The organism is Gordonia caeni (genome assembly GCF_039537105.1).
In the GTDB taxonomy this organism is placed as follows: Bacteria; Actinomycetota; Actinomycetes; order Mycobacteriales; family Mycobacteriaceae; genus Gordonia; species Gordonia caeni.
Map to the genome: position 1 here is coordinate 336,039 of NZ_BAAAZW010000004.1, position 56,624 is coordinate 392,662.

General features: G+C 67.2%; 49 protein-coding genes, 1 tRNA gene, 1 other RNA gene and 2 pseudogenes (1 of these 53 only partly in view). 22 read left to right on the forward strand and 31 right to left on the reverse strand.

Features of this window, described 5'->3' with window-relative positions; all coding sequences use genetic code 11:
- Positions 1-100, forward strand: the end of a protein-coding gene (locus ABD732_RS08730) for a hypothetical protein (protein ID WP_344782668.1). 266 nt of this gene lie to the left of the window's left edge; 100 of the gene's 366 nt are visible here — the last part of the coding sequence; its start codon lies off the left edge, out of view; it ends in the stop codon at positions 98-100.
- Between the two features lie 45 nt (positions 101-145).
- On the opposite strand, the gene ABD732_RS08735 is transcribed toward ABD732_RS08730, so the two are convergent.
- From ABD732_RS08735 to mobF, 10 genes and pseudogenes are all read right to left on the reverse strand, one after another.
- Entirely contained in the window at positions 146-1,144 is a 999-nt protein-coding gene (locus ABD732_RS08735) for a hypothetical protein (protein ID WP_344782670.1), read from the reverse strand.
- 138 nt (positions 1,145-1,282) lie between these two features.
- Positions 1,283-4,417 carry a hypothetical protein gene (locus ABD732_RS08740; protein WP_344782672.1) on the reverse strand — a complete coding sequence of 1,045 codons (3,135 nt, stop codon included), beginning with the start codon at positions 4,415-4,417 and terminating at the stop codon, positions 1,283-1,285.
- A gap of 136 nt (positions 4,418-4,553) precedes the next feature.
- Positions 4,554-7,028, reverse strand: a complete 2,475-nt coding sequence (locus ABD732_RS08745; protein WP_344782674.1) for an AAA family ATPase — start codon at positions 7,026-7,028, stop codon at positions 4,554-4,556.
- 430 nt (positions 7,029-7,458) lie between these two features.
- Complete coding sequence (locus tag ABD732_RS08750; RefSeq protein WP_344782676.1) at positions 7,459-7,686, reverse strand: hypothetical protein; 228 nt, start codon at positions 7,684-7,686, stop codon at positions 7,459-7,461.
- A gap of 300 nt (positions 7,687-7,986) precedes the next feature.
- The gene (locus ABD732_RS08755; protein WP_344782678.1) at positions 7,987-9,936 is read right to left on the reverse strand and encodes a DUF3732 domain-containing protein; all 1,950 of its coding nucleotides are present in this window, start codon (positions 9,934-9,936) and stop codon (positions 7,987-7,989) included.
- A gap of 2 nt (positions 9,937-9,938) precedes the next feature.
- Positions 9,939-10,511 (reverse strand): three component ABC system middle component, encoded by a 573-nt coding sequence (locus tag ABD732_RS18755; protein WP_425553011.1) that lies wholly within the window; start codon positions 10,509-10,511, stop codon positions 9,939-9,941.
- Entirely contained in the window at positions 10,426-11,493 is a 1,068-nt protein-coding gene (locus ABD732_RS08760) for an ABC-three component system protein (RefSeq protein ID WP_344782680.1), read from the reverse strand. Before ABD732_RS08760 ends, ABD732_RS18755 begins: the two co-directional genes overlap by 86 nt.
- A 349-nt stretch (positions 11,494-11,842) precedes the next feature.
- Positions 11,843-12,601, reverse strand: a complete 759-nt coding sequence (locus tag ABD732_RS08765) for a hypothetical protein (RefSeq protein WP_344782682.1) — start codon at positions 12,599-12,601, stop codon at positions 11,843-11,845.
- Positions 12,602-12,617: 16 nt separating this feature from the next.
- Positions 12,618-14,285, reverse strand: coding sequence for an ATP-dependent DNA helicase (locus tag ABD732_RS08770; RefSeq protein WP_344782684.1), 1,668 nt, complete (start codon positions 14,283-14,285; stop codon positions 12,618-12,620).
- A gap of 60 nt (positions 14,286-14,345) precedes the next feature.
- A pseudogene (gene mobF / locus ABD732_RS18760) lies at positions 14,346-15,367 on the reverse strand (MobF family relaxase).
- 403 nt (positions 15,368-15,770) lie between these two features.
- On the opposite strand from mobF, the gene ABD732_RS08785 reads away from it, so the two are divergent.
- A complete protein-coding gene (locus ABD732_RS08785) occupies positions 15,771-16,841 on the forward strand; it encodes a recombinase family protein (protein WP_344782686.1) in 1,071 nt (356 codons plus the stop codon).
- Here the strand turns inward: ABD732_RS08785 and ABD732_RS08790 are convergent.
- From ABD732_RS08790 to pgm, 5 genes are all read right to left on the reverse strand, one after another.
- Positions 16,805-17,035: a hypothetical protein gene (locus ABD732_RS08790; RefSeq protein WP_344782687.1), complete on the reverse strand. Its 231-nt coding sequence runs from the start codon at positions 17,033-17,035 to the stop codon at positions 16,805-16,807. The two genes, ABD732_RS08785 and ABD732_RS08790, sit on opposite strands and share 37 nt — an antisense overlap.
- Positions 17,036-17,053: 18 nt before the next feature.
- Entirely contained in the window at positions 17,054-17,242 is a 189-nt protein-coding gene (locus ABD732_RS08795; protein WP_344782689.1) for a hypothetical protein, read from the reverse strand.
- 184 nt (positions 17,243-17,426) lie between these two features.
- Positions 17,427-17,499, reverse strand: a tRNA-Ala gene (locus tag ABD732_RS08800).
- Positions 17,500-17,592: 93 nt separating this feature from the next.
- Positions 17,593-18,330 carry a DsbA family protein gene (locus ABD732_RS08805; protein ID WP_344782691.1) on the reverse strand — a complete coding sequence of 246 codons (738 nt, stop codon included), beginning with the start codon at positions 18,328-18,330 and terminating at the stop codon, positions 17,593-17,595.
- A 20-nt stretch (positions 18,331-18,350) separates the two neighbouring features.
- Positions 18,351-19,994, reverse strand: a complete 1,644-nt coding sequence (pgm, locus tag ABD732_RS08810) for a phosphoglucomutase (alpha-D-glucose-1,6-bisphosphate-dependent) (protein ID WP_344782693.1) — start codon at positions 19,992-19,994, stop codon at positions 18,351-18,353.
- Between the two features lie 56 nt (positions 19,995-20,050).
- Here pgm and ABD732_RS08815 point away from each other — a divergent pair, with 56 nt between their 5' ends.
- The 6 genes from ABD732_RS08815 to ABD732_RS08840 all read left to right on the forward strand — a co-directional run bounded on the left by ABD732_RS08815 (position 20,051) and on the right by ABD732_RS08840 (position 27,274).
- Entirely contained in the window at positions 20,051-20,638 is a 588-nt protein-coding gene (locus tag ABD732_RS08815) for an alpha/beta fold hydrolase (protein ID WP_344782695.1), read from the forward strand.
- A gap of 37 nt (positions 20,639-20,675) precedes the next feature.
- On the forward strand, positions 20,676-21,512 hold the full coding sequence (locus ABD732_RS08820) for an ABC transporter ATP-binding protein (RefSeq protein WP_344782698.1): 837 nt from the start codon (positions 20,676-20,678) through the stop codon (positions 21,510-21,512).
- Between the two features lies 1 nt (position 21,513).
- Positions 21,514-22,584, forward strand: a complete 1,071-nt coding sequence (locus ABD732_RS08825; protein WP_344782700.1) for an ABC transporter permease — start codon at positions 21,514-21,516, stop codon at positions 22,582-22,584.
- A 142-nt stretch (positions 22,585-22,726) separates the two neighbouring features.
- The gene (locus ABD732_RS08830) at positions 22,727-23,587 is read left to right on the forward strand and encodes a 3-hydroxyacyl-CoA dehydrogenase (RefSeq protein WP_344782702.1); all 861 of its coding nucleotides are present in this window, start codon (positions 22,727-22,729) and stop codon (positions 23,585-23,587) included.
- 85 nt (positions 23,588-23,672) lie between these two features.
- Positions 23,673-25,442, forward strand: a complete 1,770-nt coding sequence (locus ABD732_RS08835; RefSeq protein WP_344782704.1) for an oleate hydratase — start codon at positions 23,673-23,675, stop codon at positions 25,440-25,442.
- 185 nt (positions 25,443-25,627) lie between these two features.
- The gene (locus ABD732_RS08840; protein WP_344782706.1) at positions 25,628-27,274 is read left to right on the forward strand and encodes a long-chain fatty acid--CoA ligase; all 1,647 of its coding nucleotides are present in this window, start codon (positions 25,628-25,630) and stop codon (positions 27,272-27,274) included.
- Positions 27,275-27,604: 330 nt separating this feature from the next.
- On the opposite strand, the gene ABD732_RS08845 is transcribed toward ABD732_RS08840, so the two are convergent.
- The 10 genes from ABD732_RS08845 to ABD732_RS08890 all read right to left on the reverse strand — a co-directional run bounded on the left by ABD732_RS08845 (position 27,605) and on the right by ABD732_RS08890 (position 36,365).
- Positions 27,605-29,293 carry an AMP-binding protein gene (locus ABD732_RS08845; protein WP_344782708.1) on the reverse strand — a complete coding sequence of 563 codons (1,689 nt, stop codon included), beginning with the start codon at positions 29,291-29,293 and terminating at the stop codon, positions 27,605-27,607.
- Between the two features lie 683 nt (positions 29,294-29,976).
- Positions 29,977-30,348, reverse strand: a transfer-messenger RNA (tmRNA) gene (gene ssrA, locus ABD732_RS08850).
- A gap of 97 nt (positions 30,349-30,445) precedes the next feature.
- Positions 30,446-31,216 (reverse strand): hypothetical protein, encoded by a 771-nt coding sequence (locus ABD732_RS08855; RefSeq protein WP_344782710.1) that lies wholly within the window; start codon positions 31,214-31,216, stop codon positions 30,446-30,448.
- Complete coding sequence (gene smpB / locus ABD732_RS08860) at positions 31,213-31,686, reverse strand: SsrA-binding protein SmpB (RefSeq protein WP_344782712.1); 474 nt, start codon at positions 31,684-31,686, stop codon at positions 31,213-31,215. Before smpB ends, ABD732_RS08855 begins: the two co-directional genes overlap by 4 nt.
- 31 nt (positions 31,687-31,717) lie before the next feature.
- Positions 31,718-32,623, reverse strand: coding sequence for a permease-like cell division protein FtsX (gene ftsX / locus ABD732_RS08865; protein ID WP_344782714.1), 906 nt, complete (start codon positions 32,621-32,623; stop codon positions 31,718-31,720).
- 15 nt (positions 32,624-32,638) lie between these two features.
- Positions 32,639-33,325, reverse strand: coding sequence for a cell division ATP-binding protein FtsE (gene ftsE, locus ABD732_RS08870; protein ID WP_344782716.1), 687 nt, complete (start codon positions 33,323-33,325; stop codon positions 32,639-32,641).
- 49 nt (positions 33,326-33,374) lie between these two features.
- Positions 33,375-33,932: a hypothetical protein gene (locus ABD732_RS08875; RefSeq protein WP_344782718.1), complete on the reverse strand. Its 558-nt coding sequence runs from the start codon at positions 33,930-33,932 to the stop codon at positions 33,375-33,377.
- Positions 33,929-34,876, reverse strand: a complete 948-nt coding sequence (locus ABD732_RS08880) for a mechanosensitive ion channel family protein (RefSeq protein WP_425553012.1) — start codon at positions 34,874-34,876, stop codon at positions 33,929-33,931. The genes ABD732_RS08875 and ABD732_RS08880 overlap by 4 nt, the downstream gene beginning before the upstream one ends.
- A complete protein-coding gene (gene prfB, locus ABD732_RS08885) occupies positions 34,860-35,975 on the reverse strand; it encodes a peptide chain release factor 2 (RefSeq protein ID WP_344782724.1) in 1,116 nt (371 codons plus the stop codon). Before prfB ends, ABD732_RS08880 begins: the two co-directional genes overlap by 17 nt.
- A 30-nt stretch (positions 35,976-36,005) precedes the next feature.
- Positions 36,006-36,365, reverse strand: a complete 360-nt coding sequence (locus ABD732_RS08890; protein ID WP_344782726.1) for a hypothetical protein — start codon at positions 36,363-36,365, stop codon at positions 36,006-36,008.
- A gap of 19 nt (positions 36,366-36,384) precedes the next feature.
- Here ABD732_RS08890 and hisN point away from each other — a divergent pair, with 19 nt between their 5' ends.
- The 3 genes from hisN (at position 36,385) to ABD732_RS08905 (ending at position 38,239) form a co-directional block, all read left to right on the forward strand.
- Positions 36,385-37,185, forward strand: a complete 801-nt coding sequence (gene hisN / locus ABD732_RS08895) for a histidinol-phosphatase (protein WP_344782728.1) — start codon at positions 36,385-36,387, stop codon at positions 37,183-37,185.
- Positions 37,186-37,266: 81 nt separating this feature from the next.
- On the forward strand, positions 37,267-37,782 hold the full coding sequence (locus ABD732_RS08900) for a GNAT family N-acetyltransferase (RefSeq protein ID WP_344782730.1): 516 nt from the start codon (positions 37,267-37,269) through the stop codon (positions 37,780-37,782).
- Positions 37,783-37,906: 124 nt separating this feature from the next.
- Entirely contained in the window at positions 37,907-38,239 is a 333-nt protein-coding gene (locus ABD732_RS08905; protein ID WP_425553015.1) for a VOC family protein, read from the forward strand.
- 39 nt (positions 38,240-38,278) lie between these two features.
- Here the strand turns inward: ABD732_RS08905 and ABD732_RS08910 are convergent, their stop codons facing one another.
- Both ABD732_RS08910 and ABD732_RS08915 read right to left on the reverse strand, forming a co-directional pair.
- On the reverse strand, positions 38,279-38,938 hold the full coding sequence (locus ABD732_RS08910) for an MBL fold metallo-hydrolase (RefSeq protein ID WP_344782798.1): 660 nt from the start codon (positions 38,936-38,938) through the stop codon (positions 38,279-38,281).
- A 2-nt stretch (positions 38,939-38,940) separates the two neighbouring features.
- Positions 38,941-39,447 carry an NINE protein gene (locus ABD732_RS08915; RefSeq protein WP_344782734.1) on the reverse strand — a complete coding sequence of 169 codons (507 nt, stop codon included), beginning with the start codon at positions 39,445-39,447 and terminating at the stop codon, positions 38,941-38,943.
- 148 nt (positions 39,448-39,595) lie between these two features.
- Here ABD732_RS08915 and ABD732_RS08920 point away from each other — a divergent pair, with 148 nt between their 5' ends.
- The 5 genes from ABD732_RS08920 (at position 39,596) to ABD732_RS08940 (ending at position 46,290) form a co-directional block, all read left to right on the forward strand.
- A complete protein-coding gene (locus ABD732_RS08920) occupies positions 39,596-40,963 on the forward strand; it encodes an acyl-CoA dehydrogenase family protein (RefSeq protein ID WP_344782736.1) in 1,368 nt (455 codons plus the stop codon).
- 29 nt (positions 40,964-40,992) lie between these two features.
- Complete coding sequence (locus tag ABD732_RS08925; protein WP_344782738.1) at positions 40,993-42,210, forward strand: acyl-CoA dehydrogenase family protein; 1,218 nt, start codon at positions 40,993-40,995, stop codon at positions 42,208-42,210.
- 126 nt (positions 42,211-42,336) lie between these two features.
- Positions 42,337-44,064: an alpha/beta fold hydrolase gene (locus tag ABD732_RS08930; RefSeq protein WP_344782740.1), complete on the forward strand. Its 1,728-nt coding sequence runs from the start codon at positions 42,337-42,339 to the stop codon at positions 44,062-44,064.
- A 134-nt stretch (positions 44,065-44,198) separates the two neighbouring features.
- The gene (locus ABD732_RS08935; protein WP_344782742.1) at positions 44,199-45,596 is read left to right on the forward strand and encodes a lipase family protein; all 1,398 of its coding nucleotides are present in this window, start codon (positions 44,199-44,201) and stop codon (positions 45,594-45,596) included.
- A 73-nt stretch (positions 45,597-45,669) separates the two neighbouring features.
- A complete protein-coding gene (locus tag ABD732_RS08940) occupies positions 45,670-46,290 on the forward strand; it encodes a TetR/AcrR family transcriptional regulator (protein ID WP_344782744.1) in 621 nt (206 codons plus the stop codon).
- A gap of 28 nt (positions 46,291-46,318) precedes the next feature.
- On the opposite strand, the gene ABD732_RS08945 is transcribed toward ABD732_RS08940, so the two are convergent.
- Together ABD732_RS08945 and ABD732_RS08950 are read right to left on the reverse strand one after the other, a co-directional pair.
- Positions 46,319-47,482, reverse strand: coding sequence for a lipase family protein (locus tag ABD732_RS08945; protein WP_344782746.1), 1,164 nt, complete (start codon positions 47,480-47,482; stop codon positions 46,319-46,321).
- On the reverse strand, positions 47,479-48,450 hold the full coding sequence (locus ABD732_RS08950) for an ABC transporter substrate-binding protein (RefSeq protein WP_344782748.1): 972 nt from the start codon (positions 48,448-48,450) through the stop codon (positions 47,479-47,481). Before ABD732_RS08950 ends, ABD732_RS08945 begins: the two co-directional genes overlap by 4 nt.
- 59 nt (positions 48,451-48,509) lie before the next feature.
- On the opposite strand from ABD732_RS08950, the gene ABD732_RS08955 reads away from it, so the two are divergent.
- The 3 genes and pseudogenes from ABD732_RS08955 (at position 48,510) to ABD732_RS08965 (ending at position 51,412) form a co-directional block, all read left to right on the forward strand.
- A complete protein-coding gene (locus tag ABD732_RS08955; protein ID WP_344782750.1) occupies positions 48,510-49,541 on the forward strand; it encodes a FecCD family ABC transporter permease in 1,032 nt (343 codons plus the stop codon).
- Between the two features lie 131 nt (positions 49,542-49,672).
- Positions 49,673-50,577 (forward strand): annotated as a pseudogene (locus tag ABD732_RS08960) (FecCD family ABC transporter permease).
- Positions 50,570-51,412, forward strand: a complete 843-nt coding sequence (locus ABD732_RS08965; RefSeq protein WP_344782752.1) for an ABC transporter ATP-binding protein — start codon at positions 50,570-50,572, stop codon at positions 51,410-51,412. The pseudogene ABD732_RS08960 and the gene ABD732_RS08965 overlap by 8 nt, the downstream one beginning before the upstream one ends.
- Before the next feature lie 24 nt (positions 51,413-51,436).
- Here the strand turns inward: ABD732_RS08965 and ABD732_RS08970 are convergent, their stop codons facing one another.
- Complete coding sequence (locus ABD732_RS08970; protein ID WP_344782755.1) at positions 51,437-53,320, reverse strand: propionyl-CoA synthetase; 1,884 nt, start codon at positions 53,318-53,320, stop codon at positions 51,437-51,439.
- 276 nt (positions 53,321-53,596) lie between these two features.
- Here ABD732_RS08970 and ABD732_RS08975 point away from each other — a divergent pair, with 276 nt between their 5' ends.
- Entirely contained in the window at positions 53,597-53,923 is a 327-nt protein-coding gene (locus ABD732_RS08975) for a transglycosylase family protein (RefSeq protein WP_344782800.1), read from the forward strand.
- Positions 53,924-54,089: 166 nt separating this feature from the next.
- Complete coding sequence (locus tag ABD732_RS08980) at positions 54,090-55,487, forward strand: MBL fold metallo-hydrolase RNA specificity domain-containing protein (protein WP_344782757.1); 1,398 nt, start codon at positions 54,090-54,092, stop codon at positions 55,485-55,487.
- Positions 55,488-55,500: 13 nt separating this feature from the next.
- Here ABD732_RS08980 and ABD732_RS08985 read toward each other — a convergent pair whose 3' ends face one another.
- Positions 55,501-55,947, reverse strand: coding sequence for a hypothetical protein (locus ABD732_RS08985; RefSeq protein WP_425553013.1), 447 nt, complete (start codon positions 55,945-55,947; stop codon positions 55,501-55,503).
- A gap of 139 nt (positions 55,948-56,086) precedes the next feature.
- Between ABD732_RS08985 and ABD732_RS08990 the strand changes: the two genes are divergently transcribed.
- Positions 56,087-56,578: a ferritin gene (locus ABD732_RS08990; RefSeq protein WP_344782761.1), complete on the forward strand. Its 492-nt coding sequence runs from the start codon at positions 56,087-56,089 to the stop codon at positions 56,576-56,578.
- Positions 56,579-56,624: the final 46 nt, after the last annotated feature.

The window sequence follows — 56,624 nt, forward strand, 5'->3', positions numbered from 1 at the left end:
GCAGGCGGTGAGAAGAGCGCTGGTCGCAGGGGGTGCCGAGATTCGCCTCAGCGGGCGCCGTCAGTCGGCCGTAAACAAGTCTGCGTACTCGGCGCCGTAGTCACCTGTCGCTTCCGTGGATGGACCGGGATCATCGCTACCGCCGTCACGGGCTCGCGGTGACCAGCGCCTCGACCAGCTGCTCGGGTTTAAAGATCAGCTTGGTATCGAACCGCTCATCGAGCTTGTCGTCCTTATCGCGCGTGAGGGCTCGGACCCACTGTTGTTCGGTAAACACCAGGTCGCAGTAGACCGTGCGGACGGGTAGTTGCACGGCGTCGATGAAGTCGTTCGATTTCCACTTTTGATGCTGGGGCGGATGCAGGTGCTTGCTCACCCGCAGTGCGTTGGTCACCCGGCGGGTGGGGAGGGACTGAACGAGTTGGAGCAGACCTACGCCACCCAAGGTTTCCGTCACTTCCGTTGCACTGATGCCGGCGGCCGTGAGCCGATCACGGAGGGCCGGGGCGATGTCGTTGAAGTCTGAGTGGACGACCGCAGGAAGCAACTCGGCGCGCGGTACCTTCCGTCGCGCGATCTCTTCAGCGACGCTGACTTCGTGCTGTACGAACAGGTCACCCCAGTTGACTAGATCGAGTGGGAGGCCCGCGTGCGCGTGTGTGCTTGGACCTGCGCGCAGCAGTAGCTCTTCGAGCTGACGGTCGACGGGAGTCCGGAGGTCGCTGCTCTTATCTCCGGAGGTGGCCCACTCATCGGTCGGTCTCATTGAGTTGTGGACGCCGCCGGCGGTCAGGTGAGCGATGCCTCGTCCGAAGACGCGAGGCGCAGTCACATCGGTTGGCCGGCCGAAGCGGGCACGTAGGGCAATGTCGATCTCGTAATAGAGAAGTTGCTTGGGTGTGGTGATGGTGTCGAAGTCGGACAACTCAATCATCGTCTCAACGAGGCGGTTCCTGGAGCCCTCGTTGTGGTTCTTGGCTGTCTCCCAGTACCGATACAGATCGAGGGGGAACGATGCCATTTCGTGCACCCTTGCTGCACGGCACATCTCCAGCGCGTCGCGGTAGCGCTCGCCGCCGGTCCGGCCATGCGCAGCTCTGGCGAGACCGATCCATGAGAACTGATCGAGATAGACGCGAAGCACGGGACCCTCATTTCACAACAGAGCACATGCTTGAACTCGCATCCACGGACATGCTCTCCCACCTGGGCTAGTCATAACTGCACTTTCAGTCGCGGCTTCTTCATGGGCGTCCCCCGGTCCTGCGATCGCCGACAGAATCTAGGCGGACTCGCTGGCATCGCGGGCCCGGTGGTCGTTGTTGCCGTTGTCGGTGGGGATGTCGAGCAGCGTGAGCAGGTTTCCGTCCTTATCGATGCAGTCGAGTAGGTCGCGGTGTGGGATGTCATCGGTGGCGTATCGGTACCGGCGGGTCAGGAGGTCACGCATCGCGTTCTCACCGGGAGCTTCGGGCCGTCCGCGGAGGTTCCACTGGCGGGCGACTGACACCGTCTGAGTGAAGATGTGCATGTCGACGACGTCGTCGGTGAACTCTGATAGCGGCATCGTCGAGGAAGCTGATGTCTCCAGTTCGCGGGCAAGGTCGAGCGCTCGCCGGGGGTCGCCTACACCGGGCCGTAGTCCCGCGCGTTTCATCCGCCAGTTCATGGAGGTGTTCACTAGGGCGACGAGGATTTGCCAGTCGAGCCAACCATCGTTGCGCAGCCTCACCACGGTTGCTCGCCCGGCTTGATCAGACAACAGTCGTGGGAGCGTGAACCGCAGGGCCTCATTGGCAACTTCGTACCGTTCGTGGATGGCCTGAAGTGACTCATCGCGGTCATAGCCCGGACCTGTAACGGTTGAGGTCGGCAAGTGCTCACACTCGGTGGGTTGGAAGGCGTCGGAGGACGACGGCCTGCTTGCGTCAGCGCATCGGGCGTAGTGATCGTCGTCCAGTAGGGCGGCGGTCTCCTCGTAGGGGCGACCGATGGACACCTTATGAATGAGGCCGCCTCTGAATAGAGGCTCTAGGAGGTTCTGGAGTTCGTCTGGTGGGCGGACATGGACGGCGTGGAGCAGTTGGTAGCACGTCGCGAGGATCGCCCTGTTGTGCGCTTCGGGGTCCGTCAGCGAGTTCGATAGGACAACGTTGGCCAGGACCTCGGGCCCTGAGTCGTCGATGTCGATCGAGTCATCTTCTCGGCTGGCGCCGGGTCTCACGTCTACGGCGACCCGAATTGTGCTCCTGATCAGGACCGGGTTCATCGGTGCGATGTCAGCCAGGAGGACCTGGAGTGCGGCGACGAAGCCCTCGGCGGTCAGCACCGTCTCTCGGTTGTTGTCGAACTGGAAGGTCCAGCGGATGCCGAGGGCTTGGAAGTCGATGAGTCGTCTGTGGCCGACGTCGCCGAGGAGTGGGCCGGCGAGCTGCTCGGCGGCGCGAGCCTGGAAATCGTGCTCGGTCATGTCGAACCGTGAGTCGTCGTGCTCGATGACTTCGACCAACTGTTCGTACCAGTTCGTCGTCTTGTGGGCTGCTTCAATAAGTGGTTCAAGCTCGGGCCAGAATGTGCGGATGCCGGCTAGCTCCAAGGTGGCGTTGGTGTCGTGTGCTGCGAGGTCGGGGTGTTTGTCGTAGTCGAATGGATCGGTCAGCATCTGGGCGCGTGCCAGGAGTGCGACCTCGGTGAGTCGGGCTGCGTCGACCCAGGTGCCGGCCTGCTGGGCGTACTTGGCTGTCTCCAGCAGGGCCTTGGGCACGTGCGCCTGCACGTCGGTGTCGTCGCTCATCATGGCCAGAGCGGCGGCGGTGCACGCGTACATCTTGGCCGCGTACATCAGCCCGAGGCCGGCGTATAGCGAGCCCAGGTAGCGCATCGTGAGGATGGCGCCGTAGATGGTGTCCCCGTTGAACCATTGTGCTTTCGCGTTGTGCAGTTCAGCCAGAGCCTTCAGGGGCTGGCCGGCCCTCACGAATGCCATCCCACGATCGCGACATCGCTCGGCGGTGGCGGAGTCGCCCTGTACTTGGGCCAGCACGATGTCGAAGCCGTCACGGACCTTTTCGTAATTGGTGTGCCCGGAGGCTGCGGGCGCGTACATCGTGAACAGACGCGCGAGTTCGCTGGACGAGTAGGCGCGAGCCCGTGGCAATAGGTCGACCAGCTGCTCCAAATAGGACATCGCCGCGTCGAAGTCGAACAGGTGCGACACCGGCAATGCCGAGGTGTCGACGGCGGACTCGTCCAGTTGCACTCCGACGTTGGAGGCAACCGCGGCGGGTGGGGGCTTGCCGTCAGTCGTCTCGATGCGCCCCCAGTCCGGTACCAGGTGGGCGAACGCGAGTGTTCCCGTCAAGGTCGCCGACCGCACCGGATGCGTCACCGAATCGGTGGCGTCGAGTAGGTTGACGAGGTGCGATCGTAGCCGCAGCATCGCAGCACTGATCTCGGATGCCTCGGCCTTCGCGACCCCGGTCATCCACATCGTCCCCCAGTACGCGCAGAGCGTCACAGCGTCGTCAACGATGTTCGGCCGGGTGCTCGTACACGCGTAGTCGATGGCGCGACGAACCAAGTCCTCGATTCCGGTTGCGACGCCCATGCCCCGGAACCGTGCAATAGCCATCTCGTAGCACGCTCGGAACACCAGCTCGGTGTCCGCGCCGTCTGCCGAGTCAGCTAGGAACGCCCCCATGAAGTCCAACCACTCCGGCAAGTCGGCGTTCGCGTGCTCGTCCCAGGTCGCGTGTCGAAGTCCGTGAGTGATCTCGCCTTGTACCGCTGGCGTCAGGGCTACTGGTCCATGGTTGTGACGCAACCCATCGATCAGATCCGCGTACCACTGCGGTGCCGGCTCGTCCTCCGGCGTGGAGACCAGATGCGAAGGCAGTTCGAGGTAGTGCCGTGCGACCCACACCAAGTCTGCCTCGGCGAGGAACGTCGCGATGTCGCCGCCGCAGAAGATGTCCAGGGTCACTGCGTAGGACTCGCGGGCGGTCCGCTGGACGTCGTGGGTCACGCCCTCGGAGATGAGGTGCACGCTGAAGAATGCGACGTGGTCAACGTCAGCCGCATCGTTGGCGCAGATGCCGGCGAGGTCACTGAGAACCTTCTGCTTCAGGCCTTTGCTTTGGACGGTGCAGGCCACCACCACCGGCGACGTGGAGGCGGCAGCCGCGAAGCCCGCCGAGTGCGGCAGCTCGCTCGGGAGGCGGGTTGTGAACGTCTCCGCGTCTCGCTGCTGATCGCCGCCCGAACTGACGGGCCCGGTTGCGATCAGGATGTTCGAGCTGATCCGCTTCTGAGCAACCCGCGTAGCGATCTCCTCGAACCGATGATGCTCGTTCCGCGACGAGAGCTCGTCCAGGCGAAACCGGATGTACGCCTCTGCCTCAGGGATGTGCTCAGTCACAGCTCAATTCTCCCTCACGATTCCGACGCACAACGGGTGAACAGTTTTCGCACCCGGCCTGCCGAGCCCGAGGACTGACACGAGGGCCTGGGGCTGGGACTCGGGTCCACTGCGGCGGGTGTGTCGCTGAGAGGACCTAAGGAGTCGCCGCGTTGTAAGCGGTTCGCGCTTCGGTCAGCTCGGCCCAGTGGGCTTCGAGTCCGGCGAGTGTAGGGCCGACCCCGAGGCTAGGCAGAGGTTGAGAGTGGCCGTCGATGTACCGACATGCTTCCTCGAAGATGCGGTTGACGGTATCGATCGCAGCGGGAAGTGCTTCGGGCTTGATCTTGGGCAAGTTGGTCATCCGCACGTTGGGTTGATAGCGCTGCGTGACGCCCTGGAGCAGTTCAGTCTCGGTGAAGACCTCACACCAGGCGCGCACCCAGTCGTAACCCGTGCGGACCAGTGCCGCCCGCGAATCGCCGTCCTGCGACTTTGCTGCCTGGATGGTCTCGTTGATGTTCTTCTTGATGTTGTTCAAGCTGTCCCAGCGGGGTCCTGTCGCTCGGGTGACCTTTCCTTTGCCCTCTTCATCGGTGATCTGGAAGTAGGAGCAGCGCTTGGTTGCTTCCATGAGCGTAAGCAGCGTGCTGGCGAAGAAGATGTCGTGGGTGAAGACGATGACCTGTGTCGTGTCAGCGAGCGACGCGACGCGCTGCGCGACTTCGTTGATGCGGCGATGGTCGAGGCTTGAGACAGGATCATCGAAGATGACCGGCGCGGTGATTCCGGCGAGGCGCGCTTCGGCGAGGAAGTCCGCTATTGCGAGGACCTTCTGCTCTCCTTCGGAGAGCACCTTGGACGGTTTGTGTTTCCCGCTGAGGATCTTGCGGCGTTGTGCGCGCCCCTGGCGGCCGACGAACTCCACGCGTAGCGCGGGCGCACGAAGTGCCGCGCACTCTTCGTTGAAAAGCGCATCGAAGCTTTCGTTGATCATCTGGTCACTCGCGGTCTTGGCCAGTCCGGTTACAGCGCGCAGGAGCCCAGGCATGGGCTTGGCGAGCAGTATGAGCCGGTCAGCCTGCTTGGCGTCGCGTACGTGCGACTCGATGAGCGTCCACGACTTCGTCAGTTCTGCTGCGGCTTCTAGCTCGACAAGCTCCTTCTTCTTCTCGGCCAAGGTGTCAGCCCGTGTGGCTGCCTGTGTCCTCAGTTCACCGAGGGCCTGCTTGGCGGTCTCCAACGCCGAGCCGAGCGCTATCGCATCTGTGCCGGCGTGTTCGGTCGGCGCTGTGCTCACGGCGGAAGCGGCGAGAAGCTGCTCGGATAGCTCCGCGATGGTGCTCAGGGTCCGGTCAAGTTCAACGTGGAAGTGGGGCTTGTCCTCGGTGCCTGCGTACTCGTCGGCGAAGGTAGAGACGTCGTTGACCTGGATCGAGGTGACCGGTTCTGTAAGTGCGTGGAGCCGCGCCTTTGAAGCGGCGATGTCAGTGGTGATCTTGTCTTCGAGGTATTCGGAGTACTTGCCGATCAGCGATCGCGCCGCTTCGTTCAGAGGCTGCCGACAGTACAAACACCGATCGGCGTCGTGTGCTCCGACCGCGATGAGATGTGCTTGGTATGCCTCGCCGGCCTCGATGAACGTGCTCCAGGTGTCGTCGGGCTCGGCCGGCAGGTCGGCTGCCTCGAACAGGGCGCCTCGGAAGGCGCGGTAGTCCTCTTCAAGTCCGTGGAGGGTGTCGCGTTCGCGGCCGTATGCCTCCACGTTGAAGTCAGCCATCACGGTGGCCGCGTTGGAAGCTTGCGTCAAGACGCGTTCGACTCGCTGTTGCAGCTTGATCTCAGCGCTGATGGTGTCCGCCTCCAGCGCAGCGACCGTGCGGCGCAGGTCGCCGATACGTGTCTCGACGTCTGGATCGGAGTCGGCGAGCGACCTCAGGTGTTCCAGATCAGTGGACGCTCCCAGGGTCTCGATGAGCGGGTAAACCGCGGCAGTGCGTGGGAAGCGAGACAGAAGCCCTGTGGACCCAGATCGTAGGCCTTCGACGGCCTGGTCGATGTGGGCTTGTACCGACTTGATGCCTGCGATGACGTGATTGAACAGTGCCAGGGCTGCTGGCACGTAGACGTACTCAAGGTCGTCATCGACGTGGAAGCTGACAGAAGGGCTGTCGAAGATCGACATCCTGGTGAAGGGCGCGACGCCCTGTTGTCCGGTCCAGGTGTAGGTCTTCGTCTCAGTGCCGAGCGTATAGCCGACAAGTGCTGATTGGTGCTGCGGCGATGCCGCCTCGATGTCGCCGAGGATCACATCGGCAGTGCGGCTCGCCGCGAGGGCTTTGAAGATGCGGGAGTACCCCGTCTTGCCCGTGCCGTTCTCTCCGAACAAGATCGTCAGGCCGGCATGCGGCTCGATGACTCCGCCCTCTACCAAGGCGTTGACACCAACGACATCGGAGAGCGAGGTAAGGGTCAACGGCTCGATCGCCTCATCCTCGCGTTCGAGGGTGACCAGCGGCTCCTCCGTGGGGAGTTCGCGGGTATCGAAGGCTTTCTCCTGACGAAACAGGACGTACGCTCCGGATTGCTCCTCGCTTCCGAGCGGCCCGCCGCCGTTGAGGACGTGCCTCACGATGTAGCAGACCCACTCGTCGGAGGTGTTCGCCCCATTCGCTGAGCAGGTCGCGCGGGTCTACCCGTTGAGGTGGCGTCGCGTCTGTCACCGTCATCCTCCCTCGCCGCGAGTGCGAGGTCGGGAGCGACCGTGCTACTCAGGCTCAATTCTAGAGCGACCGGCAGACGCGCGAAGGGACAACCAACGCACCGATAGGACGTGCTGGTTCGCGGCCTGCCTCTGGACCGCCGCGAGCCTGACTACGCACGCGGATCAAGTGAGGCCCGTCCCGGCGAGGACTACCGCGCCGCGACGTAGATAATCGGTTCCTCCTGGCGCAGAGTCCGGCTCAGGGTCTCACGTGTTCGATCCCGGCGACGTGCACCAGCCTCTCGGAGACGGGCGCGGAGCACGAGGATGAGGCTGACCGGTCCCATGATGATGAACTTCATCGCGTTCCACACCGCGCACAACACGACCAGATGCGGGCATCGTCAGCGAGGGCGTTGGTGCAGATGCTCGCGATCAGCAGGTAGGGCACGGCGAGGAGCATCGCAGGGATGCCCCACTTCAGGTTGGGTCGGCGGCGGATCGCGTCGAGCAGCCGATCGGTCGGCATGTAACGGTGCAGGTAGTAGCGGGTGTGGGCGCTGAGCGTCCAGATCAGGCGGATCATGGCGGGCCACTCGTCACACGTGTCTATCCGTCGAGGAGGCAGTACGTGTATGAGCGCCCAAGCTGGGCCTTCCCGAAGGACCCGAAAATGAGGAGAACCTGCCTCATCCACTAATGTACGCCCGAGCAGCGACAGACGGAACCCCTCGCTTCGGCGCGAGCACTATAGGAGCATCGACGAACGGCGATAGTCATACACAGGACGGAAGGGGCAGACGCCTCCGTCGTTTGTCTTCTCCGAGAGGCAGTCCGGTCGGCCGCGGCCGCTTCCGTAGAGCAGGGGCACGTGCCGCTCTGGCATTCATCCCGCTTCGTCCTCCAACCAGTCCGTGGGGATTAAGGCGACACCGTTTCGCCAGTTCTCGATGACTGCGTCTTGGAACCAGTCGTCTGCGAGGTTCGCGTGATCACACACAATGACTTGGAGCTCACCGGCAAGCGCCGCTACAACATCTCGCATCAGCGTGAATTGTCTCCGCACTGCTTCCCAGTCGGCGTTCTCATCCTCAGCAGCATCAACGACCTCTTCGGGGAAGAAGGCCTGCGTCGGCTGATCGAACATGAGGAACCGCGGAACAGGTCGACCGTTCGTCGCGAACCAGTGGTGAAGGGCGAGGTGAGCGACGAGGTGGTAGCCGACCCAGTTCTCGGCGCTTCCCATACGCCCAAGCGGGACGCGGCCTCCAGGTCGCTGAACAGCTACGGTCAGCTCGACTGGGTCAAGGCGGACGTAGTGCTCGGAACCTTCTAGCTGAAGGTAACGCGCATAGTCCGTCATCAGCTCAGATACCGAGTCGATAGCGGCGCGAAGAGCGGTGGCAGGATCGTCGCGCTCGCTAATGTCCTCCAGCCGCGCGAGTTGTCCGCGGTATCGGCGTTCAGCGTTTCGCAGTTCAACGAGGTCAGCAGCGATGTCGACACCTCGTTCGAGTTCTTGGCTGACCCGGCCTTGGAGGAATGCGATTCGCTCGCGTCGTTCACGGCCCGCTGCGATCGCGGCTTCTTGTTGAGCAACGGCATCGAGTTCAACGACGTTTTCTCGGAGTGCCTCCACCAGCGGTTCGCGGCTCGCCTCCAGACGCTCGATTGTCGCTTGGCGTCGAGAGGACACCCCCTTCGATGCTTCGAGGCGAGTTTCCAGAGAGTTCAGAAGCGCTCGCAGCTCATCGATGGTCTCATCTGGGTGGTCTAGACCTTGGTCGCACAGCGGGCAAACGGCTACGTCTCCGTCGGTCAATGCAGACTTCGGGACGAGTAGGTTGAGCGCGCGAAGCCTTTCAGTCTGGTATCGACCTTCGGTCTGCGAGTCACCCTGTTCGTCTTGCAACTTGCGAAGCAGTTCGAGTTGATCGTCAACTTCACGGATTCGAGTCCGGATCGTTCGTCCTTCTTCCGCGAGTTCTCTCCTGCGGCGCGATTCTTCCGACACTTCGGTTGACAAGCTATCGGATCGATAGGTCAAGATGCCTTCCAGCATCGCGCGCATTCCTTCTCTGGCGCCGATTCCTGCATCAGCAGGCAGCACGTCGAGGCTGACCGCAGACTCAATCAGGTGGGTGACTCGGCTGTCCTGCTGATCGAGGTCGGCTTCCGCGGCGCGGATGCTGTTCTGCGTTCGTTGCAAAGTTCTACGTGTTGCGACGAGCTGGCGCCGCAGGGCGCTTTGCTCAGGTGTTGCTGCACCGAGGAAGTACGGAAGTGTGTCGCGGATCGTTGTCTTGATGTCGTTCTCCACCTGTCGGTGAAAGAGCACGTCACGACTGGCAATCTCCCCTTGATTCTGAAAGCAGTAGAAGAGTGCCTGTCGGACTGAGACGTCGAAGGGTTGTCTCAGCGAGCCACCCTCGGGGTCGATGGTGAAGGACTCGATTCTGAGCCGCTCGGTGAGTGTGTCTTTCACGACCTCGGTGTCGGCGTTGACCTCGAGTTCGTTGAATGTGGGGGCAGCGAGGTCGAGACCGCCTGTACGGACCATGGCCCGGTGGGTGCTTGCGCCTTCCGGGTTCGGTCGACAAATCAGAACGCGTTCATCCGCGAACTGGACGATCACGTAGTACCAGGAAGCGTGATCGCTAATGACCCCGGTCGGGATTGTGACCGTGTTTCTTCCGAGACAGTATTCGACGATGTCGAGTATGGCAGACTTACCGGTCTTCGATTTTCCAGTCAGAATATTCAGGGCGCCCGGACGGAAGTCGACGTCACGACGTCTCCCCGACTCGTTGAACACTCCCAGGGACACGATGTGCACGATTAGCCTCCGATTCCGAGTAGTTCAAACGCCATGTGCGTCTCGATGGCGTTGAACCATTGTCCGCAAAACCGTGCTGCTTTGACAGAATCGCTCAGTTCTGTGGGCCATTGCGACGTGGCACTTTTCGGCCTAGCGAGCGCAACAAGGTTGGTTCCGTCAAGTCCGAGTCGCCTCGCGCGGAGGCCGTGGCGGATGGCTCGTTTGGTTGGCAAGGCCATGTTCGCCACTCGATATTCCATGTCCGCGAGCAAGTCGTGATTTCGTACTGCCCAACGAGCGAGGGTGATCCGTCGATCACGGGGCAGACTGTCTCGTGTCTCCGGGTGCAGAGTGAGCGGCAAGATGAGGTAAGCAGCGGGCCACGCGAGACCGGTAGTGCCTTGCTGGGCTTTCGCCCAGCAGGCGTTGACAAGCAGCTCCGAGGTGAGGACGGTGTTGAAGAGTGCCACGGCCTCTGGCGGGCGGGCTGGAGGTGAAGCCGGCGCTTCAGGTAGATGAGACATGGCTAAGCATCTCCTCCAGCTTCGACTCGAATTCGGGATGCCAGCCAACTCGATACCCCAGCTCACCATCGGCGAGTGCGTGGAACATTCCGCGGTTGAACCAGGGCTCGTCAAAGCGGTCCCGCAGACGGGCCCGCGACTCTCTTGCCATTTCGTCTAGGATTTCTTGGCCGACGACGTCGTGGTCAGTCCGACCTTCCCGTTTCATGGCAGCTACTCGCGAGTCGAAGGTTTGCTCCCACTCGTCGTGAAGGCGAAAGGCGAACCGGTCAAGTTCAGTCTCGGCTAAGAGTTGGTGACGAAGCCAGAATGAGCGCTGAGTGAAGGACCGGTGATAGTCCCGGATCGCTTTCCAAAGACGGTTGTTTTCTAATGCGATCCAGAGGAGCTGCTGCACGAAGGGCCGATCCTTGTATAGATCGGAAATAGACTCATCATGCTCTTGCATGACGGCCGGGTCGATGGGCAAGGTGTCACTCTTAAGTTGGTCTGCAATCTCTGTGACTTGCACGATCAAGTCTTGACCCGTCACCGTTTCCAGCGCTCTGCTCAAGAGTTGCACCGAGACACCTGACCACCATCCTTTGAGAAGGTGGAGAAAAACTTCGTCTCGCCCAGTCGGATATGCATACCGGAAGGTTCGGACCAGTTCCTTGTCGATATCGGTTGCCGGCAGCGATCCATCATCGATGATGATGCGGTCTACCAGCTCAACCCTGCTGATTTCGTCGAGTTCAAGGAACTTCTTGCGCCACTTATCGGTGGTCTTGCTCGTCGATGTTCTTGCCGCATCTAGCAGTTCCTCGAGGGCTACAGAAGTGTCGCGGATGTCCCCGGCACGGAGGCGGATCAGCCCCGACTCTTCACTGAGCGTCCGGGTGGTGACTAGGCGTAGAACGAGCGTTTCGGATGAAAGCAAGTCCATCCAGACATTCAGAGTTCGCCAGAGGTCAACTGATTGAGCTGTGAGCGGACCACCGCCGCGTGTGTGATGCTTCGTCTGCAGAAGTTCAGTAGGTGAACCTGCACTATCGAACTCGATATCATCCAAGGCTTCGAGCCGAAGCTGAGCCGCTGGCTCTGAAGTGGCACGTCTCCCCAGTTCAACGAGTGCCCACATGCATTGGTGGACGTATCCGAGGGCTTGGCCAGCAGCGCTATGCGACGACTCCTGCGTCAATGCGTTCACCTCCTGGGGCACAGTCCATCATTGGTCTGACCCTACCGTCACGAGAGTGCGGAGACCCCTGGTCGGCTCGCGGGGCGAGCTGTAACTCGGTGAGCCACGGATTCGAGACCGAGCACACCCTGCCCGACGAGATACCCCGCCCCGGAGGGCCGAGTACCGTAGTTCGAGCCTATCAACGCCTTCGGGTGCGTCCCGCCCTCTCTGAGCTGCGCTAGAGCGTTCGTCCCTGTTCTCTGCGCACGACCTTGCGCTCCGCGCGGGCACTGCTCCCGCGAGCGATGTTGCCCGCTCGCTCAAGTGCACTGCGGGCTCGGGCAGCGTCGATCTTCTGTGCGGTTGTCACGGCCGCCGTGCCCAGTGGTGTGTCATCGGTGATGCCATAGCGGTCCCGGTAGACAGCCACAGTGCGGGCATAGCGTCGCCAGGGATCACCAGGTGGCGTCCCAAGTGGCTTCGTCCACGTGGCCCCTTCGTCGAGACCGGTATCGAGCACGGCGTCTGCTCGCTGCTCGATCAGATCGCGTCGTTGATCGAGCGCTTGACGCATGTCGGCGGACACCTGGCCGCGGGCCTCGGGGACGAGTCCCGCGATCAGCCGGGGTGCCTTGCGGGGGCGTCCCGAGCCGGCCGGGCGCGCGGTGGCGCGGGCCACCCGGTAGTGCAGGACGGAGGCGATGTCGTCAGCATCTGCGAATCCACGCGCGGCGACGAGGCGCGGGAGCAGGGTGTCGAGGTTGTGGTGGTTGGCTTCGGCGCGACGGAGTTCCGCGGTGAGTGCCCCAAACGCCTCGGACTCGATCGCGGTGTCGGCTTGCTCGGCAGTCAGACCAGAGGCACGGATGAGGGTAGCCCAGCGGTCTCGTTGCGCTGCCGCGGCGATGGTCTCGTACTCGGGCGGCGAGCTGTGCGATCGAGCCCCACTGCTCCTGTTCGACGGTGATGGTCTCGTGTACGGACAGCTCGGCCCCAACGTGTTGCAGGACGTCTTACAGTACGGATCGGCCAGTGGCGTCGCGATTGTCGCCCGGATGCGGGCTAGCGTGGTCGTCGGCCCGGTCGAGGACTACGTAAGCGCGGTTGGCGTGCCTGCCGCGGGTCATCGCGACGTAGAAGTTCTCCCCCGTCGTGGTTGTCTCCACCAGCACATGCGCGGTGTCGACGGTGACCCCCTGCGCCCTGTGGGCGGTGACTGCGTAGCCCAGCTCGGCGTGATCGGCCACGTAGGCGGCGGGAAGGACGATGGAGCCTCCGAACCGGCGGCCGGTCTTGCGGATGGTGACCGAGCCGTCGTCGCGGACGCCGGTGATGGTCCAGGTGTCTCCGTTGCGGACCCAGTCCTTGCCGCTGCGCAGGCGGCGGTCGTTGCGGCGGGTGATGATCGTGTCCCCGACTCCCGCGGTGGTCCCGTCAGAGAGTTCCACCTCCCTACTGGGCGTCAACTTGCCGTCGAGGATCAGATCGGCGCGGGCGCGCTGGTTGATGGCGGTCACGTCGTCGCGGGTCTCGGCGACCAGCACTGAGACCAAACCGCGTTCCCGGTCTGCGCGCCACGCGGCGTATGCGACGTCGGCTATGGCTTCGGCGTCGCCGTCGCGGATGCGGTCGTGGTCGAGGTAGGTGTCGATCACCTCGGTGCGCCCGTGTCTGAGCGCGAGGGAGGCGGTCTTCTCCCACTTGTTGGTGAAGCGATGGACGTCAACCAGCTCGGGCGCATCGTCCCGGTCACCGACGAGGAGACCGAACGCGCCGCCTGCGTCCACGGATTGGAGCTGGGCGTAGTCGCCGACCAGCAGCGCCTTCGCGCCGGCTCGTTCGGCCAGGTGGGTGATGCGGTCCAACGAGAGGGTTCCGGCGAGGGAGGCTTCGTCGATGATGACGAGCTGACCGGCCTCGAACCTCGTGCCGTGGATGAGGTGGTTCTGCCACCACTTCGCGGTGTTCTCGGTCTGGATACCAAGGTCGTCGGCGAGCACCTGCGCGGCCACCGCTGACGGTGCGAGCCCGACGACCGAGCCCTTGCCGTGCTCGGTCTCCCACACACGGCGCAGCGCATTCATGGCGGTGGTCTTCCCGGCACCCGCCGGTCCCATCAGCACATCGAGGACACGGCCGGATATGGCGATCTTCATGAGCGCGTCGGCCTGATCCTCGCCGAGCATCCGCCCTTCACGATCAGGCTTCGTGGTGATCTTCTCAACTGTCACCACAGGCACAGTGGGTGCGGTGAGAGTGCGGGAGCGGTCGAGCAGTCGGTCCTCGGCGGCCAGCAGCAGCTCGGAGGAGAACACGGTCGAGTGCTTGGGCCGGAACACGCTGGTGCCGTCTACCCGCCGGAACGCGGCCGGGCTGGTGGCGAGGTCGGGCGGCGTCAGCCGGAGCGAGGCTTGTTCGGCGCCGTCGGCGATCATCGCGACGACGGCTTCGCGGTCGTGCATGGTGGCGAAGCGCCAGCCCATCGTCTGCCGGGACGCCTCGGCCATTAGATTCCACCGCCGCCACGTGGACCGCTTCTCACCCACCACCCCGACCACCGACGTGCCGAGTTCGCCGATCGCGTCCAGCGGTACATCATCGGCTCGCAGCAGAAACGCCTTGTCGTTGTCGGTGACCGCGCGCCCAGTCGGTGGCGTCCTGGCCGAGCACGCCCACGGCACGGGTGCGCCATTCGGCGGTGAGGTCGGCCAGCGACCGCACCTCCTTGTCGGGACGTGTGGTCAGGGTGGCTTGGCTTGGGCACGGAGTTTGATGACGGTCGCTGTGGAGGGTTGGCGGCCGTGCTTGGCGACGTACTCGGCGATGAGTCTGTTCTTCTCGGCGTCGATGTGCCGGGCACGGGTGGAGAACTCCTGGACCAGCTCCTCCGGCACGGTGCTGATCGCCCATGCCGGGTTCCGGTCCCGGCCTATGTCGCGAGGCTCCCATTCGACGCCGAAGGTGCGGGTCATGTGGTCGGCGAACACCGCCTCGTGCGGCTCCGACAGGGCGACCACCGCGGCGTGCATCGGACGACCATCCAGACTGCGCCATTTGCCGTCGAAGTCGGTCTGGACCTTGTTGCTGATGACGAGATGGGTGTGCAGGTGGGGGTCCCAGCGCGGGAGTCGAAGTGATCGAACGCCGTCGCCACCAGCCCCGTCACGTCGACCTGTGCAACCGCTCCGTCGCCGGCGGTTGCGCCAGAGCGGGTGGCTGCAACCTCGCGCTCCATGAACGCAACCACCTCCGCAACCGCCGCATGGTGCGCCTCACCGATCAACGCCTGCGTGCCCGCGTCGGCAACCGCCCACAACGCCGAGGCGGACTTCGGAACAGAGAAGGTGAAGTCGAAACCCGCCACCGCCCGGCGCCTGCCGCGTTCGGCCTCCTCGGCCTCGATCTGCGCGACCGCCTCACCCTTCGCGCCCGGACTCATGTCCGGGTCGAGGTCGGCGATCCGCGCCTCGATCCGCTCCGGCACCGACTTGTAGGCAGGGAACGCATGACCGAGCGGGTCGCCGGTGATCGGATCACGGCCCATCCCCATCAAGAGCTGGAGCTGGGCCTCCGACACCCGATCACCCACCGCGAGCTGACCCCTGCCGAGTGAGACGACGCCGGACCCGAGCCACTGGCCCGGTGGCGTGCCCGCCTCCACGTAGTAACGCGTCAACGGCGTGGACAGCGCACGGTCGCCGTCCGCGGCCGCGACCGTGCGCAGCAGGTACTTGTAACCATCGCCCGCCGACATCACGCGCATCGAAACCGTCACCACGCCACCGCCTCTCGACGGCCAGGTGAGCGGGCGCTGACCACGCGAATGCGCCGTCAACTTTGGTTGACACCTCGACCTTTGTAGGAGACCGGGCACAGCCGCGCCGAACGCCGCGCCACCGAGACCCCCGAGACCTACCGCGACCCCGGCACCGCCACACCCGATGGCGCGGTGGGTGTCGCAACCCCGTTGGTAGAATGAACGTGCAAGCCTCGCTCATGCGGGGTGTTGTGGTCCTAAACCTCACCCGCACGGGTGGGCAACACGCAAAACCGTGACCCCGTCGGGTCTCGCCTCACAGCCACATTGATGGCTGCTCTCACGATCAGCATCCCCTCCCAGCTTTTTGGGAGCGCGAGGGTCGAATCGTGTGAGAGTGAAGGACCCGATGACCACCGATACCGTTTCCGATCCGGCGGCCAGTCTGATCGAACCACCGATCAGCACGGCTGTCGCCATCTCTTACCTGCGGGTCTCTACCCGCGAACAGGCCTCCAAGGGCGGGACCGACGAAGGCTTCTCCATCCCCGCCCAGCGTGAGGCGGTGCGTCGCAAGGCCGACCAACTCGGCGCGGCGATCGTGGAGGAGTTTGTCGACGCCGGAGCCTCGGCGAAGTCCGCCGACCGGCCCGAGCTGATGCGGATGATCCAGTACGTCAAGGCCAACAAGGTCGCCTACCGCATCGTCCACAAGGTTGACCGGCTCGCCCGCAACCGCGCGGACGACGTGACCATCCACCTGGCCCTCCAACAGGCCGGGGTGCTGCTGGTCTCGGCCACCGAGAACATTGACGAGACCCCCTCGGGGATGCTGCTGCACGGGATCATGTCCACTATCGCGGAGTTCTACTCGCGCAACCTCGCCACCGAGGTCACCAAGGGCATGACCCAGAAGGCCATCGGCGGTGGCACCCTCGGCAAGGCACCGATCGGGTACTTCAACGTCCGCATCCGCGACGACCAAGGACGCGAGGTCCGCACCGTCGAACTCGACCCAGAACGCGCTCCCCTGATCGAGTGGGCGTTCAAGGCCTACGCCTCGGGGAACTGGACCGTCAGCCAGCTCCACGACGAGTTGGCCTCACGCGGCCTGGTCAGCCTGCCCACCCCGAAGCGGCCCTCGAAGCCGCTGGCGGTCTCCTCGGTCCATCGCCTGCTGATCAACCCGTACTACAAGGGCGATGTCGTCTACCGCGGCACCCGCTACAAGGGCACCCACACCGCGCTCGTCGCCCCCGAGGTCTGGTACCAGGTCCAGTCCGTGCTCACCGCTCACAAGACTGCCGCCGAGGCCACTCAGGTCCACGACCACTACCTCAAAGGCACGATCCACTGCGGACAATGCGGATCGCGGCTGATGTCTCCAACGCCAAGAACCGCCACGGCAACGTCTACTGCTACTTTGTGTGCTCCGGTCGGCACTCAAAACGCACCGATTGCACACGCGGAGCGATCCTGATCGCCGACGTCGAGAAGCTGATCGAGGACTACTACACCCGCGTGCAGATCAGCCCCGCCCAGCGCGAAGCCCTCTCCGGGATGCTCCGCCACGAGTTCGACCGGCTCATGGCCGCCGAAACCGACGAACTCGAACGCCTCACCACTCACCGAGACCGGCTCGAACACGAACAAGACCGACTCATGCACGCCCACTAGGCCGACGCCATCCCGCTACCCGTCCTCAAACGAGAACAAGACCGCATCCTCGGCGAACTCGACGGCCTCAACCGGCGTATCGACGCCCACCACGGCGACTACGCCGACGCCCGCGCCCATCTCGACGATGCCCTCGGACTTCTGGCTAACTGCGCCGACATCTACCAGCGCTGCGACGACGCCAACCGACGACTGTGCAACCAAGCCTTCTTCACCAAGGTCTACATCGACGAAGACGACGAACTCCGCGTCGAGAACAACCGGCCCTTCGAGATGCTCCTCGACCCCGAGGTCAACGCCAACGCGCTCAACTGGACCCAGAACAGCGACAAGGCCCGAACCCCAGCCAACGATGCCGTTGGCAAGGGTTCGAGCCTTGTGCGCGGGGTGGAGCTAAGGGGACTCGAACCCCTGACCCCCACACTGCCAGTGTGGTGCGCTACCAGCTGCGCCATAGCCCCGTGTTCAGTTGTGCAGCCCCTTGAGGGGCGCTAGCTAAATTACCCCAATCGGCGAAGCGCGGCCAAATCGTCAGGTCAGGACCCCGGCGGGAGTCAGCTGGAGGGTCCGCCGGTGATGAGCTCGCCGACCCAGGCGTCGCCGTCCAGGATTCCGGTGACGGGCGATCCGGCGACCAGCACGGTCGGTGTGGCGACCTGGCCGTTGTTCGAATTGCTCAGCTGCTGCTGCGAGGCCTCCCCCATCTCCGTGGCCTCGGCGACCAGCGCGCCGTCGGCGATGCAGGTGCGCGCCTCCTCGGTGGCTCCGGCCTGCCCCGCCAACTCCGCGATCTGCGCGTTGCTCGGATCGTCGTCGCCGCCGGCCCGGGCGAACAGGTCCGCGTGCACGCGGTTCCACACCTGCACGTCGCCGTGCCGCGCGACGCACAGCAGGGCGCCGGCGCCGCGGGAAGAGTAGCTGCCCGACGGCGACTGGTCGTCCATGAAGGTGAGCAGGTGATAGCGCACGCGGAGCTGACCCGCCTCGGCCGCCGCCGCCAGGGCAGGCCCGGACTGCGCCTCGAACTCCTTGCAGTGCGGGCAGGTGAGGTCTTCGAAGACGTCGACCGTCGTGGACGCACGGGGGTTGCCGACGATGAACGAGGCGTTCTCGGCCAGCACCTCATCTTCGACCGGCGGATACGACTTGTTGTTGCTCCACACCAGGCCGCCGATGATCAGGGCCGCGACCACGGCGGCGACGCCGATCAGCACGTACGTCGACGTGCTCGACGTCGCCTTCGGCGTGTAGCCGGGGGCCTGTTTGGGCTCGGGCGCCTTCTTCTTGCTCACGCGCTCGACTCTAGCGGCAGTCAGCCGGCCAGGACCGAGTCGACCAGCTGCTGCGCCTCGGCCTGCACCTGCGCCAGATGGTCGGGGCCCAGGAACGACTCGGCGTAGATCTTGTACACGTCCTCGGTGCCCGACGGCCGGGCTGCGAACCACGCGTTCTCGGTGGTCACCTTCAGACCGCCGATGGGCGCCCCGTTACCGGGCGCCGTGGTGAGGATCGCGGTGATCGGCTCACCGGCCAGCTCGCTCGCCTGGACCTGATCGGCCGACAGCGCCGCCAGTTTCGCCTTCTGCTCGCGGCCGGCGGGCGCGTCGATTCGGGCGTAGTCGCTGGACCCGTACTGCTCGGCCAGTTCGGCGTACCGCTGCGAGGGCGTCTTGCCGGTCACCGCGAGGATCTCGGCGGCCAGCAGATCCATGATGAGGCCGTCCTTGTCGGTGGACCACGCCCGGCCGTCGCGCGTCAGGAACGACGCCCCCGCGCTCTCCTCGCCGCCGAAGCCGATGGTCCCGTCGGCCAGCCCGTCGACGAAGTACTTGAACCCCACCGGGACCTCGATCAGTTCACGGCCGATCCCGGCGACCACTCGGTCGATCAGCGAGGACGACACCAGCGTCTTGCCTACCGCAGTGCCGGCCGCCCAGTCGGGCCGGTGCGTGAACAGATAGTCGATGGCCACGGCCAGGTAGTGATTCGGGTTCATCAGCCCGGCGTCGGCGGTAACGATGCCGTGCCGGTCGGCGTCGGCGTCGTTGCCGGTGGCGATGTCGTACGACTCGCGCTGGGAGATCAGCGAGGCCATCGCGTTCGGCGACGAGCAGTCCATCCGGATCTTGCCGTCGGTGTCGAGAGTCATGAACGCGAAGGCCGGGTCCACCTCCGGGTTGACGACGGTCATCTGATCGAGCCCGTAGTGGTCCTTGATCGCCGACCAGTACGCGACGGAGGCTCCGCCCAGCGGGTCCGCGCCGATCCGGATCCCCGCCGCGGCGATCGCGTCCATGTCGACCACCTCGCGCAGGGCCGCCACGTACTCGTCCAGGAACGGATACTCGGTGACCAGCGCATCGGCCCGCGCCTGCGCGAACGGGACCCGCTTCACCTCGCGCAGCCCGCCGGCCAGCAGTTCGTTGGCGCGGGCGGCGATCGCCTCGGTGATCGAGCCGTCGGCCGGTCCGCCGCTGGGCGGGTTGTACTTGAAGCCGCCGTCGGCGGGCGGGTTGTGCGACGGCGTCACCACGATCCCGTCGGCCAGGATCCCGGGATGGTCGGCGTTGTACTTCAAGATCGCGCGGCTGACCGCCGGTGTCGGGGTGAACTGGTCGTCGACCGCCGTCATCACCGGCACGCCGTTGGCCACCAGCACCTCCAGCGCGCTGCGCCACGCCGGGATCGACAGCAGGTGCGTGTCGAAGCCGATGAACACCGGTCCGGCGATGCCCGCGGCGGCCCGGTGTTCGACGATCGCCTGGGTCATGGCCAGCACGTGATCCTCGTTGAACGCACCGTTCAGGCTGCTGCCCCGGTGTCCCGACGTGCCGAACACCACCTGCTGGTCCGGGTCTGCCGGATCCGGGGTGATGTCGTAGTAGGCGCGCTCGGTCGCAGCGACGTCGATCAGGTCCTCTTCGAGCGCCGGTGTGCCGGCCCGCGGGTGTGCCATACCTCCGCATTCTGCCACCGGTCGGCGACGGCCGGGCATGCCTTAGGGTGCTGACCATGCGCTCCCCCAAGCTCGCGGTACTGGTACTCCCGGGCGGCACCGACTTCAGCTACCGCCCGTTCTCGCGCACCCAGGCGTCGGCGCTGCGCATGTACCCGTTCGGGCTGTCGATCCAGGCGCGCTTCGGGGCCGCGGTCCGCGTCCATCAGGCGTCCTACCGCGTCTACGGCTGGAACGGCGGCCAGGCCAGCCCGATGCCGTACGCGCGCGCCGCCCTGGACCGGCTCACCGCCCGCTACCCGGACACCCCCGTCGCCCTGATCGGCCATTCGATGGGTGGCCGGATCGTCGCCCAGCTCGGCGCCGACGAGCGCGTGAGCGACATCCTCGCACTGGCCCCGTGGTGGCAGTTCGCCGATTGGCGCGCGATCCACGACGGCGCGCGAGTGCTGGCCATCCACGGCGAGAACGACACCGTGACCCGTCCCCACCGCACCGCGAAGGGCATCGCCGAACTCGCCGCTCGCGGCCTGGAAGCGGAGTTCGTCGCCGTACCCGGCGGCGGTCACGCCATGCTCGACCACCTCGGTCTGTGGCACGGCCGGACCCTCGACTTCATCTCCGGCGCCCTCACCCGGCGCTGATCGCCCGGCCGCCCTTCTCCCGCCGTATGGTGTCGCCATGACCCTGGTGGCACGCGGGCTGTCCCGCGCATTCGGCAAGCACCCGGCAGTCGTTCACGCCGATCTCACCCTGACCCCGGGCCGGATCACCGGACTGGTCGGCCCGAACGGCGCGGGTAAGACCACGCTGCTCCTGCTCCTGGCCGGACTCCTGAAGCCCGACGGTGGAACCATCACGCTCGACGGCGCACCGGCCGGCGACGGCCCCCTGCGCGCCGCGTGCGGGTGGATGCCGGACGTCTTCGGCACCTGGGATTCGCTGACCCCGCACGAGATCCTGGTGACCTTCGCCCGCCTGTACGACATGCCCGCGCCCGACGCCGCGGCCCGCGCCGACGAACTGCTCGCCCTGGTCCACCTGTCCGAGCACGGCCGCCGCCCGGCCAGCGAGCTGTCCCGCGGACAGAAGCAGCGTCTCGGTCTGGCGCGCGCCCTGGTGAACCGGCCGCGCCTGCTGCTGCTGGACGAACCCGCCTCCGGTATGGACCCGCGCTCGCGGATCGAGCTGCGCGATCAGCTGCGCGCCGCGGCCCGGGCCGGCGCCGCGATCGTGGTCTCCTCGCACATCCTCACCGAGCTCGACGAACTGGCCGACGACGTCGTCCTGATGGTCGGCGGAACCACCGAGCCCGCCGGCCCGACCACCGCGAGCTGGCGGGTCCGGCTGGCCGGCCAACCCGAGTCGGAGGCGCAGCTGGTCGCCCTCGACGACGACGAGGCCGCCGCTGCCCATCTGGCGGCACTGCTCGCCGACGGCCTGCCGGTCGCCGAGTTCACCCGCGTCTCGTCCGGGCTGGAACAGGCGTACCTGCAACTGCACGCGGATCGGACCTGACATGAACCTCACCGCCGTCCGCGTCATCACCGTGCTGGAGCTGCGCCAGCGAATCCGCTCGACCCGCTGGAAGTGGTCCGCGCTGGCCCTGTTCGCACTCATCAGCGCCATCGTCTTCGCCTCCCTGTACCTGGCCACCCTCGATTCGGGCACCTACACCGAGTGGTCGCGCGAGCTGCTCACCATCGCGCTGGGCACCGTGCTGTTCGTCGGCATGATCGGCGCCCCGGCGATCAGCGCCGCCACCATCAACGGCGACCGGCGCGAGGCGACCCTCGCCGTCGTCCAGGCCACCCCGATCACCGCCTGGGAGCTGACCCTTGGCAAGTTCCTCGGCGCCTGGCTGGCGTCACTGATCTTCATCGTTCTGGCCTCGCCCTACCTGATCTGGGGCGTGGTGTCGGCCCCGAGCTCCATCGGGTTCTCGATCCTGGCGATCGTCGTGACCGCTCTGCTGCTGGGCTCCTACTGCGCCATCGGCCTCGGCTTCTCGGCACTGTCCACCCGTCCGACGGCCTCGACCATGTTGACCCTGGCCACCGTTCTGCTGCTGTTGGTGGGGCTGCCCGCCGTCTTCGGTCTGGCGTTGCCGTCGACCCAACGCGAGTACACCGTCGTCGCCGCGGACTATCGGTGGGAACGGTCGCCAGCCGACTCCGATACGGCTCCCCGGTCGACCTGCGTCGACCGCCCGCAGCAGCGCACCTTCACCCACAGCGAGCGGATCTGGTGGCTGCTGACCCCCAACCCCGTGCTCATCGTCGCCGACACACTGGCCGCCGGGACTCCTGAGACACACCGGTACTGGGGCTTCGGCGGGTCACCGTCGGTGCCCCAGGACGGTGCCCGCGTGCTGTCGGGGGCGCGCAGCGGGGAGATGATCGCCGCCGCGCGGTGCGGAGACGGCGACTTCTGGCAGATGCGGGAACGCTACGAGAGTCGCTTCGTGGGCCGCAACTGGTACATCGGCCTGCTGTTCACCGTGGCCGTGGGCGCGGCCGGGCTTCTCGTCGCCGCCCGGCGCCTGCGCATCCCCGCCGGGAAGCTGCCCAAGGGCGTCCGGGTCGCCTGAACGGTCCCTCCCGAGCGCAGCACCACCGAAGCGGGCCCGATCCGGCATCGAATCGGTGTGGCGCCGCTCGCCCGGGGGGGGCTGCAGTCAATTCCGTGTGACGGCAGGACAATTCTCGGGCGGAAGTATTAGGCTCGACGCCATGGGTGAAATCAGCAAAGTCATCGTGCTCGGCACCGGCGTTCTCGGCTCACAGATAGCTTTTCAAACCGCCTATTCCGGTTTCGAGGTGGCGGTGTACGACATCACCGACGAAATCCTTGAAAAAGCAAAGAACACGACGTTCCCGGAGCTGGCGAAGACCTACCTCAACGAGGTGAAGGACGCCGACCAAACCAAGGTCGACGCCACGCTGGCACGCATTTCCTATCACTCGGACACGGCCACCGCTGCCGCCGACGCCGACATCGCGATCGAGGCGGTGCCCGAGGTGCTCAAGATCAAGCAGGAGACCTTCGGCAAGCTCGACGAGGCCGCACCCGAGCACACCATCTTCTGCACCAACTCGTCCACGCTGCTGCCCAGCGACATCGCTCCGGCTTCGGGCCGACCCGACCGGTTCCTGGCGATGCACTTCGCCAACCGGGTCTGGCAGTTCAACACCGCCGAGATAATGGGCACCCCGCAGACCAGCCCCGATGTGTTCAATCAGGTGGTCGAGTTCGCCAAGCAGATCGGCATGGTTCCGATCGAGATGCACAAGGAGAAGGCCGGTTACGTCCTCAACTCACTCCTGGTGCCGTTCCTCGGCGCCGCCGCCGAGCTGGTCGCCGGCGGGTACACCGAGCCGAAGGACGCGGACGAGGTCTGGCGGATCGCGACCGGCGCCCCACTGGGACCGTTCCAGATCTACGACATCATCGGACTGAACACGCCGTACAACATCATGATGGCCGGCGATGCGGAACAGCAGAAACTCGCCGAATGGCTCAAGACGAACTACATCGACAAGGGTTACCTCGGCGCCGCCAGCGGCCGCGGATTCTACGACTACAAGAAGTAACCGACTCGCCGTTTTCGGCAGTATCTAAGAATCCCCGGAATTCACGGGGTTCTCCTATCGTTCGATTCAATGACTGGGGAGATTCATGCATCACAGCGCAGGAAATTACGAGGCTTTCGCACGTCCGCGCAAGCCTGAAGGCGTCGACGACAAAACCGCCTGGTTCGTGGGAGCCGGGCTCGCCTCGATGGCCGGTGCGGCGTTTCTGATCCGGGACGGTCAGATGGCCGGCGACAAGATCACCATCTTCGAGGAACTCGACCTGCCCGGCGGCGCCCTGGACGGCATCAAAGAACCCAAGAAGGGGTTCGTCATCCGCGGCGGCCGCGAGATGGAGAACCACTTCGAGTGTCTGTGGGACCTGTTCCGGTCGATCCCGTCGATGGAGATCGACGGCGCCAGCGTCCTCGACGAGTTCTTCTGGCTCAACAACGACGACCCGAACTTCTCGATGCAGCGCGTCACCATGGACCAGGGGCAGGATGCGCACACCGACTTCAAGTTCGCCCTCACCGACCGGGCCCAGAAGGATCTGCTGAAGGTCTTCCTCGCCACGCGTGAGGAGATGGAGAACAAGCGCATCGACGAGGTGATGAGCAAGGAGTTCCTGGACGGCAACTTCTGGCTGTACTGGCGCACCATGTTCGCCTTCGAAGAGTGGCACAGCGCACTCGAGTTCAAGCTGTACCTGCACCGCTTCATCCACCACATCAAGGGTCTGCCGGATCTGTCGACCCTGAAGTTCACCAAGTACAACCAGTACGAGTCGCTGGTGCTGCCGCTCTACCGCTGGCTGCTGGACCAGGGCGTCACGTTCCAGTTCTCCACTACCGTGACCGACGTCGACTTCGACATCGACGGAACACGCAAGCAGGCCACTGCGATCCACTGGACGCACAACGGCGAGGCGGGGGTCACCGATCTGGGGCCGGACGACCTTGTGTTCATGACGATCGGCTCGCTGACCGAGAACTCCGACGAAGGCGACCACCACACCCCGGCGAAGCTCAACACCGGGCCCGCCCCGGCCTGGGACCTGTGGCGGACCATCGCCGCCAAAGACCCCGCCTTCGGTCGGCCCGACGTCTTCGCCGGCGACATCGACGCGACCAAGTGGGAATCGTGCACGGTCACCACGCTGGACAAACGGATCCCCGAGTACATCCAGAAGATCTGCAAGCGCGACCCGTTCAGCGGCAAGGTGGTGACCGGCGGCATCGTGACCGCCAAGGACTCGAGCTGGTTGATGAGCTGGACCGTCAATCGTCAACCCCACTTCAAGCAGCAGCCTGACGATCAGATCGTCGTCTGGGTGTACGCACTGTTCTCCGACGTGGACGGCGACTACGTGAAAAAGTCGATCTCCGAGTGCACCGGCGAGGAGATCACCCGCGAATGGCTCTACCACATGGGAGTTCCGGAGAATCAGATCGACGAGCTCGCGGCGACCGGCGCGAAAGCCGTGCCGTGCATGATGCCCTACGTGACCGCGTTCTTCATGCCGCGTCAGGCCGGCGACCGGCCCGACGTGGTTCCGGCGGGAGCGGTCAACTTCGCCTTCATCGGCCAGTTCTCCGAGAGCCCGAGCCGGGACTGCATCTTCACCACCGAGTACTCGGTGCGCACCCCGATGGAAGCCGTCTACACCCTGCTCGACCTCGAACGCGGCGTGCCCGAGGTGTACGGCTCGACCTACGACGTCCGTCAGCTGCTCAATGCGACGGCACGGTTGCGGGACGGAGCCGAGACCGAACTTCCCGGCCCCCATTTCCTGCGCGAGAAGCTGTACGGCAAGTTGCAGGGCAACGAAGTCGGCAAGCTGCTCAGCGAGTACAAGATCATCGCCGAGCCCTGATCTTCCGGACCACGACGGCCCTGCCCGGCCCCTGCCGGGCGGGGCCGTCGTGCGTATCCGGAGCCCGTCGCGGGCGTCGTCTCCCGCCGTCACCCGATCCCCGATACCGTGAAGTAGATCACTATGCTCGGTGATGCGAACCGGCGTCCAGCTCGCGGGCGCCACGACCGAAGGAGCCCCTTCCCATGATCCAGTCGACGATGCAGGAAGGCGCGCTGACCATCAGCAGCCTGCTCGAGCACAGCCGCAAGTTCTATCCGGAGTCGACGGTCAGCACCTGGACCGGCTCTGAGCTGCGCACCGCATCGTTCGCCGAGATCGGCGACCAGTCCGCCCGCCTGGCCAATGCGCTGTCCAAGCTCGGCATCGGTATCGGCGACCGCGTCGCCACCTTCATGTGGAACAACAACGAGCACCAGACCCTGTACGCGGCCGTGCCGTCGATGGGCGCGGTCCTGCATACCCTGAATCTGCGCCTGTCGCCGGAACAGGCGATCTACATCATGAATCACGCCGAAGACAAGGTGGTCTTCGTCGACGCCAGCGTCGCCCCGCTGCTGCAGAACTACGTGCCCGAGGCGCCGTCGGTGAAGGACGTCGTGGTGGTCAACGGCCCCAAGGATGCCTTCACCGCCCCCGAGGGCGTCACCGTGCATTCCTGGGACGAGCTGCTCGAAGGCGAGTCGACGCAGTACGAGTGGCCCGAACTGGACGAGCGCGCCGCGGCGGCCATGTGCTACACCTCGGGCACCACCGGCGACCCGAAGGGCGTCGTCTACTCGCACCGCTCCATCTACCTGCACTCGTTCCAGGTGATCTCGACCGCGGGCATGGCCCTGTCGAACGCCGACACCTCGCTGGTGATCGTGCCGATGTTCCATGCGATGAGCTGGGGCATGCCGTACGCGGCGCTGATGTGCGGCGCCAGCCTGATCCACCCGGACCGGTTCCTGCAGCCCGAGCCGCTGCTCACGATCATGAAGGAGGCCCGGCCGACGATGGCCGCGGCCGTGCCCACCATCTGGTCGGGTGTCTCGGCGCTGCTCGAGGCCGCACCGCAAGACATCTCGCACCTGCGCGAAGTGGTGGTCGGCGGCTCGGCGGTGCCGCCGTCGATGATCACGAAGTTCGACGAGTACGGCGCCCCGATCGTGCACGCCTGGGGCATGACGGAGACCTCCCCGCTCGGCTCGGTGGCCCGCGTGCCCGCCGGCGTCGACGACGAGGACAAGGCCTTCGCCTACCGCGTCACGCAGGGCCGCTTCCCGGCCCCGGTCAACGCCCGCATCGTCGACGCGGACGGCAACGTCCTGCCCAACGACGGTGAGGCCAGCGGCGAACTCGAGGTCGCCGGTCCGTGGATCACCGGTGCGTACTACTCGCCCGAGGGCAACGTCTCCGATCCGGCCAAGTTCGACGACGGCTGGCTGCGCACCGGTGACGTCGCCACGATCAGCCCCGACGGTTACATGACGATCGTCGACCGCACCAAGGACATCATCAAGACCGGCGGCGAGTGGATCTCGTCGGTCGACCTGGAGAACGTGATCGCCGGCCACCCGGACATCCTCGAGTGCACGGTGATCGGCGTGCCCGACCCCAAGTGGGACGAGCGCCCGTTCGTGCTGGCCGTCGTCAAGGAGGGCTCGACGCTCGACGTGGCAGGCGCCCGCGCCTGGCTCCAGGAGCGAGTGCCGCGCTGGCAGGTGCCCGAGCGCTGGACGTTCGGCGAGGAGGTCCCGAAGACTTCGGTGGGCAAGTTCGACAAGAAGCGGGTGCGCCAGCACTACGCGGAGGGCTTGTACGAGGTGGTGAACGGCCTCGAGCTCTGACATTCTCAGCGAATCCCCAGACTGCCCCGGCGGTCTGGGGATCTCGCTGTTCAGGGCGGAATCACGAGCGGGCGTGGGCGCCGTATCGGCCGGACTGTGCGGGGTGAACCTGCGCGAAGCCGACGACCTCGCTACTCTGTAGTAGTCCGAACAGATGAATGGGAGGAACTCACTTCATGTTTGACCAGACTCTCTGGAACATCCTGCAAGACAACCCGAACGTGCTCGGCGCACTGCTGAACGTCTTCTCCGGCACGCCGTAACGAGCTTTCACGACAGTCCCCTGCACGCGCCTAGCGCGTGCAGGGGACTGTCGCTTTCTGCGGGTTCTCAGCTGATGAGGTCCTCGTACCGGTGCTCGGTGGTGATCAGCTCACCCTCCCGGTGCGCCTGGTCCTCGCGGTTGCGCAACTCCACCCGGCGGATCTTGCCGGAGATGGTCTTGGGCAGGTCGAAGAACTCGACGCGACGGATCTTGAGGTACGGCGCCATGTTGTCGCGGCAGTACTCGAGCAGTACCCGGGCGGTTTCGGACGTGGCCTCCCATCCGTCGGCCAGCGCCACGTAGGCCTTCGGGACCGACAGCCGGGTGTCGTCGGGCTGCGGGACCACCGCGGCCTCCACCACCGCCGGATGCTCGATCAGGATGCTCTCCAGCTCGAACGGCGACACCTTGTAGTCCGAGGATTTGAAGACGTCGTCGGTCCGGCCGATGTAGGTGATGTCGCCGTTCTCATCGCGCTGGGCGACGTCACCGGTGTGGTAGTAGCCGCCGGCCATCACCTCGCGGTTGCGTTCCGGGTCACCGACGTAGCCGGTCATCAGGTTGGCCGGTCGCGTCGACAGGTCGAGGCAGATCTCCCCCTCGTCGGACTCCCGTCCGGTGATCGGGTCCACCAGCACCGCGGCGACGCCCGGCAGTGGCCGGCCCATCGATCCGGCCTTCACCGGCCGGCCCGGCAGGTTGCCGATCTGCAGGGTGGTCTCGGTCTGTCCGAAGCCGTCGCGGATGGTCAGGCCCCAGGCCTGCTCCACCTGGTGGATCACGTCCGGGTTGAGCGGCTCACCGGCACCGAGCAGCTCGCGCAGCCCCTCCGGCCGGGGCCCCAGGTCCGCCTGAATCAGCATGCGCCACACCGTCGGCGGGGCGCAGAAGGTGTTGACCCCCGCGCGCCGCAACTGGTTCAGCAGCGCGGCGGCGTCGAAGCGTCCGTAGTTGTAGATGAAGATGGTGGCTTCGGCGATCCACGGCGCGAAGAAGCAGCTCCAGGCGTGCTTGGCCCAGCCCGGGGAGCTGATCGCCAGGTGAACGTCTCCCGGCCGCAGACCGATCCAGGCCATCGTCGTGAAGTGGCCGACCGCGTAGCTGGTCTGGGAATGCTCGACGATCTTGGGCTTGCTCGTGGTCCCGGAGGTGAAGTAGATGAGCATCGGGTCGCCCACCTCGGTGACGGAGGCGAACGGTCCGGCCGATTCCACGGCGCCGGCGTCGGCGTAGGAATGCCAGCCGTCCGTGTCCCCGCCGACCACGATGCGCAGCTGGTCGTCGGCGATCACGTCGAACTTGCCGATGTCGCCGCGGTTGACGATGACGCCGCGCACGCCGCCGCGCTCGATGCGGTCGCGGAGATCCTGAGTGCCCAGGGCGCCGGTCGTCGGCATGACGATCGCGCCGAGCTTCAACACCGCGAGCATCGCCTCCCACAACTCCACCTGGTTACCGAGCATCAGCAGTACCCGGTCGCCCTTGCCGATCCCCCGCTGCTGCAACCAGGTGGCGACGCGGTCGGACCGCTGCGCCATCTCGTCGAAGGTGACCTTGAGTTCCGAGCCGTCCTGCTCGGTGATCCACAGCGCGATCCGGTCGTTGCCGCGGGCGACGGCGTCGAACCAGTCGATCGCCCAGTTGAATCGGCCGGTCAGTTCGGGCCACCGATAGTCGTCGCCGGCTTCGCGATCGGCCACCAGGTCGATCATCCGGTCCCGGCCTGCGCGGTAGAGATCTGTGTTGCTCGTCATAGCTCCAGTATCTCGATCGCGCCGCGATCACGTACCCCTCCGAAGGGGGGTCGGCGCCCCCGCGGAGGCTCCCGCGCGCTGTCACCGCAGTCGCCGCAATCCTTTCCCAGGTCAGCGCGGTTAGCACATTGACAATGCGCCGTCTCAGATTTGATGAATTGTATGCGGCGCCACCGCAAGTCCCAGTTATGGTGACAAAGACGACTCACTCCCGGGCCGCGGGTAGGAAATAGGAAGAGGAGTCACGATGGAGACACTCACTGAGTTCATCGGTTTGGTGTTCAGCACCATGGGCAACTGGTGGGGATTCATCTGGGGCGGCGGTCTGTGACAGCCTGACAACCGCTGACCGGTCGGGATCGATCTGAAGAAGGGAGGTGACAGGTAAATGTTCTCCGACATCGTGAATTTGATCGGCGGCCTCGGCCAGCTGATCCTGGCGATAATTCCAGGAATGATCATCGGCTTCTGATCGCCGGTACCAGCAGGACGTTCAGCGGCTTGCCCCTATAAGCGGTAGGGGCAAGCCGCTGAACTGTCTCGAGCGTACGGTGCATACGCCCACCGCGACCAGTACCCGAAACCGGAAAGAGACCCGACTCTCCCGCATGTTCCGGCCTCGAGCCGGCGCCGCGGCGCCCGGATACGACGGTGCCCCCGGCCTGCTGGCCGGGGGCACCGTCTCGTGGAGCTGCCGGGAATTGAACCCGGGTCCTCCGTCACTTCAGTAGGGCTTCTCCGTGTGCAGTCCGCTGTGTCTCTACTTGGATCTCCCGGTCTCACGAACAAGCCGGGATGACGATCCCAGTCGCTGTTTGATGTCCCGCCTTCGCCCGCGACCGGCGACGACGGTGAGTCCCCTAGCTGATGCCGGCATCCGGGTGCGGGAACACCACCCGGGCCGACAGACTAGCCTCGCTGATCAGGCAGCGAGTGCGTAGTCGCGCTGATTGGAATCGGCGCTTAATTGGTTGCTACGACGCTTACGGTGGTCTCTAGCCTGCACCGACACGCTTCCCCTACCTCGATGCACGTAGTCGAAACCGATCAGCCCCGTGGTAGGTCCCACCATTGCTGGTGGACTACCCATACTAACCCGCGGCGCGGGAGAAATCATCCCGGCGGGACGAGACCGGCGACGAGCGGGGCCGGTCAGCCGATGGTGAGAAGGGCGGTGTCGCCGGGGGCGAGCGGCACCGACAGCGAGCCGTCGACCGAGTGCAGGCGACGACCGGTCCAGATGTCGGTGGCCGGTACGGAGTCGGCGCCGGCCAGATTCAGGTCGGCGATCGACACCGACATCTCCCCGGGCTGGTCGCCCCTCCGCGTCAGCGAGACCAGCAGCCCCACCTCGCCGATCGCACGGGAGTAGACGTCCTGGTCGTCGCCGACCGGGGCGCCGGGGCGGCGCTTATCGTCCAGGGCCAGGTCGAGGACCTCGCGGTTGCCGATCAGTGCGATGTTCTCGTCCGGCAGTCGCGCGACGTCGCCGCTGAACACCAGCGGCCAGGCCAGCATCACCCGCCGGGTGATGGCGGTGCGCAGCACTTCCGGGGCGACGCCGGCCGGGATGGTGTGGGCCACCCGTTCGTCGTCCACACTCACCCGTTCCACGGTCAGTCCGTCGCCGGCCAGTTCGTCGCGCAGCGCGACGTCGTCGACGGCCGGCACCGGCTCGTCGCACGGCACCAGCAGCGCGGTGTAGCCGGCCTCCCGCAGGCCTCGCCCCACCAGCGCGTCGGCCTGCGCACGGATCTGCTCGGTCGTGGTGGCGCAGGGATCGACGCCGCCGACCTCGACACCGAGGACCGGCGGCACCTCGGCGGTGGCCGTCTCCGGGATCTCGTCGGCGCAGCCTGCCAGGACGACGGCCCCGAGGACCATCGCGACCAAACAGGACAGGGCGCGGCGCAGCGCGATCACATGCCCTTCACGCGACGGCCGAGCTCGCGCTCAACCTCCCGCTTGGCGGTTCGCTCCGCGATGTCCCGGCGCTTGTCGTGTGCCTGCTTGCCGCGGGCCAGCGCCAGTTCGACCTTGGCGTAGCCGTCGGAGAAGTACATCTGCAGCGGCACCAGCGTCAGATTGCCGTCGTGCACCTTGCCGATCAGCTGATCGATCTCACGGCGGTGCAGCAGCAGCTTGCGCTTGCGGCGCACCGGATGGTTGGTCCACGACCCGTGCCCGTACTCGGCGATGTGCAGGGCGTGCAGCCACACCTCGCCGTCATCGACGGTGGCGAAGGCGTCGACCAGTGAGGCCTTGCCCTCGCGCAGCGCTTTGACCTCGGTCCCCCGCAGCACGATCCCGGCCTCGTAGGTCTCCAGGACGGTGTAGTTGTGCCGCGCCTTCCGGTTGCTGGCGATCACCGACCGCCCCTTCTCCCTGGGCACCGCACACTCCTTCAGCCGTTGTCAGCAACACTCATTCTCGGACGTAGACGCGCAACGTGCCGTAGGCGGTGACGCCCGCGAGCACTATGCCGGTCAACAGCAGCCATGGTGAGACGAACCAGACGTCCGCCGCCGTGATGCGCGCCAAGATGTTCACACCGTAGAGGTCGTCGAGCGCTTTGTCGAAGAAGAATATCTTCCCCAGGAACAGCCCGCCGATCGCCAGCAGCGCACCGATGACGGCCGCCACCACCGCTTCCAGCAGGAACGGCAGCTGCGTGTACCAGCGGGTGGCGCCGACCAGACGCATGATCGACACCTCCGTGCGTCTCGTATAGGCCGCGATCTGCACCGTGTTCACGATCAGCAGGATCGCCGCCACCGCCAGCACCGCGGCCACCACGAAGGCGGCGTTGCGGGCACCGTCGAGAACGCTGAAGATTCGTTTCACCAGGTCACGCTGGTCGAGCACACCGTCGATGCCGGGCGCCCTCTCGAACTTGTCCAGCACGGCGCCGAACTGCTCGGCGTCGGCCATCCGGACGCGCAGCGCGGCCTGATACGGATCGGGGCGGATGAACTCGGCCAGTTCCGGCGAGCTCTCCTCCCAGGCGCCCTTGGCCGTCTCGTACGCCTGTTGCTTGCTGATGTAGGTCACCGAGGCCACTCCGGGCTCGGCTTCCAGCTCCCGCTTGACCTGCGCGCACGGCTCCTCTGTGCAGTCGCCGTCGGCCGCGGTGACGTCGTCGTTGATGAAGAACTGCATCTCGACCCGGTCCAGGAAGATCTTCTGGCTCTTGTCGGCCATCTGAATCACCAGCAGACCGCCGCCCAGCATGGCGAGGGTCACCGCCGTGGTGAGGATCATCGCCAGGGTCATCGTGAGGTTCCGGCGGAAGCCGTTGAAGACCTCGCTCAGAATGAAATTGACTCGCACGTCGCTACCGCTTCCCTATCCGATGCCGTAGACGCCGTACTCGTCGTTGCGCACGAGCCGGCCGTTGTCGAATTCGATTACCCGCCGGCGCATCGCGTCCACGATGTGCCGGTCGTGCGTCGCCATCACGACGGTGGTTCCGCGCCGGTGCACCCGGTCCAGGACCTCGACGATCTCCTCGGAGGTCTCCGGATCCAGGTTGCCCGTCGGCTCGTCGGCCAGCAGCACCGCGGGGCGGTTGACGATGGCCCGCGCGATGGCCACCCGCTGCATCTCGCCGCCGGAGAGCTCGTAGGGCATCCGGTCGGCCTTGCCCGACAGCCCCACGTACTCCAGGACCTCCGGGACCGTCTCGCGAATGGTCGAGACCGGTTTGCCGATCACCTCGAGAGCGAAGGCGATGTTGTCGGCGACGTTCTTCTGCTGCAGCAGCCGGAAGTCCTGGAAGACGCAGCCGATCGACTGGCGCAGCTTGGGCACCCGGCGCGCCTTGAGTTTGTTGACGTGGAAGTCACCGACCCAGACGTCACCGGTCGTCGGCTTGTCCTCTTTGAGCAGCAGACGAAAGAACGTCGACTTGCCCGATCCGGACGGCCCGATGAGGAACGCGAATTCTCCCTTGTCGATCTCGAGGGAGAGTTCGGACAGCGCGGGTCGACTGGACTTCGAATACTGCATCGTCACGTCGGACAGCTTGATCACAGCATCGAAGTGTAAACACGGCGCCTGAGAGTCCCGCTCAGGTGGGGCGTCAACGCGCCGGAACACTCTGTGTCGGCGCGCTGTCGGAATCCGGCGACGGCGAGGGCGACTCGGTCCGGTTGTTGGGGTTGAGGAAGTCGAACGGTCCGGTGGTGGTGCTGGTCGAGGACGGTGACTGCCTGGACTCGGACTCGGACTCGGTCTCTTCGGTGGTCTCGGAGACGCTGGGCCGTTCGGACACCGTCGATTCCGGCAACTCGCTGGTGGTCGGTTCGGGCGTCACCCGCCGCTGCTGTTGCTGCTCATTGACGGTCTGCGGTGCGACCCCGTAGTAGTCGGTGGCGTAGCCGTAGCCGACCACGCAAACGAAGAAGGCCGCCACCAGAATCGCCGTGGTCGTGCGCACGCGGGTGTGCCAGACGTGGTCGATCCGGTGCCACACGCGCTCCAGGCGGCCGGGTTCCTCCTCGGACTTCTCCTCGGCGATCGCATCGATCTCGTCGGTGGTCAGCAAGTGTTCGTCGTCGAGCGGATCGAACGGCGCCGTCGGGGCGTCGTCGGGGCGGCGCGCGCCGTCGTTCCGCCCGCCATCGGGGTCGTCGGTCATCGGGTCTGCTCCGATCCGCTGAGAGACTCCGGTGACCGCGCAGCCACCTTGATACCGCTGCGGGCCAGCGACTGCACGATCCGAACGCGCAGCGCGCGGCTCACGTCGAACTGTTTGCCGGGCAGCGTGCGCGCCACCATGCGGACCGTCACCGCGTCCAGTTCCAGGTCCGTCACGCCCAGCGGGGCCGGGGCGTCGAGCAGCAGCCGGTGCCAGTCGGGGTCGCGGTAGAAGGCCTTGCCGACCGCGGTCAGGGTGTCGGTCACCATGGTGATGTCCGCGTCGGCGGGCACCGGGACGTCGACGACGGCGCGCGCCCACTCCCGCGACAGGTTGTCCACCTTCAGGATCTGCCCGTTGGGCACGATGATCATCTCACCGTCACTGGTGCGCAGCCGCGTCACGCGCAGGGTGACGTCCTCGACGGTGCCCTCGGCGATCGAGGCGCTGGTGATGGTCAGCCGCACCACGTCGCCGTACCCGTACTGCCGCTCGGCGACGATGAAGAAGCCGGCGAGCACGTCTTGGACCACCCGCTGGGCGCCGAAGCCGAGCGCGGCGCCCACCACCGCCGACGGACCGACCAGCGTGCTGAACCGGACGCCGAAGATCGACAGGATGTGCAAGACCACCACCACCACGATCAGCGCGATGAAGGTCCACACCACCACGTCCACCAGTGCCCGCTGATGCTTGGCGTCCTCGGACTGCACGATCGCGTCCGAACGGTCGAACCGCTTGTCCACACGCAGGTCGTAGCGATTGCCCATCCAGCGGACGAAACGGATCGCCAGGATGCCGCCGAGGATCCAGATCGCGATGTTCAGGCCCTTGGTGGCCAGCCACTCCTCGAAGAAGTTGGTCCACTCGGGCAGACCGAGCTTGGAGGTGATGTAGTCCACCTCGTCGGTCGCGGCCAGGAGAAGGTCAGTCCTCATCGTCATTCATGCGCCATCGGATGCCGGCCTCGATGAACTCGTCGAGTTCGCCGTCGAGCACCGCACTCGGATTGTTGCCTTCCACACCGGTCCGCAGGTCCTTGACCATCTGGTAGGGGTGCAGCACGTACGACCGCATCTGGTTGCCCCAGCTGGACCCGGAATCGCTCTTGAGCGCGTCCAGCTGGGCCCGTTCCTCCTGGCGTTTGCGTTCGAGGAGTTTCGCGGCCAACACGCGCATGGCTGACGCCTTGTTCTGCAGCTGACTCTTCTCGTTCTGGCAGGTGACGACGATCCCGGTAGGGAGGTGCGTCAGGCGCACCGCCGAGTCGGTGGTGTTCACCGACTGGCCGCCCGGCCCCGAGGAGCGGTAGACGTCCACCTTCACCTCGTTCTCGTCGATGTCGATGTGGTCGGTGGTCTCCACCACCGGCAGCACCTCTACCTCGGCGAACGAGGTCTGGCGGCGGCCCTGGTTGTCGAACGGGCTGATCCGCACCAACCGGTGGGTGCCCTGCTCCACCGAGAGGGTGCCGTACATGTACGGGGCCTTCACGACGAAGGTCGCCGACTTGATACCGGCTTCTTCGGCGTAGCTGGTGTCGTAGACCTCGACGGAGTAGTCGTGCTGCTCGGCCCAGCGGATGTACATCCGCATCAGCATCTGGGCCCAGTCGGCGGCGTCGATGCCTCCGGCGCCGGAGCGGATGTTGACCACGGCCTCGCGCGAGTCGTACTCGCCGGCGAGCATGGTCTTGACCTCCATCGCCTCGATGTCGACACGCAGCTGGCGGCGTTCGGCATCGGCGTCGGCCTGGGCGCTCTCGCGGGCCTCCCCCTCCTCGGCGTCGACCAGCTCGTACAGCACCGGCAGGTCGTCGAGGCGGCTGCGGAGTTCGGTGACGCGCCGCAGTTCGGACTGGGCGTGCGAGAGACGGCTCGTGACCTGCTGCGCGTGGTCCTGGTCGTTCCACAGGTCCGGGTCGGAAGCCTGCATCTCCAGCTCGGAGATCCGGCTGCGGAGCTCGTCGAGATCCATCACCTTCTCAACCGTGGTGAGGGTGGCGTTCAGGGATTCCAGATCAGGAGAGACTTCAGGGTGCACAACATATCAGCGTACCGACTCGCGGTGCCCTCACTCCTGCGAGGTGACGAACCGCCAGGTGGTGGCCGCCTTGCCCGGCTTGTAGACCACCGGCAGTTCCTGCCCGACGGACGGGTCGGGGTCTCCCGAGCCCAGGACGAGGGAGCCGTAGACCTCCGTCGGCGGGGTGTCGGGGCCGATGATGGTGCCCGACAGTGTGAAGTACGCCTGCCCGTTCTTGTCGGCGTCGCCGCGCGAGCTGACGCCGGTCACGGTCATGGTGCCGCTGGCGTATCCGGCACCCCCGGCCCCGCCTTTGCCGAAGCTCGCCATGCGGCCGCGGCCCAAGAAGAAGGACGCGAGCGTGGCGGCGATCAGCAAGATGAACACCACGGTGATCCAGGTCGGCATGGGTCTACCCTAAGCGATCATGACCCCGATCCCCGCTGCCGACGATCTTGCGGCCGATCTGCAACTGTCCCTGCGGCTGGCCGACGCGGCCGACGGCCTGACCTCGACCCGCTTCGGCGCGCTGGACCTGCAGGTCGACGACAAACCCGATCTGACCCCGGTCACCGACGCCGACCTGGCGTGCGAGCGACTGCTGCGCGATCTGCTGGCGCAGGAGCGTCCCGGTGACGCCGTCCTCGGCGAGGAGTTCGGTGGCGACGCCGTGCCGGCCGGCCGGCAGTGGGTGATCGACCCGATCGACGGCACCAAGAACTTCGTGCGCGGCGTTCCGGTGTGGGCGACGCTGATCGCGTTGCTGGTGGACGGCGTGCCGGTGGTCGGCGTGGTCAGCGCTCCCGCGCTGGGCCGCCGCTGGTGGGCCGCCGCCGGACAGGGTGCGTACACCGCAGTCGGGGGCGGTGAACCCCGACCGATCTCGGTGTCGAAGGTGGGCTCGCCGGCGTCGGCGTCACTGGCCTTCTCCAGCCTGTCCGGCTGGGCCGACCGTGGGATCCGGGAGCAGTTCATCGGCCTCACCGACGCGGTCTGGCGGGTTCGCGGCTACGGCGACTTCTGGAACTACTGCCTCGTCGCCGAAGGTGCGGTGGACATCGCCGCCGAGCCCGAGGTGTCGCTGTGGGATCTGGCGCCGCTGGACGTCCTGGTGCGCGAGGCCGGCGGCCGATTCACCGCCCTCGACGGCACCGCGGGACCGGCCGGCGGCAGTGCCGTCGCCACCAACGGACTGCTTCACTCCGAAGTCCTCGCCGCCCTGCGCTGAGCCGTACAGCCGGCGGCCGCGGCGGAGACGACGGCACCGCCGCCGCGAGCGGGCGGCGGCTTCCTCTGCTAGAACGGCGGGATGTACATCCGTGATGTCTGCTCCGACGATCTGCCGGTCCTGCAAGACATCGAGGTCGCCGCCGGGCGGCTCTTCCACGAGGTGTCCATGCCCGAGATCGCGAACGATCCGCCACCGTCGGTGGAGCGGCTCGCCGAGCACCAGCGAGCCGGGCTCGCATGGGTGGTCACCGACGACGAGACCGGGCCTGCCGGTTACCTGGTCGCGGACGAGGTCGACGGCAACCTGCACATCGAGCAGCTCTCGGTACTGCCCAGCCACGGTCGTCGAGGATTGGGGCGGACGCTGATCGCGCGCGCCGAGCGCGAGGCCGCGGACCGGGGGCTTCCGGCGGTCACGCTGACGACCTTCCTGTCGGTGCCCTGGAACGCGCCGTATTACCTGCGATGCGGGTTCGAGGTGATCGGCCGCGAACGCGAGACCGCGGGGCTGCGCCGCATCCGCGCACAGGAAGCCGAGGCGGGTCTGGATCAGTGGCCGCGCGTCTGTATGCGCAAGGCCGTCGTCCGTGCGTGAGGCGGTGCCGCCCAGACCGTTTCGCCGGACGCCGGACACTCTCGGGCGCTAGCGTGGGCCTGTACCGATCGCCACTGGCGAACACCCGCCACGAGGAGCCGACGTGACCCAGCACGACACCAAGATGATCATCCTGTCGACCGACGACCTGGATGCCTCGATCGACTACTACACCCAGACCCTCGGCTTCACGCTGAAGTTCCGGGACGGCGCGCACTTCGCCGCCTTCGACGGCAACGGCATCACCATCGCGCTGGCCACCCCGGTGGACCATCCGATCCCCGGCAAGGTGGTGGTCGGTATCAAGACCGACGACGTCGACGCCTCGGCCGCCGAAGCCGTGGCCGCCGGCGGCGGCATGGTGACCGCCCCCTACGACGATGCCCATGAGCGCCGCGCCGTCGTCTACGACAACCAGGGCAACGGCATCGTCTTCTACAAGTCGCTGGGGAAGTAGGCCGCACCGGCCGTCACGCCGGCCGGTGGTCTCGGCCGGTCAGAACTCCCGGGACTCGCCCGGCTCGATGATCACGAACTCGGTGCCGTCGGGCTTCATCTCGTCGATCCGCGAGTTGTGGATCGCGCGGCCGGGGTCGGACTGGACCGCCTGGTGGATCGGGAACGCCGTGCGCGGAGCGGCCCCGCGCAGGTAGTCGACCGATTCGCTCAGCTTCATCCACGGCGCCGCCGCCGGCAGGGCGAGGACGTCGATGCGCTCGAACGGGATGTAGAAGCTGTCCCCGGGATGCATGAAGGCGGCGGGCCGGCCGGGCGCGTCCAGGATGTAGACGGTGTTGTCGACCACCGGGATGTCCGGGTGGATCACCGCGTGCCGGCCGCCGGTGCCGCGGACGGTGAGGTCACCGAGGCCGATGGTGTCGCCGGGCCCCAGGACCGACCACTGCCCCATCGAGCCGTCCGCGTTGAGGATGGCGGCGGTCTGTGGATCGGCGTAGCGCACCGCGTCCGGGTTGGCCGCGACCAGGTCCGGCAGCCGCGCCTGATCGGCGTGGTCGGGATGCTGGTGGGTGATCAGAATGGCATCGAGCCCGGTGAGACCTTCGAAGCCGGCGGAGAAGTTCCCCGGATCGAAGAGAATCGCGGCGCCGGCGACCTCGACGAGCACGCAGGAATGACCGAACGACGTGATCTTCATGCTCATGCGCTCAGGGCGCGTCCTTCCGCATCGGGCATCTTGCGCAGCACCACCAGGATGAAGTCGATGATCGACCAGATACCCAGCCCGCCGCAGGTCAACAGCTTGGCGACGCCCAGACCGGTGTAACCGAGGTAGAACCGGTCCACGCCGAAGCCGCCGACGAAGAGCGACAGCAGCATGGTGACCAGCCACTCCTTGTCGGAGAACAGGCCCGGGATGGCGCCGGCCTGGAACCAGTTGCCGCCGCGCACGTCGCGGATCTGGGTGGTCGAGCGCACCTGGCCGCTGAGCGTGAGTGCTTTCAGGTCGGGCGGCGAGAGCGGGCCGACCTCCTGACCGTTGAGGACGGCGACGAAGCCGCCGCCGGCATCGTTCATCGGCGCTGCCGGCTGTCCCGGCACCGGCTGACCGGGCTGGCCCGCTCCGTACGGTTGTCCCTGCGTCCCGAAGCCCGGAGGCGGTCCCTGCGAACCGAACGGCGGAGGCGACTGCGGTGGTTGTGTCATGGTTCATAAGCGTAGAGCCAGGCGGGCGCCCCCACACGCCGAGTCCCTGATCTCGACAACCTCCTTACCCAAGAGTAAGGTCTGTTCTTACTGTGGAGTAAGATTCCGCCGGAACCGACCATCTGTCCGACGTCGAGAGATTGCAGCCATGACCGAGAAGACCGAACCCCGCGACACCAGCTCCGTGGGCTCCCAGCCGCACAAGCGCAGCCCCATCGGCGCTGCCATGCGCGCGCTCACCGCCATCACCGGCTCGGAGCTCGCCGACAAGTACAAGCTGCGCGAGCCGATCAACCGCGTCGCCTACGAGGCCACCAAGACCGGTTTCAAGACCCTCGGCGCAGCCAACCGGGCCTTCGCGCAGGCCGGCGGCGGCGGTGCGCCGGAGCGTCCCACGGTGAGCCCCAAGGGATACTTCAACCTCAACCCGGACGACGAGCAGTCGATGATCGCCGAGACCGTCCGCGATTTCGCGACCGAGATCCTGCGGCCGGCCGCCTACGACGCCGACAACGCCGCGGCTGCCCCCGAGGAACTGGTCAAGCGCTCCGCCGAGCTGGGCATCACGATGATCAACGTGCCCGAGGCCTTCGACGGGGCCGCCGCCGAGCGCGGCGTGGTGACCAACGCCCTGGTGGCCGAGGCGATGGCCTACGGCGACATGGGTCTGGCGCTGCCGCTGCTGGCGCCGAGCGGCGTGGCCACCACCCTGACCAACTTCGGCACCGACGCCCAGCAGAAGACCTACCTGCCCGACTTCGCCGGCGAGGACGTTCCGGCCTCGGCCGTGGTGATCGCCGAGCCGCGCCCCCTGTTCGACGCCTTCAACCTGCACACCAAGGCCACCCGCGTCCCCAGCGGCTACCGCCTGGACGGCGTGAAGAGCTTCGTGCCCAACGCCGGCAACGCCGAGCTGTTCCTGGTCGGCGCCGTGCTCGACGGTCGTCCCGCACTGTTCATCGTCGAGTCCGACACCGCCGGCCTGTCCGTCGAGGCCGACCCCGGGATGGGCCTGCGCGCCGCCGGCATGGGCCGCCTGGTGCTCGACAAGGTCTCGGTTCCGGCGCACGCGATCGTCGGCGGCGACGACCTCGACGACGCCGCTGCCGCCTACACCGACGTGGTGCGACTCTCGCGCCTGGGCTGGTCGGCCCTGGCCACCGGCACCGCCAAGGCCGTCCTCGACTACGTCATCCCCTACGTGAACGAGCGCGAGGCCTTCGGCGAGCCGATCTCCAACCGCCAGGCGGTGGCCTTCATGGTCGCCACCATGGCGACCGAGGTCGACGGCATCCGACTGGTGACGCTGCGTGGCGCCTCCCGCGCCGAGCAGGGTCTGTCGTTCGCCCGCGAGGCCGCGCTGGCCCGCAAGCTCACCATCGACAAGGGCCTGCAGATCGGCCTGGACGGTATCCAGTTGCTCGGTGGACACGGATTCACCAAGGAGCACCCGGTGGAGCGCTGGTACCGCGACCTGCGCGGCGCCGGCATCGGCGAGGGCATCGTCGTCCTCTGAGGACGACGGGCGACAGGAGAGGGATACCCATGGCAATCAACCTCGAACTCCCCAAGAAGTTCGACGCCAACATCGACCAGGCCCGCCAGGCGGCCCTGCAGGTGTTCCGGCCGATCTCGCGCAAGTACGACCTCGCCGAGCACGAGTACCCGGTGGAACTGGACACGCTCGCGGCGCTGTATGACGGCCTGGCCGAGGCCGGACAGGCCGGTGCCGGCGCCGCGGGCGGTCGTGCCGACGCCGCCAAGGAGCGCCCCGAGGGCTACAACGTCAACGGCGGCAACATGCAGTCGATCATCAACTCGCTGGAGGCCTCCTACGGCGACGTCGGCCTGATGCTCTCGATCCCCTACCAGGGACTGGGCAACGCGGCGATCGCCGCCGTGGCGACCGATGAGCAGCTCCAGTCCTTCGGCAAGGTGTGGGCCGCGATGGCCATCACCGAGCCCAGCTTCGGCTCGGACTCGGCCGCGGTGACCGCGACGGCCGTCCTCGACGGCGACGAGTACGTGCTCAACGGCGAGAAGATCTTCGTGACCGCCGGTTCGCGCGCCAGCCACATCGTGGTGTGGGCGTCGGTGGACAAGAGCCTCGGCCGCGCCGCCATCAAGAGCTTCGTGGTCCCGCGCGACCATCCCGGAGTGACCGTGGCCCGGCTGGAGGAGAAGCTCGGCATCCGCGCCTCCGACACCGCCGTCATCGTCTTCGACGACTGCCGCATTCCCAAGGAGAACCTGCTCGGTTCGCCCGAGGTGGATGTCAAGAAGGGCTTCGGCGGCGTCATGCAGACCTTCGACAACACCCGCCCGATGGTGGCCGCGATGGCCGTCGGCGTGGCGCGCGCCTCTCTCGAGGAGCTGCGTTCGGTGCTCGAAGAAGCCGGCCTGACGATCGACTACGACCGCCCGGCCGTCGATCAGCCGGCCGCCGTCGCCGAGTTCATCCGGCTGGAATCGGACTGGGAGGCCGCGTACCTGATGACGCTGCGCGCCGCCTGGATGGCCGACAACAAGATCCCGAACTCGCTCGAGGCCTCGATGAGCAAGGCGAAGGCGGGCCGCACCGGCACCGACGTGACCAACAAGGCCGTCGAGCTGGCCGGCACCGTCGGCTACTCGGAGCGTTCCCTGCTGGAGAAGTGGGCGCGCGACTCGAAGATCCTGGACATCTTCGAAGGCACTCAGCAGATCCAGCAGCTGATCATCGCCCGCCGCGTGCTGAACAAGTCCAGCGCCGAGCTCCGGTAACCCGCCGATAGCACACGCGGACGACCCCGCCTGCCCGATCCCCTTCGGGCAGGCGGGGTTTCGGCGCTTGTGGGCCGATTGCACCGATCGTCCGAGTACGAGGACCCGCCTGGCTAGGGTGAGTCGATGACCACCGAGCGCGTCCAGGACGCCGTCGTCGGGCTGGCCCTGATCGCCGTGGGGCTGCTTCTGGTGCTGCGGCCGTTCGGCTCGACGGTGCTGGTGGCCCTCGGGATCGCGCTGGCGCTGATCGCTGCGGCGGCCGGTGCGGCCCTGCAGGCGCACCGCGGCGGCGGTCCCATCGCGTACGCGGGCGCCGCGGCCCTCGCGGTGACCGGCGTGGTGCTGCTCGTGTGGCCCGGCCTGTCGATCTTCGCCATCGCGGTGGTGGCCGGTGTCGGCCTCATCGTCTGGGGCGTCAGTCGCCTGGTGAGCGCCGCACGCGGCGGCCCGGCCGCCGACCGCGTCGCCGACGCGCTCCTGGGAGTGGCCGCGATCGCGCTGACGGTGGCCGCACTCGCCTGGCCCGGGGTCACCGTCTTCGCCGCCACCTTCGTGGCCGGGGTGGCGCTGCTCTGGATGGGCCTCGCCCGCCTGTACCGGGCCCTGCGCGGGCGCACCGAAGGCCCGGCCCGCACGCACCGCGCCGTCCGGCTGACGGCCGCGATCCTCGCCGTCGCCGTCGCGGTTCCGCTCGCCGTGCTGAGTGTCGGACTGCACCGAGGCGCCGGCGAGCAACCCGGGCCGTTCTACTCCGCAGACCCGCCGGCGGGCACCTCACCGGGCACGCTGCTGCGGACCGAACGGTTCGACCGCGGGCTCCCGGCCGGCGCTCAGGGCTGGCGGATCCTCTACACCACTACGCGCGACGAGGGCGTTCCGGCGCTGGCCAGCGCACTGGTGGTGGCACCGGAGACACCGCAGGCCGGGCCGCGGCCGGTGATCGCCTGGGCGCACGGGACCACCGGGATCGCCCGCGACTGCGCGCCGACCCTGCTGCCCGATCCGCTCGGCGCCGGGGCGACGCCGGGAGTGCCGCAGCTGCTCGACAGCGGCGCGGTTCTGGTCGCCACCGACTATCTCGGGATGGGCACCGCGGGCCCCAGCCCCTACCTGATCGGCCAGGGCGAAGGCCGGTCCGTCCTGGACTCCGTACGCGCCGCCCGGCAGATGCGAGAGCTGACGCTGGCGCCCGACACGGTGGTCTGGGGCCATTCGCAGGGCGGGCACGCGGCCCTCTGGGCCGGGATCCTGGCGCCCGCCTACGCCCCCGATGCGCGCGTGATCGGCGTCGCGGCGCTCGCGCCGGCCTCCGAGCTCACCGCACTGGCGCGTGGGCTGACGAGCATGGCCGGCGGCGATCTGCTGGCGGCCTACGTGCTCAAGGCCTACAGCCAGACCTATCCCGATGTGCGGTTCGACGACTACGTGAAGGTGCAGGCCCGGCTTCCGATGCAGGCCATGGCGGCGCGCTGCCTCGCCGATCCGGCCGTCCGCGTCTCGGTGATCGAGGCACTGCTGATCGGCGACGGCGCCTACGCCACCGATCCCACGTCCGGGCCCCTCGGCCGCCGGCTCACCGCCAACACCCCGTCGGCATCGCTGGCCATGCCGGCGCTGCTGGCCCAGGGCGACGACGACCAGGTGATCGACCCGGCCGCGCAGCGCACCTTCGTTCAGGCGCAATGCGCGGCAGGCACCCTCCTCGACTTCCGGCAGTATCCGGGACGCGATCACCTGTCGCTGGTGGCCGCGGACTCCCCCGCCGTCGCCGACCTGCTGACCTGGACCCGCGCCCGGCTGGCGAGCGAGCCCGCCACCGGCACCTGTCCGGTACCGCAACCCGCGCACTGAGTCCCGTCCCGGCCCACAGGTCCGGATCATTGTGTTCTCCGACACTCCTGCTATAAGGTCGACCATCGAGTGAAACACTCACGTTTCACTCAATGAGGTTCGACGTTCACTCACGCCTGTAGGGAGTCAGTTCAGTGCAACTCCGTGTTCTCGCGGCGACGGCGGTCGGGGCCGCCGCCGCGCTCATCGCCGGCGTCCTCGCACCGGTCGCGTCGGCCGATCCGGGCCGGCCCGAATCGGTCACGGTCGCGCCGGCCCCGGCGTTGCCCCTCCCCCAGGAGCTCGACCCCGCCTTCTACGAGCCCCCGAAGCGGGCCCTGGCGACGACCGAGCCCGGCGAGATCATCGCCGCCCGGCGGATCAATGCGGCCACTTTCGGCGTGATCGGCCTCAACGTCGACGCCTGGCAACTGTCGTACCGGTCGACGAACTCCCGCGGTGAGCCGATCGGGGCGGTCACCACCCTGCTCAAGCCACGCGGCAAGAGCTCCGGTGTCCGGAAGGTGGTCTCGATGCAGCTGGCCGAGGATTCCACGGCCGGCTATTGCGCACCCTCGTATGCGGTGCAGCAGTGGTCGGCGGCCGCCGCCGTCGGCCAGGTGGTGATTCCGGCCGAGATGCTCATCGCGCAGGGCATGCTCGCCCAGGGATGGGCCGTCGCGCTCCCCGACCACCAGGGTCCCCACCACGCCTACGCGGCCGGACCGCTGGGTGCGCGGATCACTCTCGACGGGCTGCGGGCCGCGAAGAACTTCGCCCCCGTCGGCATCGACGACAGCTCGCCGATGGGCCTGTACGGCTACTCGGGCGGCGCCATCGTCACCGGCCACGCCGCCGAACTGAAGAAGAGCTATGCACCCGAACTCAACGTCGTCGGGGCCGCCGAAGGCGGGGTTCCCGCCGACCTGAAGGTGCTGCTCGACACCGCGCAGAACGTCCTCACCAGCGGGCTGATCCTGGCCGCGGTGATCGGACTGGGCCGCGAGTACCCCTACTTCCAGCGCTTCCTGGACCGCCGGATGAACGCCGAGGGCAAGGCGCTCATGGCCCTCAAGGGGCCGCTGTGCGTGGGGCACCAGTCGGCGGTACTCCCGTTCCTCGACAACAAGGGCTTCCTTCAATGGCCTGGAGATCCGGTGGACGCGCCGCCGGTCAAACGGGTCCTCGACGAGACCCGCATGGGCAAGGCCGTTCCCGACATGCCCATGTACATCTGGAACTCCCAGCTCGACGAGATCGTCCCCGTCGGCCAGGTCGATCGGCTGGTCCGCACCTACTGTCGGGACCCGAAAGCAACGGTCACCTACACGCGGGACCACCTGTCCGAGCACCTGATCGCCGAGGTCTCCGGCGCCCCGCTCGCCGTGCTGTGGCTCAAGGACCGACTCGACGGAAAACCGGCCGAACAGGGTTGCACCAGCCGGGACGAGCTGACCATGGCCACCGACTCGCGCTGGTGGCCGACGTTCGCAGACACCATCGGCACCAACATCGCCTCCCTCTTCGGGGCACAGATCGGCCGCGGAAGGTAGGCCGACCGCAGATGCCGCCCACGGCGGCCGGCCGGAGCGGGAGATGAGTGTGTTCCCACGTAGCCTGGGCTGCGTGAGTGAGGATCGTGTCTACGGTGGCCGGGCCGTCGCGGACCGCCGCCGGGACCGCCGCGAACGATTCCTGGCCGCGGCCGTCGAGCTGTTCGGGACCCAGGGGTACGCGGGCACTTCGGTGCCCCAGGTGTGCCGGGCCGCCGGTCTCTCGACGCGCCAGTTCTATCAGGAGTTCAGCGACCGCGAGCACCTGCTGCGGACCCTCTACGACCGGCTGCAGGACCGCTCGATGGCGCAGGTCAGCGAGCGGGTCCTGGAACGGATCGCGGCCGGTGACGGGATCGACGCGGTCCTCGACGCCGGAGTACGCGCCTTCCTCGCCGTCTACGACGACCCGTTGCCGGCCCGCGTCAACTTCATCGAGGTGGTCGGTGTGAGCCCGGCCTTCGAGGAGCACCGCCACGCCAATAGGGCACGGTGGGGCGAGTTGCTGCAGACCGCCGCGCAGGCCGGCGCCGCCCGCGGGCTGCCGCTCACCTCGGCGACTCCCCTGCAATGGGCGGCCTACATCGGCGCGGTGAACGCAGTGATCGTCGAACGCACCCTGGACCCGTCGATCACCGAGGACGCCCTCCTGCACGCGATGCGGACGCTGCTGCGTCCCGGCATCCTCGGTTGACCGCTCCCGGGCGACCGGGCCGCCCGGCTCAGCCCACGTCGGCACGCCACAGCGAGCGAGCCCACTGCGCCGACTGCACCTCCGCCTGCGGCCCCACCCCGTGCCCGGCCATCGAGGTCCGGTAGTCCACGCGGGTGCCGGCCGCCCGGACATCGGCCACGAACTGGTCGGTGAGCGGGCTGAACGCGGTGACGTCGGCGATGCCCTGGTGGATCAGAATCGGCCGGGTGAAGCCCGATGCCGGTATCACCTGGACGTCGCGCACCGCCGCCATCAGCGGACCGCTGTGCAGCGGCTCGGCCAGGATGTCGCCCACCCCCAGGCCACGTGAGCGCGCGACCATGTCCGGATAGCAGAGCGTCTCCGCCGCCCGCAGCATCGTGCGGCCGACCGGTGTCAGATAGGCGTTCACGTCCAGACCGGGCCGGGACGCCTGCAGGCCGCGCAGCACGTACGACAGGTACGTGACGTAGTCGGGCACCGGCACCGCCGGGATGTGCGGCCCCAGCAGCGAGAGGTAACGGTCGATGTACACCGGCGGGGCCACCGCGGTGGTGCCCAGCAGAGTCAGTTCGGGAGCGTATTCGGCCGCCACGTCGCCGGCGGACAGCGAGGCGTGTCCCCCCTGCGAACCGCCGGTGGTCGCGAAGCGACCGTCCACGTCGACGCCCACCCGATCACCGAGCTGACGCGCTGCGCGCACGGCGTCGATCATGTTGGCGCCGGCCACCCGCCGATCCAGATACGGGTGCACCCCGGGTCCGCCGATGCCGGCGTACTCGGGGGCCACCAGCACGAACCCCTGCTTGAGCCACGGCCCGTAATAGGGCCCGTACGACGGCCCCGCGGAGGCGAAGGCGCGCGGCAGGGTGCACTCGTCGCCCAGGCCGCTGGTGCCGTGTCCCGCGGCGACCACGGGGTACCCGGTGGCCGGCGCCGCAGCGGTGGGGAACCACACTGTGCCGCGCACCGGGGTCAGCCGCCCGTCCGCTCCGCGGGAGTTGTACTGCACCGAGTACACGGTGCCGGCCCCCGGCATCGCGAAATCGGGATCGTCGACCCGCTGGTAGTTCAGCAGTTCACCGGCGCCGGCCACCGACCGCAGGGCGTTCGCGGCCGGCGCGCACACCGTCAGGGCCAGGGCGATGCAGGCGCCGATCACCACCGCGGCGCAGGCACCGGCCCGGGTCACTTCTCGTCCCGCGCGGCCTTCAGCGCCTTCTCGAGCTGATCGAGCATGTAGTTCGCCTGCGCGTACGAGGAGATGGTGAGCAGGCCGAGCGGCTGGACCGAGGCGCTGCGCGCGGCGAGCAGCGGATTGGCGAGCAGATCCTTCTGCAACTGGTTGTACTGCCCGTCGTAGTTCGAGCCGACGAAGATGATGTCGGCGTCGAGGTAGTCGCCGAGCCGCTCGGTGGAGGCCTCGAACTCACCGGGATTGCTCTCCGGCCGCGTACCGTCGCCGGACACCGAGGGAGCGAAGCGCACGCCGGCCTGGCCGAACAGGTCGCCGACCATCGACTTGGTGCCCGAGGCGTACAGGTTGCCCGTCTCGTACGAGTCGAGCACCGTCACGGTGTTGGCCGCCAGGACGTCGGCGTAGGTCTTCTTGATGGTCTCCTGCCGCTCGGTCAGCGCGCTCCGGAGGTCGTCGACCTTGTCGGTGCTGCCGAGGATCTCCCCGGCGGCCTGCGATCGGCCCTGCCAGTCGGCGCGGCCCGGACCGCTGATCTGCATCACCGCGACCGGGGCGATCTTGGTCATCTCCTCGTTGTTGCCGGGCTCGTTGGAATCGAAGGTGACGATCAGGTCCGGCGACATCGCCGCCAGGCTCTCAGCCGGCGTGTTGAGCTCGATCTTGTCCGGGATCGCCTCGAAGGCGGCCCTGTTGGCCGGGGGCACCATCGCCGCCGGCATCTCCAGGGCAGCGATGATCCGGTCCGCACCGCCGGCCTCGATCAGGGGCTGGGTGCTCGCGTTGTGGATCGAGATGATCCGGTCCGCGTGATCGGGAATCGTCGTCTCGACGCCCTGCAGATCGACCGTGCGCTCACCGTCGGCGGAATCGGTTCCGGAACTGCAACCCACGAGCCCGACGGCCAGCACTCCGGCTGCCGCCACTGCGGCCCATCGCGAGAGCCTTCCGTTCCGATCGTTCATGTACCCGCTCTCCTTGACCCGTCTGCAACGAAACTTTAGGTGAGGCTAACCTGGTGGCGGTGCGAAGACAACACGATCCCCCGCGCAGGGCCGGGGCCCGGCACGCGGGCCTTGTGGTCGCCGCGGTGATGCTGGTGCTGGTGCTGGCGGCAACCAGTCTGTGCGTCGGGGCGTTGACCACCTCGCCCGCCCAGACCCTGCACATCCTCACCGACGGCTTCTCCGCGACACCGACCGCCGACGAGGTCGCCGTGCTCCACTATCGGGTACCGCGCACGATCGTGATCATCGTCGTGGGCGTCGCGCTGGGCCTGGCCGGCGCGCTCATCCAGGGGCACACGCGCAATCCGCTCGCCGACCCCGGGCTCCTCGGGATCTCGGCCGGTGCTGCGGCCGCCATCGTGATCGGGATCTACTTCTTCTCGGCCGACGACGCGTTCACCATGCTGGTCCTCGCCTTCGCCGGATCGGCGGTGGCCACCTCGGCGGTGTTCCTCATCGGCGGCGGCCGGCGTCGGGGCTCCGACCCGGTAGGCCTGGTCCTCGCCGGCGCCGCCATCGCGGCGCTGCTGACCGCGGTCACCACCACCATCGTGCTGCGCAGCCCCGAGGCCCTGGATGCCTTCCGCTTCTGGACCGCCGGGTCGGTGGCCGTCAGTGAGGGCCGCTCGTACCTGCCCGCCCTGATTCCACTCGCCGTCGGCGCCGCCCTGGCCGCCGCCTCGGGCCCCGGCCTGAATCTGCTGGCCATGGGGCACGAAGCGGCCGGTTCCCTCGGCCTGAACGTGCCGCGGCTGCGGGTGGTGGGGCTGTGCGCGATCACGCTGCTCGCCGGCGCCGCCACCGCCGTCGCCGGCCCGCTGGCCTTCCTCGGGCTGATCGCACCGCACCTGGCCCGCGGCCTGGTCGGTGCCGACTACCGAGCCGTCCTCCCGGTCGCCGGACTGTGCGCCACCGGCATTCTGCTGGTCGCCGACATCGCCGGCCGGGTGATCTCCGAACGTGAGGTGCCGGCCGGCGTGATGCTGGTGCTGGTCGGCGTGCCGTTCTTCCTCGTCGTGATTCGCCGCACCAGGTTTCAGTCCGCATGACCGCCACCGAGTCCCCCGCCCGCCCCCCGGCGCTGCTGCGCGTGGGCGCGATACAGATCGTCGTCGCGCGCCGTTCGGTGATCGTCGGCGCGATCCTGCTGGTGGTGACGCTGTCGGCGTTCGTCGCCGCCATGGCGCTGGGCGAACCGGTCCTGTCCATCGGCCGGCTGCTCGACGTACTGTCCGGCGGCGGCACCCGGGCCCAGCGGATTCTGGTCCTCGATCTGCGCGCCAACCGGACCATCGTCGCGGCCCTGGCCGGTGCCGCACTCGGAATCGCCGGCGCGATCATGCAGACGGTCTCCCGCAATCCGCTGGCCAGTCCCGACATCCTCGGGATCACGGCGGGCGCCTCGGCAGGCGCGGTGGTGGTGATCGTGACTCGGCACTCCGCCTACGGCGAGGACGTGTGGCTGACGCCCGTGGGCGCCATGATCGGCGGCCTGGTGATCGCGGCCGCCATCGCCGCCTTCTCGTCGGGAATGGACCCGCTGCGCCTGGTCCTGGCGGGCATCGCACTGTCGGCACTGTGCACCGCCCTGATCACCTTTCTGCTGACCGTGGTCGACACCGAGATCGCCACGAGCGCCTACACATGGCTGGCGGGTTCGCTCAACGGGCGCGGGCCGCAACACATCTGGCCGGTCGCCGCCGCCCTGGTAGTCGCCGCCCTGATGGTGCCGCCGCTCACCCGACCAGCGTCGATGCTGTCCCTCGGCACGGTGCGGGCGCAGACTCTCGGGGTGCCGGTCCGCGGACCGAACGCACCCTGCTGCTGCTCTCGGTCCTGCTCGCTTCGATGGCGACCGCGGCGACCGGCCCCATCGGCTTCGTCGCCCCGCAGATCACCGTTCGGCTGGCCCGGGCGCCGTCGCCGCCGCTGCTCAGCTCGGCCCTGACCGGCGCCGCCGCGGTACTCGTGGCCGACACCCTCACCCGCACCTTGCTGCCCTGGTCGGCGCCGATCGGCGCGGTCACCTCGGCCCTCGGCGCCCCCGTGCTGATCTATTTCCTATGGAAGGCGACCCGTGTCTGAACTCCCGGCCTCCCAGCGACTCCCGGACCATTCCGGCGACCTCACCCGGGGCCGCCTCGCCGCCGAATCGGTGACGGTCGCCTACGGTTCGCGGACCGTTCTGCAAGACCTGTCGTTCACGGTGCCGAACGGCTCGCTGACCATGATCATCGGGCCCAACGGCTGCGGAAAGTCCACGCTGCTGCACACCCTGGCGCGGATCCTCACCCCGGCGGACGGCCGGGTGACGCTCGACGGCCGCGATGTCCGCAAGCTCGCGGCCAAGGGCCTGGCCCGTGAACTCGCACTGCTACCGCAGAGCGCGATCACCCCGGTCGGAGTCCGCGTCTCGGCCATGGTGGGCCGGGGCCGGTACCCGCACCAGAAGCTGCTGCAGCAGTGGAGCGAGACCGACGAGACGGCGGTGGAAGCGGCGATGGCGGCGACCGGGATCACCGACCTGGCCGGGGAGTTCATCGACGAGTTGTCCGGCGGCCAGCGCCAGCGCGTGTGGCTGGCCATGCTGCTGGCCCAGGAGACCGGCATCATGCTGCTCGACGAGCCGACGTCGTACCTCGACATCGCCCACCAGTACGAACTCCTGGAACTGCTGCGAACCCAGCACGATGAGGGGAAGACGCAGGTGGTGGTGCTTCACGACCTGGATCAGGCCGCCCGCTACGCCTCACACCTGGTCGTGATGGACCGCGGCCGCATCGTCACCGCCGGCAGCCCGCAGGAGATCATCACCGCCGAGTTGCTGAGGGACGTCTTCGGCATCGAAGCGCTGGTGGCGGCCGATCCGGTGACCGGCACGCCGTCGGTGCACCCACTCGATCCCCGCGCCGCCCGGTAGCGCGGCCGCGCGGGGACCGCGCGGTCAATCCTTGGGACCGAGCTGGTCGGCGAGGTCGGCCAGGACCGCCGGATCTTCGATGGTCGACGGCACCGCGTACTCCTCACCGTCGACGATCTGCCGCATGGTCTTGCGCAGGATCTTGCCCGAGCGGGTCTTCGGCAACGCGGGCACCACGGTGACGTCCCGGAAGGTCGCGACGGCACCGATCGCGTCGCGCACCAGCGTCACCAGCTCCGACCGCAGCTTCTCCGGGTCGATCTGGACACCGGCCTTGAGGACCACGTAGCCGCTGGGCCGCTGCCCCTTGAGGTCGTCACGGATGCCGACCACCGCGCACTCGGCGACGGCACCGTGTCCGGCGACCACCGCTTCGATGCTGCCCGTGGACAGCCGGTGCCCGGCGACGTTGATCACGTCGTCGGAGCGCCCCAGGACGAAGACGTAGCCGTCGTCGTCGATGTAGCCGGAGTCGCCGGTCAGGTAGTAGCCGGGGAAGGCGTTCAGGTACGACGTCCGGAAGCGCTCCTCGTCGCGCCACAGTCCGGCCAGGGTGCCCGGCGGCAGCGGCAGCCGCACCACGATGTTGCCCTCGGTGCCCGCCGGCACCGGCTCGCCCTCGCCGTCGATCACCTCGACGCGGTAGCCGGGCACGGGCACGGTCGGCGAACCGGGCTTGATCTCCAGGGTCTCCAGTCCGCGCAGGTTCGCCACGATCGACCAGCCGGTCTCGGTCTGCCACCAGTGATCGACCACGGGCACGCCGAGCTTCTCCGAGGCCCAGAAGAAGGTGTCCGGGTCCAGCCGCTCACCGGCGGCGAACAGGGTCCGTAGCGAGGAGATGTCGTACTTCGCCAGTTCGAGGGCCTCCGGGTCGGCCTTGCGGATGGCTCGGATGGCCGTCGGTGCGGTGAACAGGGCGACGGCCCCGTGTTCGCTGATGACCCGCCAGAAGGCGCCCGCGTCCGGGGTGCCGACCGGCTTGCCCTCGTACATCACGGTGGTGGCGCCGACCAGCAGCGGGCCGTAGACGATGTAGGAGTGGCCGACCACCCAGCCCACGTCGGAGGCGGTCCACCATACGTCGCCGGGCGAGATGTCGTAGATGTTGCGCATCGACCAGGTCAGGGCGACGGCGTGGCCGCCGTTGTCGCGGACCACGCCTTTGGGCTTTCCGGTGGTGCCCGAGGTGTACAGGATGTAGAGCGGGTCGGTCGCGGCCACCTCGACGGGGGCGGCCGGATCGGCGTCGGCGGCCACCTGGTCCCAGTCCAGCCAGCCGTAATCGGCGGCGCTGCCGGGCACCTGCGGACGGTCCTTGACGATCACCGTCGACGGTGCCGACTCCGCCAGGTCCAGCGCGGTTTTCACCATCGGCAGGTACTCGATGGTCCGGCCGGGCTCCATTCCCCCGGAAGCGGTGACGATGGCGACGGGCTCGGCGTCGTCGATGCGGGTGGCCAGCTCGGGTGCGGCGAATCCGCCGAAGACCACCGAATGCACCGCGCCGATCCTCGCGCACGCCAGCATCGCGACGGCGGCCTCGGGGATCATCGGCAGGTAGATGATGACGCGGTCGCCTTTGCCGACCCCCTGTGCGGCAAGCGCCCCGGCGAATCCGGCGACCTCGTCGAGCAGCTGCGAATAACTGAAGGTGCGCTGCTCGCCGGTCATCGCCGAGTCCCAGATCAGCGCCGGGCGATCGCCGTGGCCGGCGTCGACGTGCCGGTCGAGGGCGTTGGCCGCCGTGTTCAGGGTGGCGCCGGGGTACCAGCGGTAGATCGGCGCGGCCGAGTCGTCGAGTGCGCGCTCGGGTGGAACGATCCAGTCGACGGCTTGCGCAGCGTCGAGCCAGAAGCCCTCCGGGTCGTCGAGACTGCGAGTGAATTGGTCTGTATAGGCGCCCACGGCCTCACGCTAGCCACCCGAAGCGGTGGGCGCCGTCACTTTTCGGCTGTGTACCCGCTCACATTCGCCGCAGAAAAGGTCACGGAATGATCACGGCGAGAGTGGCAGATGACCTGCGAAGACGACCATTCGCCTGCGCTTGCAATAGCAAGCGAGACGTGGTCCAGACCACAGAACCGGCCGTGACCTTTGGTTCTTCGGCCCGTAGCGTCGTGGCCGGTCCGAGATCCCTGGGAACCGAAACCCGGGCGAGACAAGGAGGAATCGACCATGAGCATGAGCATCAAGAAGCTCGCCACCCGCACCGTCATCGCCGGCGCCCTGACGATCGCTCCGATGGGCGTCATGGCCGCGACCGCCTCGGCTGCGCCCCACAACTGGGACGCCGTCGCGCAGTGCGAGTCCGGCGGCGACTGGTCCATCAACACCGGCAACGGCTACTACGGCGGCCTGCAGTTCTCGCCGTCCACCTGGCAGGCCAACGGTGGCTCGGGCATGCCGCACGAGAACAGCCGTGACGAGCAGATCCGCGTCGCCGAGAACACTCTGGCCAGCCAGGGCGTCGGCGCGTGGCCGTCCTGCGGCAGCCTGCTGTACTCCTGATCGCGGCACCGCGGACGCGGCGGTACTGACCGGTTCAGCACTGCCCGAGCATCACGCGATCGCGAACGACGGGCCGGTTCCTTCGGGGACCGGCCCCGTCGCCGTCGGTCTGTCGCCGCGCGCGAAGCCCTGGTCACCCGGGGTGCGGCCCCCTAGGCTCGGACTCATGGTCGGATTGACGCTCACCTCGCTCGGCGGCGCCGGGACCGTCACCGGGTCCAAGCACCTGCTGCAGGGCGGCGGAAAGTCGCTGCTGATGGACTGCGGACTGTTTCAGGGGATCAAGAACCTGCGCGAGGCCAACTGGCGACCGCTGCCGGTGGCCGCCGGCAGTATCGACGCGGTGGTGCTGACGCACGCGCACCTCGACCACAGCGGATACCTGCCCCGGCTGGTCCGCGAGGGCTTCGCCGGACGCATCTACTGCACGCCGGCCACTCGCGCCGTCGCCGAGATCATCCTGCGCGACAGCGCGCACCTGCAGGAGCGCGACGCCGACTTCGTCAACAAGAAGAAGGCCACCCGGCACCGGCCTGCGCTGCCCCTGTACGACACCGACGACGTCGAGGCCACGCTCCCGCGGTTCGTGACCCGGCCGCCGCACCAGGTCTTCTCCCCGCTGCCCGGAGTGGACGTCACCTTCCGCGGCGCCGGCCACATTCTCGGCGCGGCCACCGTCACCGTCGTCTGGCGACACCGCGAAGACCCGGCACGGGAATCGGGATCGGCCACCACCGTCGCCTTCACCGGCGATCTTGGCCGATACGACGATCCGCTGATGTTCGACCCCGAGCCGATCGCGCACGCCGACGTCCTGGTGACCGAGTCCACCTACGGTGACCGGCGGCGTGAGACCGCCGATCCGATGGCGACGCTGGCGCGGATCGTCACCGAGACCGTCGAGCGCGGCGGCACCGTCCTGATCCCGGCCTTCGCGGTCGGGCGCACCCAGGTGATCCTCTACTACCTGTGGCAACTGCTCCGCGAGGGCGCCATCCCCGAGGTGCCGATCTACGTGGATTCACCGATGGCGATCAACGCCGGCGAACTGCTGCGGGACTTCCCCGGCCGGTACCGCCTCGATCCGGCGCGCACCGAAGAGATGTTCGCGATCGCGCGGTACACCCGAGAGGCCGAAGCCTCGAAGGCGATCTCGGCCGATCGCACGCCGAAGATCGTGCTGTCGGCCAGCGGCATGGCCACCGGCGGTCGGATCCTCCATCACCTGGCGGCGTTCGCTCCCGATCCGCGCACCACGATCGTCCTGGCGGGTTACCAGGCCGTGGGCACACGGGGGCGGTCGCTCGCCGACGGCGCCCGGTTCCTGCGCCTGTACGGCGAATGGGTGCCGGTCAACGCGCACGTCGAGAATCCGCACCTGTTCTCCGCTCATGCCGACGGCGACGAGCTGATCCGCTGGATGGGCGGCTTCGGGGCTGCGCCGCGGCGCAGTCTCATCGTGCACGGTGAGCCCGAGGCCGCCGCGGCCCTGCGCCTGCGGATGCGCCGCGAACTCGGGTGGGAGGTCGACGTCGCGGTCGCGAACCGGGTCTACCCTCTCTGACCCGCCCCGGCTCTCAGCCCCAGCTGCGCGACTGTTCCAGCACGAAGCCGGCGACGATCACCAGCGTGCCGCCGACCTCGCCGATGATGAGCGCGATGGTGGACACCGTGAGCGCCCGGTCGGCCGGGTGGTACTGGTTGGTGGTGTCCCGGCGCCAGCCGTGCAGACAGTAGGCGGCGATCGCGCCGACGAAGAAGGCCAGCACCACCGCGAGCGCCACGACGTTGACCCACGTCGGCCAGGCGCTGAACTGAACGAGCGCCGCCAGCAGCACCGCCGCGAACGAGTACATCAGCGCCGCGCGGTGCGCGATATCGACGTAGACGTGCGCCTGCCCCACTGGACTCCGACTGATTTCAACGAATTTCCAGACCCCGAGCAGCAGGGCCCAAAGGAAAATGACCCCCGCGGAGATGAGCGCGATCTGCGTCGCCAATTCCAATTCCACGCCCCCAACCATAGCCTTTGCCCGCGATGTCACCCGGCATTCAGGGTCACCTCACTTAGGCAAGGATTAGTACATAATCGCAGGCCAGAGGCTATTTAGGGTAGACATATCTTGCTAGCGCAAACGGATTTCCACGCTTAGGCTGAAGCACATGAAGATGAATGAAGAACTCGAACACGCTTTCAGCAAGCAGATCACTCTGGAATTCGAGTCGGCCATGCTGTACCGCCAGCTCGCCATCGAATTCGAACTCAAGGATCTTCCCGGCATCGCGAGCTGGATGAAGAACCACGCCACCGAGGAGCTCAGCCACGCCGACCGGCTGATCGAGCACCTCACCGATCGTGACAACCATCCGGTGATCGGCGACATCCACGTGCCGTCGATCAAGATCAACACCCTCGCCGAGGCCTTCGAGATCGCACTCGAAGCCGAGGAGGGCGTGTCGGAGTCGATCCGGAACCTGTTCCGCCTGGGCCGGGAGACCAACGACATCGACTCGATCCCGGTGATCGACTGGTTCGTCTCCGAGCAGGTCGAGGAGGAGGCCACCGTGCGTGAGATCCTCGGCCGCGTCAAGCTGGTCGGCGACGACGGCTCGGGCATCCTGCGCCTGGACGCCGAGCTCGGCAGCCAGGCCTGACAAGACCCTCTCGCAGCCCTCGAGAGTGCGGCCCCCGACCGGTTCA

What these genes read in the sequence shown, in the direction of transcription:
- ABD732_RS08845 (WP_344782708.1), bottom strand. Translation starts at nt 29,293, where the DNA reads ATGACGAGCAACACAGATCTCTACCGCGCAGGCCGGGACCGGATGATC.
- ABD732_RS08890 (WP_344782726.1), bottom strand. Translation starts at nt 36,365, where the DNA reads ATGCCGACCTGGATCACCGTGGTGTTCATCTTGCTGATCGCCGCCACG.
- ABD732_RS08905 (WP_425553015.1), top strand. Translation starts at nt 37,907, where the DNA reads ATGATCATCCTGTCGACCGACGACCTGGATGCCTCGATCGACTACTAC.
- ABD732_RS08925 (WP_344782738.1), top strand. Translation starts at nt 40,993, where the DNA reads ATGGCAATCAACCTCGAACTCCCCAAGAAGTTCGACGCCAACATCGAC.
- pgm (WP_344782693.1), bottom strand. Translation starts at nt 19,994, where the DNA reads ATGGCACACCCGCGGGCCGGCACACCGGCGCTCGAAGAGGACCTGATC.
- ABD732_RS08820 (WP_344782698.1), top strand. Translation starts at nt 20,676, where the DNA reads ATGACCCTGGTGGCACGCGGGCTGTCCCGCGCATTCGGCAAGCACCCG.
- ABD732_RS08910 (WP_344782798.1), bottom strand. Translation starts at nt 38,938, where the DNA reads ATGAAGATCACGTCGTTCGGTCATTCCTGCGTGCTCGTCGAGGTCGCC.
- ABD732_RS08875 (WP_344782718.1), bottom strand. Translation starts at nt 33,932, where the DNA reads ATGACCGACGACCCCGATGGCGGGCGGAACGACGGCGCGCGCCGCCCC.
- ABD732_RS08825 (WP_344782700.1), top strand. Translation starts at nt 21,514, where the DNA reads ATGAACCTCACCGCCGTCCGCGTCATCACCGTGCTGGAGCTGCGCCAG.
- ABD732_RS18755 (WP_425553011.1), bottom strand. Translation starts at nt 10,511, where the DNA reads ATGGTGAGCTGGGGTATCGAGTTGGCTGGCATCCCGAATTCGAGTCGA.
- ABD732_RS08835 (WP_344782704.1), top strand. Translation starts at nt 23,673, where the DNA reads ATGCATCACAGCGCAGGAAATTACGAGGCTTTCGCACGTCCGCGCAAG.
- hisN (WP_344782728.1), top strand. Translation starts at nt 36,385, where the DNA reads ATGACCCCGATCCCCGCTGCCGACGATCTTGCGGCCGATCTGCAACTG.
- ABD732_RS08750 (WP_344782676.1), bottom strand. Translation starts at nt 7,686, where the DNA reads ATGATCCGCCTGATCTGGACGCTCAGCGCCCACACCCGCTACTACCTG.
- ABD732_RS08900 (WP_344782730.1), top strand. Translation starts at nt 37,267, where the DNA reads ATGTACATCCGTGATGTCTGCTCCGACGATCTGCCGGTCCTGCAAGAC.
- ABD732_RS08950 (WP_344782748.1), bottom strand. Translation starts at nt 48,450, where the DNA reads ATGAACGATCGGAACGGAAGGCTCTCGCGATGGGCCGCAGTGGCGGCA.
- ABD732_RS08980 (WP_344782757.1), top strand. Translation starts at nt 54,090, where the DNA reads ATGGTCGGATTGACGCTCACCTCGCTCGGCGGCGCCGGGACCGTCACC.
- ABD732_RS08830 (WP_344782702.1), top strand. Translation starts at nt 22,727, where the DNA reads ATGGGTGAAATCAGCAAAGTCATCGTGCTCGGCACCGGCGTTCTCGGC.
- ABD732_RS08985 (WP_425553013.1), bottom strand. Translation starts at nt 55,947, where the DNA reads ATGGTTGGGGGCGTGGAATTGGAATTGGCGACGCAGATCGCGCTCATC.
- ABD732_RS08915 (WP_344782734.1), bottom strand. Translation starts at nt 39,447, where the DNA reads ATGACACAACCACCGCAGTCGCCTCCGCCGTTCGGTTCGCAGGGACCG.
- ABD732_RS08990 (WP_344782761.1), top strand. Translation starts at nt 56,087, where the DNA reads ATGAAGATGAATGAAGAACTCGAACACGCTTTCAGCAAGCAGATCACT.
- ABD732_RS08975 (WP_344782800.1), top strand. Translation starts at nt 53,597, where the DNA reads ATGAGCATCAAGAAGCTCGCCACCCGCACCGTCATCGCCGGCGCCCTG.
- ABD732_RS08840 (WP_344782706.1), top strand. Translation starts at nt 25,628, where the DNA reads ATGATCCAGTCGACGATGCAGGAAGGCGCGCTGACCATCAGCAGCCTG.
- ABD732_RS08930 (WP_344782740.1), top strand. Translation starts at nt 42,337, where the DNA reads ATGACCACCGAGCGCGTCCAGGACGCCGTCGTCGGGCTGGCCCTGATC.
- ABD732_RS08785 (WP_344782686.1), top strand. Translation starts at nt 15,771, where the DNA reads ATGACCACCGATACCGTTTCCGATCCGGCGGCCAGTCTGATCGAACCA.
- ABD732_RS08920 (WP_344782736.1), top strand. Translation starts at nt 39,596, where the DNA reads ATGACCGAGAAGACCGAACCCCGCGACACCAGCTCCGTGGGCTCCCAG.
- ABD732_RS08815 (WP_344782695.1), top strand. Translation starts at nt 20,051, where the DNA reads ATGCGCTCCCCCAAGCTCGCGGTACTGGTACTCCCGGGCGGCACCGAC.
- ABD732_RS08880 (WP_425553012.1), bottom strand. Translation starts at nt 34,876, where the DNA reads ATGACGATGAGGACTGACCTTCTCCTGGCCGCGACCGACGAGGTGGAC.